Source organism: Nocardioides sp. P4_G10 (assembly GCF_056401175.1).
Genome location: NZ_JBFUJV010000006.1, coordinates 112,539 through 166,758, shown reverse-complemented (window position 1 = coordinate 166,758; position 54,220 = coordinate 112,539). Strand labels below are relative to the sequence as shown.

Sequence of the window (54,220 nt, the reverse complement as noted above, 5' to 3'; positions counted from 1 at the left end):
GACGTCGTCTGCCGGGCCGGCGGCATTTCGACCCCCTCAGCGCCCCCAGATCGTCCGGAAGGGCGTCGAGCAGTCGACGTCGACCTCGACCGGGTCGACGGTGTTGAGGTGGTAGATCCGGTAGCGGCCGCACGCGGTCTGCACGAACGCGTACTTGCGGATCAGCGAGCTCTGGATCGCGGTGGTGCCGAGCTCGCTCCACGTGTTGATGAAGGTCGCCTCGACGAACCACGTCGGCGGGTTGCTCCCGGTCAGCACCTCCTCCAGGTCGTCCAGGCCCGGGTCGAGGGTGCGCATCGGCAGCGACCAGAGATACGGGTACGGCGACTGGGCGCCGGTGGCCCACTGGATGTCGGCGCGCCCGCCGTAGACCAGCACCCGGTCGCCGGGCCAGGCGGCGGCCGCGATCGCCTCCCCGGTGCGTACCTCCACGGGGACCCGGCCCGCCACCCACGCACCCGTCCAGCCGACCATCGCGACGATGCTCGAGACCACCACGAGACCCACCGCGACCGGGGTGACCCGGTGCCGGACGCGGTCGAGGTGGTCGTGCGCCACGAGCGCGGCGAGGGCGAGCGCGAGGCCGGGGAGCGGCACGAAGAGGTACGGCGACCAGAAGCTGCCGCTGAGTGCGACGCCGATCAGGTCGAGGCTGAGCATCACGGCGATCGCGACCACCGGCACGGGGTCGTGCCGCAGGAGGCTGCGGAGCCGGACCGCGAAGAGCGCGACGACGAGGAGCATGCCGGTGCCGACGAAGATCAGCAGCAGCACCGAGATCCGGCTCGTCGCGCCCTCCGACTCCTGCGTGGCGATGACGTGGCTCGCGTCGGAGCGGAAGGTGACGACGTCGTACCACAGCGTCTGCAGGCGTACGCCGGCCCCGATCGCCCAGGCGACGACGACCGCCACCGGGATGGTGGCCCCGGCGGCGGCGGCCCCGGCGCAGCGGAGCGCGTCGCGCCGGCTCACCTGCCGCGCGACCAGCGACCCGGCGATCAGGACGGCGCCGAAGACGAGGCCGCCGACGATGCTCTGCTTCATCCCCACCGCGAGCATCGCCAGCAGGCCGGCGAGGAACGCGTCGGGCGGTGAGACCCGGCGCACCGCCCGCAGCGCCAGCCAGCACGAGGCCATCACGAGCGGGATGCCGAAGAGCTCGCCCTTGGCGGCGACCGGGTCGATCTCGGCGTTGCTGACCAGGGCGGCCGTCGCCACCGCCACCCAGCCGGCCAGGCGGCGCACCGCGGCCGGGTCGAGCACGCCGGCGCGGACCACCACCTCGCGGGCCGCCGCGGCCGCGGCCAGCACCAGCAACGAGCACGCGAGCGCGCCGACCAGCCGGTGGGCGTACGGCCCTCCGATCCTGTCGGTGGCCTGAACCAGCCACAGGATCGGCGGCGGCCGGTCGACCCAGTAGCGCCCGTAGAGCGAGTCGGGCTCGGGCTGCCAGGCGCGGGCGACCATGAGGAACCCCGCCTCGTCGGGCCGCAGCGGCCACAGCAGGGACGGGAAGCGCGCGAGGAAGGCCACGACCGCCGCCGCCCAGACCATGCGGCCCGCGCCCGACCGGTCGCCCCCCACCGTCCCCACCCTGACACTGTCCCAGAGCGCTCCGAACCGCCCGTAGAATGGCGGCGTGGAGATCCCGGAGAAGTTCGCTGCGCTCGGCCTCACCTACGACGACGTGCTCCTGCTGCCGGGGGAGTCCGACCTCGCGCCCAGCGACATCGACACCACCACCCGCCTCACGCGTGAGATCTCGATCCGGGTGCCGCTGATCAGCGCGGCGATGGACACCGTCACCGAGGCGCGGATGGCGATCGCGATGGCCCGCGAGGGCGGCATCGGCGTCCTGCACCGCAACCTGTCCATCGAGGACCAGGCCCGCCAGGTCGACCTGGTCAAGCGGACGCAGACGGGCATCATCTCCAACCCGGTCACCATCGGTCCCGACGCGACGCTCGAGGAGCTCGACCGGATCTGCGGCGAGTACCGCGTCTCCGGCCTCCCCGTCGTCGACCTCGACAACCACCTCCTCGGCATCATCACGAACCGCGACCTGCGCTTCACGCCGGTGGCGGAGTGGGCGACCACCAAGGTCGACGAGGTGATGACCCGCGAGGGCCTCATCACCGGCCACGACGGGATCTCGCGCGACGAGGCCACCACCCTCCTGCGCGCGCACAAGCGCGAGCGGCTGCCGCTCGTCGACGGCGAGGGCCGGCTGAGCGGCCTGATCACCGTCAAGGACTTCGTCAAGGGCGAGCAGTTCCCGCACGCGTCCTACGACGACGACGGCCGGCTGCTGGTCGGTGCCGCCATCGGCTACTTCGGCGACGCCTGGGAGCGGGCCACCACCCTGGTCGAGGCCGGCGTCGACGTCCTCGTCGCCGACACCGCCCACGGCCACGTCCACCTCCTCCTCGACATGGTGCGCCGCCTGAAGTCCGACCCGGCCACCACGCACGTGCAGGTCATCGGCGGCAACGTCGCCACCCGCGAGGGCGCCCAGGCGTTCGTCGACGCCGGCGCCGACGCGGTCAAGGTCGGCGTCGGGCCGGGCTCGATCTGCACCACCCGCGTCGTGACCGGCGTGGGCGTGCCGCAGGTCACCGCCGTCTACGAGGCGTCCCTGGCCACCAAGCCGGCTGGTGTCCCGCTGATCGCCGACGGCGGCATGAAGCACTCGGGCGAGATCGCCAAGGCGCTCGTCGCCGGCGCCGACGCCGTGATGGTGGGCTCGATGCTCGCCGGCTGCGAGGAGTCGCCGGGCGACGTCGTCTTCGTCAACGGCAAGCAGTTCAAGTCCTACCGCGGCATGGGGTCGCTCGGCGCGATGAGCAGCCGCGGCAAGAAGTCGTACTCCAAGGACCGCTACTTCCAGGCCGAGGTTGCCAGCGACGACAAGATCGTGCCGGAGGGCATCGAGGGCCAGGTCGCCTACCGCGGGCCGCTCTCCGCGGTCGCCCACCAGCTCGTCGGCGGTCTCAACCAGTCGATGTTCTACGTCGGGGCCCGCACCATTCCGGAGCTGCAGGACAAGGGCCGGTTCGTCCGCATCACCTCGGCCTCGCTCAAGGAGAGCCACCCCCACGGCGTGCAGATGACGGTCGAGGCGCCCAACTACAGCGGTTCGTGATCGCGACCTAAGTAGCGTTCCCGCGCGGCCCGGCAGGGCCTACGTTGGCTGGAGTCAGGGGATCGGGCCCCGCGACGACCTTTCATCGGCACGCTGTGCTCGATCCCGGTTTCTCTCGGGAGGAGCGCTTCAGTGCGCAGAAAGTATCTGGTCGCCACCGGCTCAGCCGGTCTGCTGGCCATCGTCACGCCAGCCCTGTCCGTCGCCGCACCAGCCGGTGACGACGCCGTCACGCCGGCCCAGCAGGAGGCCCTCGACCTGGGCATCCAGGTGGCCTCCAAGGAGTCCGACGCCGCCGCCCTGACGGCTCGGACCAACCCCAACCCCAACCCCTACCTCGCCAACCTGCCGGACATCCACGACGCCAACTACTTCGCGTGGAACAAGCAGATGCACGAGCAGGCGGCGCGCCGCGCCGACTCGGCCAAGCTCGCGTCCAACCGCCGCGCGGCCTTCGGCACGAACGGCCGGGGTGTCAACGCCCGCGGCGTGCTCACGCCGTTCGTCCACGACGAGGAGGAGCCCGACGGGACCCGGGGGTCCAACGACTCGCACGTGGACGCCGAGCCGATCCCGGGTTTCGGCACGGCCGCGAGCCGCATGCCCGCCGTCCGCATCCTGGGTGAGCTCGCCGCGCCGGTCGGGGCGCCGCGCACGCTGGCCACCACCGAGGACCAGGGCTCGATCCCGCTGGCCACCCCGACCGGCATCGCCGGCGGTGCGACGGTGACGAACTCCGTGCTGGGCGACGGGCCGCACGGTCCGGTCGCGTCCGGCGGCGACGGCACCAACGACTTCGACTTCTACTCCGTGGACGTCGCGGCCGGCGAGACGCTGACCGCCGACACCGAGGGCAGCGGCGCCGGCACCGACACGATCCTGGTCGTCTGGGACGCCGCGGGCGAGCCCCTGGCCGCCGACGACGACAGCGGGACGGGCGTGCTGAGCTCGCTGTCCTTCACGCCCGAGGCGCCCGGCACCTACTACGTGATGGTCGGCGGCTACGCCCTCGACCCGCTGCCGGCCGACCCGTTCGACTCCGGCAGCGGTGCCGGCGGAGCCGACACCGGCGCCTACCGCGTCTCCATCGCGAGCCGGACCCTCGACACCGACTACTACTCCGYGCGCCTGCGCCCGGGTGACGTCGTCGGGGCCGGCGCGGAGGGCTCGGCGACCGGGCTCACGGTGCGGACCCCGTCGGGCGAGGAGCGCGTGGGTGGGATCGGCACCGACGCCTCCGCCCTCTACCCGCCCACCTCGCCGCTCATCGGTGGCGGCAACACCGCCATCGCCTACGTCGCCGAAGAGGTCGGCTGGTACTCCGTCGAGGTCACCGGCGGCAGCGGCGCGTACGACGTGACGGTCGAGGGCTACCGGCCGGGCACGCAGGGTGACCGCGGGCGCCGGCAGACCGTGTTGCTCGACTTCGCCCCCGGCCGGGTCAACACCGGCACCTGGGGCGGCCCCGGCCAGCGCAACGTCTCGCCGTTCGCCGCGTTCGTGCCGCAGTGGGGCATCGCCCGCACCGAGGCCCGCCGGATGGAGAACCGCATCCTCAACCAGGTGCGGCGCAACCTGCAGGCCGAGATCGCCGGCACCAACCCGGCGGTCACCGTCGACGTCCTCAACGCCCGCGACAACCAGGAGCTCATCGGGCAGGAGAACGTCTCGCGGATCTACGTCGCCGGCACGATCGCCGAGACCGGCATCAGCACCATCGGCATCGCGCAGTACATCGACCCCGGCAACTTCGGCCACCAGGACGAGGCGATCGTGCTGCTCGACGTGCTCAGCGCACCGGCCGGGCCGGCGTCGTCGCTCAACACCTACATCAACGCGAGCAGCGACAGGATCGCGTTCGTCACCGCGGCGGTGGCCAACGTGACGGCCCACGAGGTCGGCCACACGATCGGCAGCTACCACACCGACAACGCCGACGAGATCCACAACATGATGGACTCCGGCGGCGCCAACTTCGGGCAGAACCTCTACGGGGTCGGCCCGGACAACGTGGGCGGCACGGCTGACGACGAGAACATCGAGTTCCAGACCGACACCTACGCGCCGGTCGAGGGCTTCACCGGCCTCGAGGACACCGAGAACGTGACCTCCTGGGCCTACGCGGGGCGCTGACCCGCAGCAGTCCCACCCGCGACGCGGTCGTCCCTCCGGGGGCGGCCGCGTCGTACGTCGACGGCGAAGCGGTCAGGGCCGGAAGCCGGGTCGCGCGGGACGGAGGTCCTCGACCCGCGCTGCAGCCGGTCGGGCGAGCAGGCGCGAGCCGGTGCGCGCGACGACGAGCTCGGCACTGCGGCGCGTCACCAGCCCGGGGGAGCGGGTGAGGTCGCGCCCCGCGCCGAGGCGTCGGGCCGGCCGCCCGGGCACGGTGCTGGTGACGACGACGACGCCGGTGCGGTCGGTGGCGGCCACGTGCAGGCCGCCGGCGACCTCCCCGACAGCGGGGGAGGCGTACGGCGACCACTCGCCGGCGAGTGCCGTCGGACGGCTCCATCGACGACCGTCGAGCGTGCGCACGCCGAGCCGCCCGGAAGCGCTGACCTGGTGCAGCCGGGTCGTGCCGTCGTCGGCGGTGGTGAGGGCGGGCGTCGAGGTGAGCGACGCGGCCGGTCCGCGGAGTCGCAGCAGGCGCCCGCGCTCGAGGGACTGCGCGTAGGTCGCTCCGCGGGACCCGACGGCCACCAGCCACGTGGAACCGGTGGCGTCGTTGCCGAGCACGGGTGCGCTGTGGGTCGACCAGGACGCCGGCCGGCCGACCCGGTCCGGGTGGGTCCACCGTCCCGCGCGGGTCAGGCGCCGGGTGACCAGCGTGCCCTCCGCGGAGACCGTCGCGAGCACCGGTCGCCGGGTGCGCGACTGGGCGAGCGCCGGGCTCGCGGTCGGGGCCGAGGTGCCGACGGCGCGCAGGGCCAGCCGCCCGCGGCGCGTCGTACCGACCATGACCCGGCCGTCGCGCGAGGTGGCGGCCACCCAGGGGCGGCCGTGGTCGTCGAGGCTCAACGCGGGTGCCACCACCGGGGTGAAGGCCCCCCGGCGACCGACCCCCCGCGTCGTTCGGCCGGGGGCGGTCAGGAGCAGGGTCCCGCGGTCGTCGACGCGCGCAGTCCACGACCCGCCGAGCCCGTCGGGCACCGACACGACTGGCCGGTCCGAGCCGACGAGGGGGGAGGGGGCGACGTCGGCGAGGTGCAGGTAGCGGAAGTCGCCGACCGGGACCGTGCGGGTGCCGTAGCCGCCGGCGGAGCCGTGGTTGTACTCCTCGATGGTCACGGTGCCGGGACCGATGTCGCTCACCCAGGCGACGTGGCCGACGCGACCCGCGTCGGTCTGGGCGACGGCGCCGATGGCGGGCACCGAGTCGACCCGGTAGCCCAGCCGGCGCGCGACGTCGTCCCAGTTGGCGGCGTTGCCCCAGTGCTCGCCGCGGAAGTGGTTGTCGAAGCCCGCCATGCCGTTGCGCTCGTGCAGGCGCCAGGAGACGAAGCTCGTGCAGTTGCGGAGCACGAAGCCCCAGGAGTCACCGATCGAGCCGTTGATCGACCACACGTTGCGGGCGCAGGTCGGTCGCGGGCCGCGCGGGTCGTAGAGGTGGCCGGAGACCGGGTCGAGGACCGGCGGCGGGGGCGGCGGGGGCGGCGGGGGCTCGACGACCGGCGCCGGCGGTTGCCCGGGCTCGGGTGAGGGCACGGGAGCGGGAGCGGGCACGGGCTCCTCGATCGGCGCCTGCGGCACGATCGGGCACTGGCCCTGCCACGCCCACGGATAGTCGTCGGCCGCGTGCGCTGCCGTGACGCCCACACCCAGCACCCCACTGGCCAGGCATGTCGCCACGACAGCGCGCGCGAACCTTCTGCTCCCTCGTCCCCCCACCTGCAGGACGTTAGGTACGGCGGCGGGTGCGCGTGACCGGCTTTGCCGAGCTGTGCACGAGCCGTTGCCGAACGCTCACGGTCACGGTGCGACCCCGGTCGGCGACGAGGTCCTCGGAGAGCTGGCCGGCCGTGCGGCCCGCAACGGTCCCTGTCCTCCGAAGGCGCCGGCTGCCACGATGAGGCGTGACCTCCGCGAAGATCGCCATCGTCGGCGCCGGCGCCGTCGGCTCCACGCTCGCCTACGCCTGCCTGGTCCGCGGCGTCGCCACCACCGTCGCCCTGCACGACGTCGACGCGGCGAAGGTGCGGGCCGAGGAGCTCGACCTCCGCCAGGGCCTGCAGTTCCTGCCCACCGCCCACGTCGAGGGGTCGGCCGACGTCTCCGTGTGCGCCGGGGCGCAGGTCGTCGCGGTGACGGCCGGCGCCAAGCAGCAGCACGGGCAGACCCGCCTCGACCTCGCGGCCTCGACCACCAGCATGCTCCGCTCCCTGATGCCGGCCCTCGTGGAGGCGGCCCCGGACGCCCGCTTCGTGATGGTCACCAACCCCGTCGACGTGGTGACGTACGCCGCCCAGAAGCTGACCGGTCTCGGCACCGAGCAGCTCTTCGGCTCGGGCACCGTGCTCGACTCGGCGCGGCTGCGCGGGCTGGTGGCGGCGCGCTGCGGCGTCGCGGTCCAGAACGTCCACGCCTACGTCGTCGGTGAGCACGGCGACAGCGAGATCCCGCTGTGGAGCAGCGCGAGCATCGGCGGAGTGCCCGTCACCGACCTGGTGGCGGCCCCCGAGCGGGACGCGATGGCCGCCGAGGTGGTGGGCGCGGCCTACGAGATCATCAAGGGCAAGGGCGCCACGAACTACGCCATCGGCGTCTCCGGCAGCCGGATCATCGAGGCGGTGCTGCGCGACGAGAAGCGGGTGCTGCCGGTCACCACGCTGCTGTCCGACTACCACGGCATCAGCGACGTCTGCCTCTCCGTGCCCACGGTGGTCGGGTCAGGTGGTGCCGAGCGGCGGCTCGAGGTCCCGATGAGCGAGGCCGAGCTCGCGGGGCTGCGCGCGAGCGCCGACCGCATCCGTGCCACCGCCCGCGACCTCGGCTTCTGAGGCGTCACCTACGCTCGCGTCGTGGAGGAGAAGAACGCCCCCGAGCGCCGCTCGTACGACGCCAGCGGGCGCCGCGCGGCAGCGGAGCGGCGACGGCTCCACGTCGCCGAGGTGGCGGCCCGGCTGTTCGCCGAGCGGGGCTGGAACGGCACGACCCTCGCCCTGGTCGCCGCCGAGTCGGGGGTGTCGGTCGAGCTGGTGACCAAGACCTTCGACGGCAAGGCCGGTCTCTTCATGGAGGCGTTCCGGTCCGCCGGGTTCGGGCGCCGCGGCGGGCTGCGGGAAGCCTTCGCCGGGCTACGGCTCGACGACGAGCCCGACCTCGAGGCGCGGCTCGACCGGTTCGTCGAGTTCGCCTGCAGCATCGTCGTACCGATGGGGCCGCTGGTGCTGGTGCTGGCGCACGGTGCCGAGCAGGACACGGCCCTGCGTGACCTCGTCCGCGGCGCGCACCTCGGCCATGCGGCGATGTGCGGCGACCTGGTGCGGCTGCTCGCGCGCGGGGAGCCGGCGCCGGACGCGGTCGACGAGGTCTACCTGCTGACGCGCGCGGAGACCTACGTGACCTTCGCTCAGCACCGCGGCTGGACGGTCGAGCGGTACGCCGCGTGGCTGCGGCGGTCGCTGCGCACGGCCGTCGACGGGCCGCCCACGTCCACGAACGGTGGAAGCGTGCCACCCGCCCCAAAATTGGGTACGATGTAACCGGATCCAAACGTGGGGTGTGGATCCCGGGTCCAGAAGGTCCGGTCGGGTGGGGGCCCGGCCGGACCTGCTGCTCGCCGATAGGCTGCCGCGCATGAGCGAGATCGAGATCGGCCGTGCCAAGCGCGGCCGCCGGGCGTACTCCTTCGACGACATCGCGATCGTGCCCTCGCGGCGCACGCGCGACCCCGAGGAGGTCAGCACCGCCTGGCAGATCGACGCCTACCGCTTCGACATCCCGGTGCTGGCCGCGCCGATGGACTCGGTCATGTCGCCGTCCACCGCGATCGCGCTGGGCCAGATGGGTGGCCTCGGGGTGCTCAACCTCGAAGGTCTGTGGACGCGCTACGACGACCCGACCGGCCTGCTCGAGGAGGTCGCCGGGCTCTCCGGTCACGAGGCCACCCGCCGGATGCAGGAGATCTACACCGAGCCGATCAAGCCGGAGCTGATCACCGAGCGGCTCAAGGAGGTGCGCGCCGCCGGCGTCACCGTCGCGGGCTCGCTCTCGCCGCAGCGCACCAAGGACCACGTGAAGGCCGTCGTCGACGCCGGCGTGGACATGTTCGTCATCCGCGGCACCACCGTCTCCGCCGAGCACGTGAGCAGCCAGGCCGAGCCGCTCAACCTCAAGGAGTTCATCTACGAGCTCGACGTCCCGGTGATCGTGGGCGGGTGCGCGACCTACCAGGCCGCGCTCCACCTGATGCGCACCGGTGCCGCGGGCGTGCTCGTCGGCTTCGGCGGCGGTGCCGCCCACACGACGCGCACGGTCCTCGGTGTCGCCGTGCCGATGGCCAGCGCCGTCGCCGACGTCGCCGCCGCCCGCCGTGATTACCTCGACGAGTCCGGCGGCCGCTACGTCCACGTCATCGCCGACGGCTCCATCGGCAGCTCGGGCGACATCGCCAAGGCCGTCGCCTGCGGCGCCGACGCGGTGATGATCGGCTCGCCGCTCGCCCGGGCCGTCGAGGCCCCGGGCCGCGGCTTCCACTGGGGGAGCGAGGCGACGCACGCCCAGCTGCCCCGCGGCGAGCGCGTCGGCTTCGAGCCGGTCGGGTCGCTGGAGGAGATCATGTTCGGCCCCTCCCGCGTCGCCGACGGCACCATGAACCTCATCGGCGCCCTGCGCCGCGCGATGGCCACCACGGGCTACACCGAGCTCAAGGAGTTCCAGCGCATCGAGGTCGTCGTCCAGCACTGATCGCGGAGTCGTGAGGTCATCCGGTGACCCCCCGGCTCCGCGCTGTCGATTCGACCGCCCCTGAGACACTGGCGCCATGACGAACACGCCACGGAGTTCTTCTCCTCCGCTGCGCTCCCCCGGAGAACGCCGCGGGGACCCCGAATGACGCTCGCCAAGGCCCTCGATGCCGATCAGCGCGCAGATGCGCTCCAGCAGCTCGGGTCCGGTGAGCTCGACGTGCTGGTCGTCGGCGGCGGGATCGTCGGTGTCGGAGCGGCGCTCGACGCGGTGACGCGCGGGCTCAAGGTCGGGCTGGTCGAGCAGCGCGACCTCGCCTCCGGGACGTCGTCCCGCTCGTCCAAGCTGGTGCACGGCGGCCTGCGCTACCTCGAGATGTTCGACTTCGCGCTGGTCAAGGAGGCGCTGGAGGAGCGCGGCCTGCTGCTCACCCGGCTCGCGCCGCACCTGGTCCGGCCGGTGCCGTTCCTCTACCCGCTCGAGCACGCGTGGGAGCGCCCCTACGTCGGCGCTGGCGTCGCGCTCTACGACACGATGGCGATGACCGGCAGGTACGACATGGGCGTGCCCAAGCACAAGCACGTCTTCCGCAAGCAGCTCGCCCGGATGGCGCCGGACATCCGCACCGACAACCTCCACGGCGCGATCCGCTACTACGACTGCCAGGTCGACGACGCGCGCCTGGTGATGACCATCGCCCGCACCGCCGCCAACAACGGCGCCCACGTCGCCACCCGCACCAAGGTGACCGGCTTCCTGCGCGACGGCGACCGCGTGGTCGGCGTACGCGCGCGCGACCTCGAGGGCCAGCGTGACCTGGAGATCCGTGCCCGCGTCGTCATCAACGCGGCCGGGGTCTGGACCGACGAGGTGCAGGACCTGGTGGGCGGCGAGGCACAGCTCGACGTCGACGCCAGCAAGGGCATCCACGTCGTCGTCCCCAAGGACCGGATCCGGTCGGAGTGCGGCTTCATCACCAAGACCGAGAAGTCGGTGCTTTTCGTGATCCCGTGGGACGACTTCTGGATCATCGGCACGACCGACACCGCGTGGGACCTGGACCTCGCCCACCCCGCCGCCAGCAAGACCGACATCGACTACGTCCTGGAGCACGCCAACCGGCTCCTCAAGGACCCGCTCGACCACCGCGACGTCGTCGGGGTGTACGCCGGACTCCGGCCGCTGCTCAAGCCGACGCGCAAGGAGGGCGAGATGGGGGAGACCACCAAGCTCTCCCGCGAGCACACGGTCGCCAACCCGGTGCCCGGCCTCGTTCTGGTCGCCGGCGGCAAGCTGACGACGTACCGCGTCATGGCGCGCGACGCGGTCGACCACGCGATCCGCGACTTCGACGCCACGCCCTCCTCGATCACCGACCGGGTGCCGCTGATGGGTGCGTGGGGCCACGAGGCGCGGACCAACCAGCGGGTGGCGCTCAGCCGTGCGTCGGGTCTCGAGATCGGGATGATCGACCACCTGCTCGGCCGCTACGGCGGACTCGTCGACGAGCTGCTGGCCCTGATCCACCGCCGCCCCGAGCTCGGCGAGCCCCTGCCCGGGGCCGAGCACTACCTGCGGGCCGAGGTGCTCTACGCCGTCACCCACGAGGGCGCGCGCCACCTCGACGACGTGCTCGCCCGGCGGACGCGGGTGTCGATCGAGACCTTCGACCGCGGCATCGCCGCCGCGCGTCCGGCCGCGGAGCTGATGGCCGAGGGGCTGGGCTGGGACGACGCGCAGCTCGAGGACGAGGTCGACCACTACCTGCGGCGGGTCGAGGCGGAGCGTCAGAGCCAGCTCATGCCGACCGACCAGGAGGCCGACGAGGCACGGGTCAAGGCCCGCGACATCGTCTAGAGGCGTTGGACCGGACCCGGCGCCGATCCCCCGAAGGCCTCGCGCAGGCCGGACCGCTTGCCGCCGGCCTCCAGGGCCTCGGCGACCTTGCCCACCGGTCGGGCCCCGGGCCACACGTGCACGACCATGAGCGCGAGCGAGACCAGGGCGCCCCCGAGGTAGGTGAGGATGCTGCCGTCGGGGAGCACGAACGCGGCAGCCACCGAGGCGATGGCCACGAACTCGGCGATGGCGAACCGCATGATCATGAGCGCCTGCCAGCGGGTGCGGGCCTGCGCGGCCGCGTCGTCGTCGGTGAGCGCCGGGGACAGCCCGGGGGTGCGGTAGCCGACAGCCTCGAGCAGCAGGTGCGCGGCGACGCCGGCCAGCACCTGCACCGCCAGCGTCACGAGCGGGACCGACTCCGGTGCGGGCAGGACCACCGACAGCGCGACGCCGATGACGACCAGGGCGCCCATGAGCGAGCCCGCCAGGATCCGGGTGGACAGCGCGAAGGGCGCGGACGTGGGCAGCGGCGTCGACATGCGGCGAGCCTAGACCGGGTGACCGGCGGTCGGGCGTTGGACAAAAGCGACTGATATGTCGAATGTTGGGACGAAGTGACCAACCAGTAGCAACGGCGTCGGGGGCGACCTACGCTGCAGGGATGAGTGAGCAGACGCCTGCGTCCGGTCCTGTCACCGACGGGCCAGCCGACCCCGAGCACGACGCCACCGCCGCCTACGGCCTCGACCGCGCGTACGTCGCCAGCCTGACGCGGCGCCTCGTCAGCACCACCGGTGAGACGGTCGCCGTCGCGTCGCCGATCGGCGGCACGCCGCTCGCGCACGTCCCCCAGTCGAGCCCGGTCGACGTGGCCGAGGCGTTCGCCCGCGCGCGCCGGGCGCAGGCGTCGTGGGCGGCCACCTCCGTCGACGACCGGGCGGCGGCGCTCCTGCGGCTGCACGACCTGCTGCTCGACCGGCAGGAGGAGCTCATCGACCTCGTCGTGTGGGAGTCGGGCAAGGCCCGCAAGGACGCCTACCTCGAGGTCGCCCACCTCGCTCTCACCGCGCGCTACTACGCCCGCACCGCCCACGAGCACCTCGACACCCGGCGCGTCGGCGGCATGTTCCCGGTGCTCACCCGGGCCGAGGTCAACCGCGTGCCGAAGGGTGTCGTCGGCATCATCTCGCCCTGGAACTACCCGCTCACGATGGCGCTCTGCGACGGCATCCCGGCGCTCCTGGCCGGCAACGCGGTGGTGTCCAAGCCCGACGCGCAGACCGTGCTCACCGCGCTGCTCGCCGCCCAGCTGCTCGAGGAGGCCGGCTTCCCGCCCGAGACCTGGCAGGTCGTCGCCGGCCCCGGTCCCGAGGTGGGCGGCGCGATCGTCGCGAACGCCGACTACGTCTGCTTCACCGGCTCCACCGCCACCGGCCGCATCATCGCCAAGGGGTGCGCCGAGCGGCTGATCGGCTGCTCGCTCGAGCTCGGTGGCAAGAACCCGATGCTCGTGCTCCGCGACGCCGACGTGCACCGGGCCGCCGAGGGCGCGACCCGCGCGGTCTTCTCCAACGCCGGCCAGCTGTGCGTCTCGATGGAGCGCCTCTTCGTCGCCGACCAGGTCTACGACCGCTTCGTCGACGCCTTCGTCTCCCGCACGCAGGCGATGACCCTCGGGGCCAGCCAGGAGTGGTCGGTCGACGTCGGATCGCTGATCTCGCAGGCGCAGCTCGACACCGTCACCCGCCACGTCGAGGACGCCGTCGCCAAGGGCGCCCGCGTGCTCACCGGTGGCCGGCACCGCCCCGACCTCGGGCCCTACGTCTTCGAGCCCACCATCCTGGAGGGCGTCTCGGCCGACATGGACTGCTTCGGCAAGGAGACCTTCGGCCCGGTCGTCTCGCTCTACCGCTTCCACAGCGAGGACGAGGCGGTCGAGCGCGCCAACGACGGCACCTACGGCCTCAACGCGTCGGTGTGGACCCGCGACACCGCGCGCGGCCGGGCGCTGGCTCGCCGCATCGCGTGCGGCACGGTCAACGTCAACGAGGCCTACGGCGCGACCTTCGGCTCGCTCGGAGCGCCGATGGGCGGCATGCGCGAGTCGGGCCTCGGTCGTCGGCAGGGTGCCGAGGGCATCCACCGCTACACCGAGGCGCAGTCCGTCGCGGTCCAGCGGCTGGTGCCGATCGCGCCGATGTTCGGGATGTCGGAGGAGACCAACGCGAAGGTGATGACCGGGGCGCTGCGGCTGCTCAACAAGCTGGGCCTGGCGTGAGCGGGGACCCCGTGACCACCCACTACGACGTCCTCGTCATCGGGTCGGGCTTCGGGGGGTCGGTCTCGGCGCTGCGGCTGACCGAGAAGGGCTACACGGTCGGCGTGCTCGAGGCGGGCGCCCGGTTCGCCGACGACGAGCTGCCCGAGCACGGCGGCGACGTGAAGAAGTTCCTCTTCCGCCCGGAGGTCGGTCTCTACGGCATCCAGCGCATCGACATCGTGCACGACTGCTTCATCCTCGCCGGCGCCGGTGTGGGCGGCGGCTCCCTCAACTACGCCAACACCCTCTACGAGCCCCCGGAGCCCTTCTACCAGGACCGGCAGTGGTCGCACATCACGGACTGGCGGTCCGAGCTCGCGCCCTACTTCGACCAGGCCAAGCGGATGCTGGGCGTCACGACGTACGCCAGGACCACGCCCGCCGACGTGGCGATGAAGAAGGTCGCCGACGAGATGGGGGTCGGCCACACGTTCGTGCCGACGCCCGTGGGCGTCTTCTTCGGAGAGCCCGGGCAGGCCGAGGGCGAGACGGTGCCCGACCCGTTCTTCGGCGGCGCCGGGCCGGAACGGTCCACCTGCATCAACTGCGGTTCGTGCATGACCGGATGCCGGCACAACGCGAAGAACACCCTGGTCAAGAACTACCTCCACCTCGCCGAGGGCAACGGCGCCGTCGTGCACCCGCTGACCACCGTCACCGACGTACGACCCCGCCCCGAGGGCGGGTACGAGGTCACGGCCCGCTGGACCAAGGCCAAGCTGTCGCGCCGGCGTGCGGTGAGGACCTTCACCGCCGACCACGTCGTCTTCTCAGCCGCCTCGATCGGCACGCAGCGCCTGCTGCACCGGCTCAAGGCCGAGGGCTCGCTGCCCGGGATCTCCGACAGGCTCGGGGTCCTCACGCGCACCAACTCCGAAGCCATCCTCTGGGCCACCGCCAACGACGACGCCGTCGACTGGACGGAGGGCGTCGCAATCACCTCGAGCTTCCACCCCGACGAGCACACGCACGTCGAGCCCGTCCGCTACGGCCGCGGTCGCAACGTGATGCCGCTGATGGCCACCGTGCTCGTCGACGAGGTGCTCGGCGAGAAGCGGTGGCGCACCTGGGGCAAGGAGCTCTGGCGCCAGCGCGACGGACTGCGCGACCTCTACTCGCTCGACACGTGGTCGCGTCGCACAGTGGTCGCCCTCGTCATGCAGACGCTCGACAACTCGATCACCACGGTGTGGCGCAAGCGCGGCGGCTTCGGCTACCTGTCGTCGACACAGGGCCACGGCGCCCCCAACCCGACCTACATTGCGTCGGCGTACGACGCCGTACGCCGGCTGGCGCGCATCATGGGCGCCCGTCGGGCCTACGGCGCGATCGGTGAGCCCCTCGGCATGCCGTTGACGGCGCACTTCATCGGCGGGTGCGCCATCGGTGACTCGTCCGCGACCGGTGTCGTGGATCCCTACCAGCGCCTCTACGGCTACGACGGCCTGCACGTGGTCGACGGGTCGGCGGTGTCGGCGAACCTCGGGGTGAACCCGTCGCTCACCATCACCGCGCAGGCCGAACGGGCGATGGCGTTCTGGCCCAACAAGGGCGAGGCCGACCCGCGCCCCGAGCTCGGGGCGACCTACCGCCGGCTCGCGCCGGTGGAGCCGAAGAACCCGGCCGTGCCGGCGGCCGCGCCGGGGGCGCTGCGGCTGCCGATCGTCGGCGTCAGCTGATCCTGCGGACTTCTCCGAAACTTGCTTGCAGGCGGGCCGTAACCACCCCTCGCAGAGGTCGTTGGGCCGGGTGAGGGGCCCGGCAGTCATGCTCCCTCCCAAGGGCCGGGTCTCTCGTCTCGGCAACTGTTCGCAGTGGCTGGGAGCCAAGCCCCAGGGCTCGATCACCCTCCCTCCCCGATCGGGCCCTGGGGCGTTCCCCGCCCGGTCCCGGCCCGATCCCGGCCCAGCGGCACACGTCGATAGACTCGGCGCGTGACGCAGCCTGGAGAGCACGACCTGGTCCTCGTCGTCGACTTCGGGGCGCAGTACGCCCAGCTGATCGCGAGGCGGGTGCGCGAGGCCCGGGTCTACTCCGAGATCGTCCCGCACACGATGCCGGTGGCCGAGATGCTGGCCCGCAAGCCGAAGGCGATCATCCTGTCCGGCGGCCCGTCGAGCGTCTACTCCGAGGGCGCTCCGGGCATCGACGACCACGTCTTCACGGCCGGGGTGCCGGTCTTCGGGATGTGCTACGGCTTCCAGCTGATGGCCAAGGGGCTCGGCGGCGAGGTCGCCCACACCGGCGCGCGCGAGTACGGGCGTACGCCGGTCTCCGTCTCCGAGCCGGGCACCCTCCTCGAGGGCATCCCGTCCGAGCACAAGGTCTGGATGTCGCACGGCGACTCCGTCGCACGGGCGCCCGAGGGCTTCACCGTGCTCGCCTCGACCGAGGACACCCCGGTCGCCGCGTTCGAGGACGTCGACCGCGGTCTCGCCGGTGTCCAGTGGCACCCCGAGGTGCTGCACTCCGAGCACGGCCAGAAGGTGCTCGAGCACTTCCTCCACCACATCGCCGGCGCCCGCCAGACGTGGACCATGCTCAACATCGCGGAGGAGCAGATCGAGCGCGTCCGCGAGCAGATCGGCGACAGCGGCCTGGCGATCTGCGGCCTGTCCGGTGGCGTCGACTCGGCCGTCGCCGCGGCCATCGTGCAGCGCGCCATCGGCGACCGCCTGCACTGTGTCTTCGTCGACCACGGGCTGCTCCGTGAGGGCGAGGCCGAGCAGGTCGAGCGCGACTTCGTCGCCGCGACCGGTGTCAACCTCCACGTCTTCGACGCGCGCGACACCTTCCTCGCCGCCCTCGCCGGTGTCACCGACCCGGAGGAGAAGCGCAAGATCATCGGTCGCGAGTTCATCCGCGCGTTCGAGGCCGCCGAGGTGCAGGTGCTCGGCGAGGCGGCCGAGCACGGCGACAAGGTCGGCTTCCTCGTGCAGGGCACGCTCTACCCGGACGTCGTCGAGTCCGGCGGCGGTGCCGGCACCTCCAACATCAAGTCGCACCACAACGTCGGCGGCCTGCCCGAGGACCTCGAGTTCGCGCTCGTGGAGCCGCTGCGCACCCTGTTCAAGGACGAGGTCCGCCTCGTCGGCGAGCAGCTCGGCCTGCCCGCCGAGATGGTGTGGCGCCAGCCGTTCCCCGGCCCCGGCCTCGGCATCCGCATCATCGGCGAAGTGACCGCCGACCGGCTCGACATCCTGCGCCGTGCCGACGCGATCGCCCGCCAGGAGCTCACCCGCGCCGGCCTCGACCGCGACATCTGGCAGATGCCGGTCGTGCTGCTCGCCGACGTCCGCTCCGTCGGAGTCCAGGGTGACGGCCGCACCTACGGCCACCCCGTCGTGATCCGCCCGGTGACCTCCGAGGACGCGATGACCGCCGACTGGGCACGCCTGCCCTACGACGTGATGGAGCGCATCTCCACCCGCATCACCAACGAGGTGGCCGAGGTCAACCGGGTCACCCTCGACATCACCTCGAAGCCCCCGGGCACCATCGAGTGGGAGTGAGCTGGCCCGACCCCAAGGTCTAGGGTCGCGACATGCCGCGCGCGCTGCACCACCTGGACCTCTGGGTCGCCGAGCTCGCCACCGCGGAGGGGGAGTGGGCGTGGCTGCTCGCCGCGTGCGACTGGCAGCGCGAGGAGGGGGCGCTGTCGTGGGTGCACCCGGACGGCACCTACCTCTTCATGGAGCACTCGCCCGACCAGCACGGCGAGCACGACCGGTTGCGGCCGGGGGTGAACCACCTCGCCCTCACGGTCGAGACCCGGGCCGAGCTCGACCGGGTGCGGGCGGAGTCGACCGAGCACGGCTGGCACGAGCTGTACGCCGACCGCTACCCGCACGCCGGTGGCGAGCAGCACGTCGCGCTCTACCTCGAGAGCTCGGAGGGCTTCGAGGTGGAGGTCGTCGTCGGCGACTGACCACGCGAGCCGCGGGCCGAACGACCCACCACGGGGTGGTCGCGCGGAACGACGCGAGAGGTCTAGGTTGCTGCGTGGCCCAACTGAACCACCGCTGACCCCTCGGAGGCACGCGTGTCCGACACCTTGATCGACGCGACCTGGCTGGACTACCTGCTGGTCGCGATCTACTTCGGCTTCGTGCTGGGCATCGGCGTGATGGCCCGGCGGTCCGTGTCGGACTCGATCGACTTCTTCCTGTCCGGCCGATCACTGCCGGCGTGGGTGACGGGCCTGGCCTTCATCTCCGCCAACCTCGGTGCGGTCGAGATCATGGGCATGTCCGCCAACGGTGCGGAGATCGGGCTCCCGACAGTCCACTACTTCTGGGTCGGCGCGGTGCCGGCGATGCTGTTCCTGGGCGTCGTGATGATGCCGTTCTACTACGGCTCGAAGGTCCGCTCGGTCCCGGAGTTCATGTTCAAGCGGTTCGGCACCGGGGCCCACCTGGTCAACGCCATCAGCTTCGCCGTGGCCCAGCTGCTCATCGCGGGCGTCAACCTCGCGCTGCTCGCGGGCATCCTCCACGCGCTGCTCGGCTGGCCGATCTGGATCGCGCTCGTCGTCGCCGGCGCGATCGTGCTGTCCTACATCACCCTCGGCGGCCTGAGCGCCGCGATCTACAACGAGGTGCTGCAGTTCTTCGTCATCGTCGCCTCGCTGCTCCCGCTGACCCTCCTCGCGCTTCACCGCGTCGGCGGCTGGGACGGCCTCAACGACAAGATCACCGCCGCGGCGAACAACGCACCGGCCTCCGCGGAGGTCGCCCCGGCGAGCCAGCAGCTCGAGTCGTGGCCCGGGCAGGCCCTCTCCGGCTTCGACTCCTCGTTCTTCTCGGTGGTCGGCATCGTCTTCGGTCTCGGGTTCGTCCTGTCCTTCGGCTACTGGACGACCAACTTCGTCGAGGTCCAGCGGGCGATGGCATCCGACTCGCTCTCCTCGGCCCGCAAGACGCCGATCATCGGGTCCTTCCCGAAGATGTTCATCCCCTTCATCGTGATCGTCCCGGGCATGGTCTCCGCGGTCCTGGTGCAGGAGATGATCGACCTGAAGAACGGCGGCACCCCCGCGGGCGGGGCGAGCGGTGACGGAGTGGCGTACAACGACGCCCTGCTGCTGCTGATGCGGGACGTGCTGCCCAACGGCCTGCTCGGCCTGGCGATCGCCGGTCTGCTCGCCGCCTTCATGGCCGGCATGGCCGCCAACATCTCGGCGTTCAACACCGTCTTCTCCTACGACCTGTGGCAGCGCTACATCCGCAAGGACCACAGCGACGACTACTACCTCCGCATCGGACGCCTCGCCACCGTCGCGGCGACCATCATCGCGATCTTCACCGCCCAGATCGCCATGGGCTACGACAACGTCATGAACTACCTGCAGACGCTCTTCGGGTTCTTCAACGCGCCGCTGTTCGCGACCTTCATCCTCGGCATGTTCTGGAAGCGGATGACGCCGACCGCGGCGTGGGTCGGCCTCGTCGCCGGCACCGTGTCGGCGGTCGCCGTCGACCGTCTGGCGGCCGCCGGTGTCATCGACCTGCCGGGCCAGGGCGCGGCCTTCCTCGCCGCGTCCACGGCCTTCGTCGTGGACCTCGTGCTCAGCATCGTCGTCTCCCTGGTGACGAAGCCCAAGCCCGCCTCCGAGCTCAAGGGTCTCGTCTACTCCGAGACGCCGAGGGAGGACCGCATCGATCCCGAGGAGGCGTCCTACCCGTGGTACCGCCGCACGGTCCCGCTCGCCGCCATCTCGCTCGTGATGGTCATCATCCTCAACGCCGCCTTCTGAGAAAGGGGCCACCATGTCCGACACCTCTGGCACGTCCGACAATGCCGCCGCTCCGCACAAGGCCGGCGCCTTCGACATCCGCAACATCATCGGCGCCCTCATGGGCCTCTACGGCGTCATCCTGACGCTCGCCGGGTTGTTCGGCGACCCCGAGCTCGAGAAGACCGGAGGGGTCAACGCCAACCTGTGGACCGGGCTGGCTCTGATCGTGGTCGCCGCGGTCTTCCTCGGGTGGGCGCGCCTCCGGCCCATCGTCGTGCCGGAGAAGTTTGACCGGCCCGACGACGACCCGACCCGCCCGGCGCCGCAGCGGAAGCGCCCCCCGGCACAGTGACGCGGGTCTAGGGTCTCCGCATGGAGAGCCTCGACCACCTCGTCGGTGGCCTGACGAGCGAGCTCGACACGCGTCTGGCGGACGTCGACGCCCTGCTCGCGGCGCGCTACCCCGGTGAGCGTGCGGGACGCCAGCCCGTGCACACGGTCTACGTCCCCGCCGACCGCTTCCACCCCGACCTGGTGGGCGACCACGGTGCCGCCGCACTCGCCGCGACAGACGAGCACGCCGACCGGTTGCTCGAGCTCGTCGACGACGACCGTGACCTCGTCGACCGGGTGCGCGCCAAGCTCCGGCGCGAGCCCGTCGAGGACCTGCGCATCGACTTCGAGGACGGCTACGGCACCCGCTCCGACGAGGATGAGGACGGCGACGTACGACGAGCAGCTGCCGGGCTGCGCGCCGCGCTCGACGCCGGGACCGCCGCGCCCTTCACCGGCATCCGGTTCAAGGGGTTCGAGGCGCCCACCCGCAGCCGCGGCCTGCGCACCCTCACGCTCTTCCTGGCCGGGCTCGTCGAGGACGGCCCGCTGCCGGAGACCTTCGTCGTCACGCTGCCCAAGGTGACCGCGGTCGAGCAGGTAGAGGCACTCGTCCACGTCGCCGCGCGGCTCGAGGGCGAGCTGGGCCTCGACGACGGCGCCCTGCGCTTCGAGATCCAGGTCGAGACGCCGCAGTCGATCCTCGGCCCGGACGGCAGCGCCCTCGTGGCCCGCATGGTCCACGCGTCCGGTGGCCGCTGCACCGGCCTGCACTACGGCACCTACGACTACTCGGCCTTCTGCGGCATCGCCGCGGCCCACCAGAGCCTCGAGCACCCCGTCGCCGACCACGCCAAGGCGGTCATGCAGGCCGCGGCGGCCGGCACCGGCGTACGCCTCTCCGACGGCTCCACCAACGTGCTGCCGGTCGGCACGCCGGACGACGTGGCGGCCGCCTGGGCCAACCACCTGCGACTGGTCCGCCGCTCGCTCGCGCGCGGCTACTACCAGGGGTGGGACCTCCATCCGGCCCAGCTGCCGACGCGCTTCGCGGCGACGTTCGGGTTCTACCGCGACGGGCTCGCGTCGGCGGCGGGCCGGCTGCGCACCTACGTCGAGCGCCGGGACTCCGGCGTCCTCGACGAGCCGGCGACCGCACGCGCGCTCGCCGACTTCCTGCTACGCGGGATCGACTGCGGCGCCCTGTCGCAGACCGAGGTGACCGAGGGGACCGGGCTGGACGCGCATCGGCTCGCCGGGCTGGCGCACCGCGCCACGGAGACAGGAGGCAGTGGCTGATGAGCACGCGAGAGGGCACGGGAATCGTGCTGGGACCGAACCGCTACGGCAAGGCGGAGTCGCGCGTCGTGCGCATCGTGCGCGACACGGCGCGTCACGAGATCCACGACCTCAACGTGTCGACCTCGCTGTACGGCGACTTCGCCGCCGCACACACCGACGGCGACCAGTCGCAGGTGCTGCCGACCGACACCCAGAAGAACACGGCGTTCGCGTTCGCCAAGCGGCACGGGGTCGCCTCGCCCGAGGACTACGCGATCGCGCTCGGCACCCGCCTGCGCGAGGCCACGCCGGCCGCGGACGGAGTCGTGGTGCAGGTCGAGGAGTACGCGTGGGACCGGATCCCGGTCAACGGCTTCGGCCACGACCACGCGTTCGTGCGCCGTGGCGGCGAGGTGCGCACCGCGGCGGTGGAGGTGACGTCGTCGGGACCGTCGGTGACCTCCGGGCTCAAGGACCTGGTGGTGCTGAAGTCCACCGGCTCGGAGTTCAAGGGTTTCCTCCGCGACGACTACACGACGCTCCCCGACGCCGACGACCGCATCCTCGCGACCGCGCTCCGTGCCGACTGGCACCACCGGGACGGCGCGCGGCCGGACTGGAGCACGTCGTACGAGTCGGTGCGGGCGCTCCTGCTCGAGACCTTTGCGACGACGTACAGCAGGGCCCTGCAGGAGACGCTCTACGCGATGGGCCGGGCCGTGCTCACCGCCCACGAGGACATCACCCGGATCGCCTTCTCCGCCCCCAACAAGCACCACTTCCTGGTGGACCTCGAGCCGTTCGGGCTGGACAACCCGGGCGAGGTCTTCATCGCGGCGGACCGCCCCTACGGGCTGATCGAGGCCGAGGTCGTGCGGGAGGGGACGGCGTGAACGTCCCACGCTTCAACAGCGCGACCGACGAGGACGCCCGCCGGGTGCTGCTCACCTGCCTCGACGCGCCGCAGTGGGCCGACCGCGTGCTCGCCGGCCGGCCCTACGACACCGTCGGCGAGGTCGAGGCCGCCATGGTCGCGGCGTCCGCTGCCATCTCCGACGGGGAGCTCGAGCAGGCGCTCGCGCGGCACCCGCGCATCGGCGAGCGCGCCGACGCGGGCAGGCACGACGCCGACCACTCCACGCGCGAGCAGTCCGGTGTCGACCGGGACGACGCCGACCTGGCCCGGCGCCTCGAGGAGGGCAACCGGGCCTACGAGGACCGCTTCGGCCGGGTGTTCATCGTCCGGGCCGCGGGCCGCAGCGGCACCGACATCCTCGAGCACCTGCAGCAGCGCCTCGACAACAGCGACGAGCTCGAGCGCGCCGCGACCATCGACCAGCTGACCCAGATCGCGGTCCTGCGAATGAAGGAGGCGTTGTCCTGATGGCCTCGCTGAGCACCCACGTCCTCGACACCGCGAGCGGACGTCCAGCCGCGGGCCTGCGGATCACCCTGGAGTCGGCCGACGGCAGCGTCCTCGCCGAGGCACTCACCGACGACGACGGGCGGATCGGGGCCCTCGCCGCGGACCTGGCGGCGGAGGACCACGTCCTGCGCTTCGACACCGGCGCGTGGTTCGCCGCGCAGGGCGCTGCCGCCTTCTACCCCGAGGTGGTCGTCACCTTCGCCGTCGGGAACGACGAGCACTACCACGTCCCGCTGCTGCTGAGCCCCTTCGGCTACTCGACCTACCGAGGCAGCTGAGCATGGCCGAGCAGTCCGCGGCGGAGACCCTCGTGCGGGCCGGCCGCGCGGTCGTCGACGGAGCCGAGCGGTCCGCTTCCGTCCGTCTCCGCGACGGGGTCGTCGTCGCGATCGGTGCGTACGACGCCGACGCCGCGGGCGCGGAGGTGGTCGTGCTGGCCGACGACGAGGTGCTGCTGCCGGGGCTCGTGGACACCCACGTCCACGTCAACGAGCCGGGTCGCACCGACTGGGAGGGCTTCGCCAGCGCGACCCGCGCCGCGGCTGCCGGTGGTGTCACGACGATCGTCGACATGCCGCTCAACAGCATCCCGCCGACCACCACGGTCGCTGCGCTCGAGGCGAAGCGGGCAGTCGCCGCCGACCAGGCCTGGGTCGACGTCGGGTTCTGGGGCGGCGCGGTCCCGGGCAACGTCGCCGACCTGGCGCCCCTCCACGACGCTGGGGTGTTCGGCTTCAAGTGCTTCCTGCTCGACTCCGGCGTGGAGGAGTTCCCCCACCTGGCGCCGGCCGAGCTCGCCGACGCGATGGCGGAGGTCGCGCGGATCGGCTCCCTCATGGTCGTGCACGCCGAGGACGCCGACGAGGTCACCGAGTGCGCCCACGGTGCGGCGTACCGCGGCTTCCTGGACAGCCGGCCGGACGCCGCGGAGGAGCGCGCGATCGCGCTCGTCATCGAGACCGCGCGGCGCACGGGTGCCCGCGCCCACGTCGTGCACCTCAGCGCCTCAGGTGCCGTGCCGGCGCTGCGGGCCGCCCGGGCCGACGGCGTCGACCTGAGCGTGGAGACCTGCCCGCACTACCTCTTCTTCGAGGCCTCCTCGATCGCCGACGGCGCCACCGCGCTCAAGTGCTGCCCGCCGATCCGCGACGCGACCAACCGCGACGCCCTGTGGCGGGCGCTCGTCGAGGGCGACATCGACCTCGTCGTCACCGACCACTCGCCGTGCACCGCCGACCTCAAGCGCCAGGAGACGGGCGACTTCGCCGACGCCTGGGGTGGGATCGCCTCGCTCCAGCTGGGCCTGCCGGTCGTCTGGTCCGGCGCCCGCGAGCGGGGCGTACCCCTCGCGGAGGTGGTGCGCTGGATGGCCACCGCCCCGGCCCGCCGGGTGGGGCTGGCCGGCAAGGGCGAGATCGCCGTGGGCGCCGACGCGGACCTCTGCGTCTTCGCGCCCGACGAGGAGTGGGTCGTCGACGCGGCGGCGCTGCACCACAAGAACCCGGTCACGCCCTACGCCGGGCGTACGCTCACCGGCACCGTGCGCGCGACCTGGCTGCGCGGACGACGGGTCGACCTGTCGGGCCCGCCGCGTGGCCGGCTGCTGAGGAGAGGGCTGACGAGAGGGGTGGCGCGATGACGTACTGGGTCCCGAGGGGCGGGCTGCCGCCGCAGGCCGACCTGACGACCGGCCAGTCCGGTCGTGCGGTCTTCACCGAGTCGTACGCCGTGCTGCCGCGCGGCACCATGACCGACATCGTCGCCAGCCGCCTGCCGCACTGGGACGACACCCGGCTGTGGGTGATCGCCCGGCCGCTGTCCGGCTTCGCCGAGACCTTCTCGTGGTACGTCGTGGAGGTGGCGCCGGGCGGCGGGACCGAGCGGCCCGACGACGACCCCGACGCGGAGTCGGTGCTCTTCGTCGTCGGCGGGCGGGCCACGCTGACCGTCGGCGACGGAACCCATGCGCTCGAGCCAGGCAGCTACGCGTTCGTGCCGCCGGGGACGACGTGGACGCTGCGCAGCGACGGGGCCGATGGCGAGCCGCTGACCTTCCACTGGATCCGCAAGGCCTACGAGCGGGTCGACGGCATCGAGGTGCCCGAACCGTTCGTCGTCCACGAGGACGACGTCGCGGCCGAGCCGATGCCCGACACCGACGGCGCATGGGGCACCCAGCGCTTCGTCGACCCGCTCGACGTGCGGCACGACATGCACGTCAACATCGTCGGGTTCGAGCCCGGGGGAGCGATCCCGTTCCCGGAGACCCACGTGATGGAGCACGGCCTCTACGTCCTCGAGGGCAAGGCCGTCTACCTGCTCAACCAGGACTGGGTCGAGGTGGAGGCGGGCGACTTCATGTGGCTGCGCGCCTTCTGCCCCCAGGCCTGCTACGCCGGCGGGCCCGGCCGGTTCCGCTACCTGCTCTACAAGGACGTCAACCGGCATCCGAGGCTGCACCCGAAGTCCGCACCGATGTGACCCGGTTCACGTAGGATGGGCGGTGGCAGGTCGTCGTTCGGCATGGACAACCGGCGACCCGTGACTCCCTGAACCATGCGACGTCTGCGCTGCCGAGGGGAGAGCACGTGCCGGATCCGCAGGTCACCGTCAACGGGCAGCCGCGCCCGCTCGCCGGGACGCCCACCCACACCAACGCGCTCGACTTCCTGCGCGGCCTCGGGCTCACCGGCGCCAAGGAGGGCTGCGCGGAGGGCGAGTGCGGCGCCTGCGCGGTGATGGTCGCCCGCCCCGACGGGGCCCGGAGTCGCTGGACGCCGGTCAACGCCTGCCTGGTGCCGGCGCTCGCGCTCGACGGGCAGGAGGTCGTCACCGCTGAGGGGCTCGGCACGCCCGAGCGGATGCACCCGGTCCAGGCCGGGCTCGCCGCCGCAGGCGGCTCCCAGTGCGGCTACTGCACGCCGGGCTTCGCCTGCTCGATGGCGGCGGAGTACTACCGGCCCGACCGCGAGGCAGGGCCCGAGGGGTTCGACCTGCACGCGATCGCCGGCAACCTCTGCCGCTGCACCGGCTACCGCCCGATCCGCGACGCGGCCCGCGCCCTCGACGGTCCCGCACCCGCAGACCCCCTGGCCGAGCGGCAGGCGACCCCCGCGCCGGCGGTGGTGCCGACCCGGGTCGACGGGTTCGCCCGCCCCGCCGACCTCCCCGAGGCGCTCACGCTCCTGGCCGACCACCCCGACGCCGTGCTGGTCGCCGGGTCGACCGACTGGGGCGTGGAGGCCAACCTGCGCGGCCGCCGGGCCTCCTACGTCGTCGCGGTCGACCGGCTGCCCGAGCTGCGCGGGGTCTCGACCGGCGGGCCGGTCGAGATCGGTGCTGCACTGACCCTGAGCGAGGTGGAGGCCGCGCTCGGCGACACCGTGCCGCTGCTCGCGGAGGTCTGGCCGCTCTTCGCGTCGCCGCTGATCCGCAACGGCGCCACCATCGGCGGCAACCTCGCGACCGCGTCGCCGATCGGTGACCTCGCGCCCGCCCTGCTCGCCCTCGACGCGACGCTGCTGCTCGCCTCCACCACCGGTGACCGGGAGGTCGCGCTGGCGGACTTCTTCACCGGCTACCGCGAGACCGTGCTGCGGCCAGGCGAGCTCGTCCGGGCCGTCCGGGTGCCGATGCCGCTCGCCGCGCACACCACGTTCCGCAAGATCGCCAAGCGGCGCTACGACGACATCTCCAGCGTCGCCGTCGCGGCCGCCCTCGACGTCGTCGACGGCACGGTCGTGAGGGCCCGCATCGGCCTCGGCGGCGTCGCCGCCACGCCCCTGCGTGCCCGTGCCACCGAGGCCGCGCTCGAGGGACGGCCGTGGACGAAGGAGACGGTCGAGGAGGCCTCCCGGGTGCTGGCGGGGGAGGGCACGCCGATCGACGACCAGCGGGCCAGCGCCGCCTACCGCTCGGCGATGCTGGGCAACGCGCTGAGGGCGTGGTGGGCCGAGGACTGGGACGAGGGGGAGCGCCAGTGAGCCATCTCTCCGAGCGCCCCGGCGACGCGGTCGTCGGCCTCGCCCTGCCCCACGAGAGCGCGGCTCTGCACGTCACCGGCCACGCGCTCTACACCGACGACCTGGTGCACCGCACGCCGCACGTCCTGCACGCCCACCCCGTCTGCTCGCCCCACCCGCACGCCCGGGTCACGCGGGTCGACACCTCCGCGGCCCTGGCCGTCCCGGGGGTCGTCCGGGTGCTGACCGCGGACGACGTCCCCGGCACCAACGACGCCGGCGTGAAGCACGACGAGCCGCTGTTCCCCGACGTCGTGATGTTCGTCGGGCACGCGGTCTGCTGGGTGCTGGGCGACACCCTCGAGGCCGCGCGCGTCGGCGCGGCCGCGGTCGAGGTCGACTACGAGCCGCTCCCCGCGATCGTGTCGCTGACCGAGGCGATCGACGCCGAGCACTTCCAGGGCGGCCGGCCCGTCGTCGCCCGCGGTGACGTCGAGGCGGGCCTGGCCGGTGCGACCCACGTCTACAGCGGCGTCACGGAGATGGCGGGGCAGGAGCACTTCTACCTCGAGACCCATGCCTCGCTCGCCCTCGTCGACGAGAGCGGCCAGGTGTTCGTGCAGAGCAGCACGCAGCACCCGAGCGAGACGCAGGAGATCGTGGCGCACGTGCTCGGCCTCGACAGCCACCACGTGACCGTGCAGTGCCTGCGGATGGGCGGCGGCTTCGGCGGCAAGGAGATGCAGCCCCACGGCTTCGCGGCCGTCGCCGCGCTGGGTGCCGTCCTCACCGGCCGGCCCGTGCGCCTGCGCCTGAGCCGCACTCACGACATGACGATGACCGGCAAGCGCCACGGGTTCCACGCGCAGTGGCGGGTCGGCTTCGACGACGACGGGCGGCTGACCGCGCTCGAGGCGACCCTGACCTCCGATGGCGGCTGGAGCCTCGACCTCAGCGAGCCGGTGCTGGCGCGGGCGCTGTGCCACGTCGACAACGCCTACTGGATCCCGCACGTGCTCGTCCACGGCCGGGTGGCGCGCACCCACAAGACGTCCCAGACCGCGTTCCGCGGCTTCGGCGGGCCGCAGGGGATGCTGGTGGTGGAGGACATCCTCGGCCGCTGCGCCCCGCTGCTCGGGATCGACCCGGTCGACCTGCGCCGGCGCAACTTCTACGTCGACGGCCAGGCCACGCCCTACGGGCAGGTGGTCCGCCACCCCGAGCGGCTGGCAGCTGCCTGGGAGCAGGTGCTCGCCGACGGCGACGTCGTACGCCGTCGCGCGGAGGTGGCGGCCTTCAACGCCGCCCACCCCCACCGCAAGCGTGGCCTCGCGGTGACGCCGGTGAAGTTCGGTATCTCCTTCAACTTCACCGCCTTCAACCAGGCCGGTGCACTGGTGCACGTCTACAAGGACGGGTCGGTGCTGATCAACCACGGCGGCACCGAGATGGGCCAGGGGCTGCACACGAAGATGCTGCAGGTCGCGGCCACCACCCTCGGCGTACCGCTCGCGAAGGTCCGCGTCGCACCCACCCGCACCGACAAGGTGCCCAACACGTCCGCGACCGCGGCCAGCTCCAGCACCGACCTCAACGGCGGCGCGGTCAAGGACGCCTGCGAGCAGGTCCTGGCGCGCCTGCGCGAGGTCGACGCGGGCCGCGGCCTGGCATGGGAGGAGCTGGTCCGCGAGGCCTACTTCAGCCGGGTGCAGCTGTGGGCGGCCGGTTTCTACCGCACCGAGGGCATCCACTGGGACTCCACGCAGATGAGCGGCCACCCGTTCAAGTACTTCGCCTACGGCGTCGCGGCGGCGGAGGTCGAGGTCGACGGCTTCACCGGCGCCCACCGCACCCGGCGGGTCGACATCGTGCACGACGTCGGAGACAGCCTGTCCCCGCTCGTCGACATCGGCCAGGTCGAGGGCGGCTTCGTGCAGGGAGTGGGCTGGCTGACGATGGAGGACCTGCGCTGGGACGAGTCCGACGGTCCCGGGCGTGGCCGGCTCACCACGCAGTCCGCCAGCACCTACAAGCTCCCGAGCCTGGGCGAGCTGCCCGACGAGCTGAATGTCGCCCTGCTCGAGCACGCGCACGAGGACGGCGCCGTCTACGGCTCGAAGGCGGTCGGTGAGCCGCCGCTCATGCTGGCCTTCGCGGTCCGTGAGGCACTGCGCGAGGCGGTCGCGGCGTTCGGACCGGGGGGCGCCAGCGTCGAGCTCGCCTCCCCGGCCACGCCCGAAGCGGTCTTCTGGGCGGCGGAGCGTGCCCGGGGTGCGGCCCCCGACCACGTGGTCGAGGGCCTGCCGGGTGTCGTGCCCGACCGGCCGGACCCGGCGGCGCCGGCCCTCCACCCGCGGTCCGAGCAGGCGGCCCGCGCGGCGGGGGAGGCCTGACGTGCACTGGTTGGGAGCGGTCGAGAGGCTGCGGGAGCAGCGGCTGGCCGGGGTGCTGGTCACGATCGCGGACGTCCGCGGGCACGCCCCTCGTGACGCCGGATCCAAGATGGTCGTCTCGGCGGAGGCGGCGTGGGGCAGCGTCGGTGGCGGCAACCTCGAGGAGACGGCCCTCGCCCGCGCCCGGGCGATGCTCGACGAGGGGACCGACGCCCCGGAGCAGCTCGTCCTCGGCCTCACCGACAAGGCGCGCACCGACCACGGTCGCCAGTGCTGCGGCGGCGAGGTCACCCTGCTGCTCGAGCCGCTGCCGGTGGTGGGGTCCGTGGCGATCTTCGGCGTCGGCCACGTCGGGCTCCAGCTCGCGCGGATCCTGGCGGCCCACGACCTCGACCTCCACCTCGTCGACTCCCGCCCGGGCCTGCTCTCCGACGAGCGTCTGGCGCTGCCGGCCGACGGGGCGGCGCGGGTGCGGGTCCACCACTCGCCGGTCCCCGAGCTGGCGCTCGGAGCGGTCCCGGCCGGCACCCACGTCCTGGTGATGACCCACGACCACGCCGAGGACTTCGCCCTCTGCGACGCCGCCCTGCGCTGCACCCACCTCGGGTCGGTCGGGCTGATCGGCTCGGCCGCCAAGTGGGCCCGCTTCCGCACCGGCCTCGCGGTGGAGGGTCACGACGGGGCCACGATCGACCGGATCCGCTGCCCCATCGGGCTGCCCGGTCCCTCCTCCAAGCTGCCGGCCGCGATCGCCGTCTCGGTGGCCGCCGAGCTGATGGACCTCCTCGCCGCCGACCGCACGCGGGTCGCCAGATGAGTGGTGCGGGGGTCGTCTACCGGGCCCGCGCCTACGACGCTCCCGACGACCCGTTCACCACGGGCGGCCCGGCGTTCCGCTACGACGACGACCTCGGGCTCGCCGTCTCCGACGACGGGGTGATCACCGACCGCGGCCCGTTCGCGTCGGTGGCAGCCTCGCGCCCCGACGCGCCCGTCATCGACCTCCGGTCCGGCCTGCTGCTGCCCGGTCTGGTCGACACCCACGTCCACTTCCCCCAGGTGCGGGTGATCGGTGCCCTCGGCATGCCGCTGCTCGAGTGGCTCGAGCGGTGCGCCCTGCCGGAGGAGGAGCGCCTCGCCTCGACGTCGTACGCCGCCACGGTGGCCGGCGAGCTCGTGGCCGGTCTCGTCGCCGCGGGCACGACGACGTCGCTGGTCTTCGGGTCCCACTTCGCGCCGGCGATGGACGCCCTCTTCACCGAGGCCGAGCGGTTCGGGCTGCGGATGACCAGCGGGCTCGTGGTCAGCGACCGCGTGCTGCCCGAGCCGCTGCTCACCACGCCCGAGCGGTCCCACGACGAGGCCGTCCGCCTGGCCGGGGACTGGCACGGCCGGGGCCGGCTCCGCTACGCCGTCACGCCGCGCTTCGCGCTCTCGGCCTCCGACGCGATCCTCGCTGCGTGCGCCGACGTCCTCGCCGCTGTCGACGGCGCCTGCTTCACCTCCCACGTCAACGAGAACAACGCCGAGGTCGCCACGGTCGCCGACCAGTTCCCGCACCGGGACCACTACGTCGACACCTACGACCACCACGGCCTGCTGGGCGGCTGCTCGGTGCTGGCGCACAACGTGCACCCGACCGACGCCGAGCTCGACGTGCTGGCGGCCCGGGGCACCGCGGTGGCCTACTGCCCGACCAGCAACGCCGCCCTCGGCTCCGGGATGTTCTCGCTGCGGCGCCACGTCGCGGCGGGCGTGCGCGTCGCGCTCGGCAGCGACGTCGGTGCGGGCACCGGGTTCTCGATCTTCAAGGAGGGCCTGCAGGCCTACTTCCTGCAGCACCTGCTCGGCGCCGACGGGCTGCCGCTGGCCGCGGGCCACCTGCTGCACCTCAGCACCGCGGCGGGCGCGGCAGCGCTGGGCCTCGGCGACGTGACCGGCGACCTGAGCCCGGGCAAGCAGTTCGACGCGATCTGCGTGCGACCGCCGGTCGGCACCGCGCTCGACATCGGGCTGCGGCACGCCGGGTCGCCGGAGGAGGCCCTCGGCAAGGTGTTCGCGCTCGCCGGTGACGCCGACGTCGCCGACGTGTGGGTCGGCGGCGACCAGGTCGCCTCCGGCGGGTTCGTCCGGCCGGTCAGTCGCCCCGCGCCAGCAGGACGTCGTACGCCTGCAGGGTGAGGAAGTCGGGGAAGTCCTCGCCCAGTGCGCAGTCGACGAAGAGCCGGCGGGCGTCGTCGTCGACCGCGCCGCCGAGGGCCTCGTGCTCCTCGGCGACCATCCGCTCGACGAGCTCGCGCGTGATCACCTCGCCCGAGGCCAGGGTGGCGCCGTTGTGGACCCACTGCCACACCTGCGAGCGGGAGATCTCGGCGGTGGCGGCGTCCTCCATGAGGTTGTCGATGCCTGCGGCGCCGTTGCCCGACAGCCAGGCGTGGAGGTACTGCATGCCGATCCGCACGTTGCCGCGCAGCCCGGCCTCGGTGCGCTCGCCGGGCGTCTCACCGACGGCGAGCAGGTCGGCGGCCGAGACCGCCACGTCGTCGCGGAGCACGTCGAGCTGGTTGTCGCGGCCGTCGAGGACGGCGTCGAAGACCTCCTCGCACAGCGGCACCAGGTCGGGGTGGGCCACCCACGATCCGTCGAAGCCGGCGCGGGCCTCGCGGGTCTTGTCCTCGCGCACCTTGGCGAAGGCGCGCTCGTTGACCTCGGCGTCGCGCCGGCTCGGGATGAAGGCCGCCATCCCGCCGATCGCGAAGGCGCCGCGTCGGTGGCAGGTCCGCACGAGGAGGTCGCTGTAGGCGGCCATCATCGGCGCCGCCATGGTCACCGCGTTGCGGTCGGGGAGGGTGAAGCCGGGACCGGCGTCGCGGAAGTTCTTGATGATGCTGAAGAGGTAGTCCCAGCGGCCGGCGTTGAGCCCGGCCGCGTGGTCGCGCAGCTCGTGGAGGATCTCGTCCATCTCGAAGGCCGCCGTGATGGTCTCGATCAGGACGGTCGCCCGCACCGAGCCGTGCGGCACCCCGAGCGCCGCCTCGGCGTGGGTGAAGACGTCGTCCCACAGCCGCGCCTCGAGGTGCGACTCCATCTTCGGCAGGTAGTAGTAGGGCCCGCTCCCGGCGGCCAGCAGCTCGCGGGCGTTGTGGAAGAAGTGCAGGCCGAAGTCGACCAGGGCCGCGACCACGGGACGGCCGTCGGCGGTGAGGTGGGCCTCGTCGAAGTGCCAGCCGCGGGGGCGGGGGAGGACCACCGGGGTGCTCGCCGGGTCGGCGACGGCGTACTCCTTGCCCTCGGGGGAGGTGAAGGCGAGGCGTCCGCGGACGGCGTCGCGCAGGGTCAGCTGGCCGCCGACGACGTTGCGCCAGTGCGGGGTGTTGGCGTCCTCGAGGTCGGCGAGCCACACCCGCGCGCCGGAGTTGAGGGCGTTGATCGCCATCTTCGGGTCGGTCGGACCGGTGATCTCGACGCGGCGGTCGCGCAGGTCCGCGGGCACGGGCGCGACCGTCCAGTCGGACTCACGCACGTCCGCCGTCCCGGGCAGGAAGTCGAGCCGGCCGGTCTGGGCGATCTCCTCGCGCCGGCTCCGGCGGGCCGCGAGCAGCTCGTCACGACGCTCGTGGAAACGGGCGTCGAGGTCGGCCACGAAGGCGAGCGCCTCGGGGGTGAGCACCTCCTCGGACCTCGGCACGGGCGGGGCGGACACGTCGAGGCCGGTCATGGGCGCCACGCTAGCCGTCGGGGCTCTCCGGTGGTCCAGTCCACAGCAGCCCCACGAGCCCGTTTCGGTAACGAACCGGCAACAGCCGGGTCGGCGATCTGGACGTGACGGTGGTCACTCCATATGTTGCGTGGAACAACATATGTACGCGCCTCCGCGCTGGGCGGTAGCGGACGTACGTCAGATCGCTAGGAGGCGGTTCGCGTGAAGCGGAAGCACAGTTTGGTCCTCGTCCCCCTGCTCGGCCTGTCGATGGCACTGACCGCCTGCGGCGGTGACGACAGTGACAGCGGCAGCGACGACGGCGGCAGCAGCGACAGCAGCAGCTCGGACGCCAGCGGCAAGATCGGCGTGATCCTGCCCGACACCGAGTCCTCGGTGCGCTGGGAGAGCGCGGACCGCCCCGCCCTCGAGGCGGCCTTCGACGAGGCAGGCGTCGACTATGACATCCAGAACGCCGAGGGCGACGCCGAGCGGATGACGCAGATCGCCGACACGATGATCGGCAACGGCGTCACGGTCCTGGCGATCGTGAACCTCGACTCCGAGTCCGGCGCGGCCATCCAGGAGAAGGCCAAGTCCCAGGGCGTCGCGACGATCGACTACGACCGCCTCACCCTCGGCGGCTCGGCGGAGTACTACGTCTCCTTCGACAACACCGTCGTCGGCGAGCTGCAGGGCCAGGGCCTCGCGGACTGCCTCGGCGACAAGAAGGCCAACATCGTCTACCTCAACGGCTCGCCCACCGACAACAACGCGACGCTCTTCGCCGAGGGTGCGCACAGCGTGCTCGACAAGATGAGCAACTACACCGTCGTCGGTGAGCAGGCCGTCCCGGACTGGGACAACGAGGAGGCCGCCACGATCTTCCAGCAGCTCTACACCGCTGCGGACGGCAAGGTCGACGGCGTGCTCGCCGCCAACGACGGTCTCGGTGGTGCGGCCATCAGCATCCTCGAGGGCCCCGGCCAGGCCGGCAAGGTCCCGGTCACCGGCCAGGACGCCACCGTCGAGGGCTTGCAGAACGTGCTCGCCGGCACCCAGTGCATGACGGTCTACAAGTCCGCCACGCAGGAGGCCGGAGCGCTGGCCGACGCCGCCATCGCGCTGGTCAACGGTGACGAGGCCGAGACCACCGGCACCACGGTCGACTCCTCCGACGACAGCGAGGTCCCCTCGATCCTGCTCGAGCCGCAGGCCATCACCAAGGACAACGTCGGCGACGTCATCGACGACGGTGGCCAGAAGGCCGAGGACGTGTGCACCGGGAAGTTCGCCGACCTGTGCACCGAGGCCGGCATCTCCTGATCCCGGTCGGGACAGCCTGACCCTCAGCGGTACGACGACGCCCGGACCGGACCATTCGGCCCGGGCGTCGTCCTCCGTCCTCTCGCACAACAAATTCTGCTGATCGGAAGTGGGACCATGGTTCAACCGCTGCTCGAGCTGCGCGGAGTCAACAAGAGCTTCGGCGTGGTGCACGTGCTGCACGACGTCGACTTCGCCGTCTACCCCGGACAGGTCACCGCCCTGGTCGGCGACAACGGTGCCGGCAAGTCGACGCTCGTCAAGATCATCGCCGGCATCTACGGCCGCGACAGCGGCGAATACTTCTTCGACGGCAACAAGGTCGAGGTGCACGGACCGCGTGACGTGGCCCACCTCGGCGTGGAGGTCGTCTACCAGGACCTCGCCCTCTGCGACAACCTCGACATCGTCCAGAACATGTTCCTCGGCCGCGAGGAGAAGAAGCGCATCGGCCTCGACGAGATCACCATGGAGTCCCGCGCCCGCGAGACCCTCGCGTCCCTCTCCGTGCGCACCGTGAAGTCGGTGCGCCAGAGCGTCGCCAGCCTCTCCGGCGGCCAGCGCCAGACGGTCGCGATCGCCAAGGCCGTGCTCTGGAACTCCAAGGTCGTCCTCCTCGACGAGCCCACCGCGGCCCTCGGTGTCGCCCAGACGCGCCAGGTGCTCGACCTCGTCCGCCGCCTCGCGGACCGCGGCCTCGGCGTCGTGCTGATCTCGCACAACATGGGCGACGTCTTCGAGGTCGCCGACCGGATCACCGCGCTCTACCTCGGCCGGGTGGCCGCCGACGTCGCCGCCAAGGACGTCAACCACAGCCAGATCGTCGAGCTCATCACCGCCGGACGATCCGGCGACCTCGGCATCGCCGAGAACTCCACGACCGCAGCCGTCTGAGAAGGACCGGAGACTCTCATGACCGTCGACAACGACACCCAGTCCGCTCCCGCGGCCGAACCGGCCCCGAGCGGCTTCGACAGCGACAACCTCCAGGCGGCCACGATCGGCGACTCCGCCCGTGACTACCTCAACCGCCTCCGCGGCGGTGACATGGGCTCCCTGCCCGCCATCCTCGGCCTCGTCTTCCTCTTCATCCTGTTCGCCTCGCTCAACGACAAGTTCCTGACGACGTACAACATGGCCAACCTGGTGGTCCAGGCGGGCTCGATCTGCGTGATGGCGATGGGCCTGATCTTCGTCCTGCTGCTCGGCGAGATCGACCTCTCGGCCGGTGTCGCCGGTGGTGCCTCAGCGACGATCACCGCCCTGATGCTCATCGACTACGACTGGACGTGGTGGACGGCGACCCTGGCCGGCCTCGCGGTCGGAGCGGTGATCGGCCTCGCAATCGGCTCACTGGTCGCCTTCCTCGGCATTCCCTCCTTCGTGGTCACGCTCGCCTTCTTCCTCGGACTGCAGGCCGTACCGCTCAAGCTGATCGGGGCCGGCGGCTCGCTGCGCTTCAACGACGAGGTGCTGCGCGGACTGTCGATCAAGAACGTGCCGGTGACCGCTGGCTGGATCGCGGCGATCCTGATCGTCGTCTGCTTCGCGGCACTGTCCCTGTGGAACTACCGCACGCTCTCCGCCAAGGGCCTGGTCCACCAGCCGCTGGGCCTCGTGATCATCCGGATCGTCGTGCTCGCCGTGATCGTGCTCGGCATCACGGCGCTGCTCAGCGCGAACCGCTCACCCAACCCCAACTTCCTCGAGATCCGGGGCATCCCTTGGGTGCTGCCCCTGGTGATCGCACTCCTGCTCTTCTGGACCTTCATCCTGGGCCGCACCCGCTTCGGCCGGCACCTCTACGCCGTCGGCGGCAACACCGAGGCTGCCCGCCGCGCCGGCATCAACGTCACGCGCATCAGGATCGCGGCCTTCATCATCTGCTCCACGATGGCGGCGATCAGTGGACTCCTGCTGGCGTCGTACGTCGGGAAGGTCTCGCCGGGCTCCGGCGGCGGCAACGTCCTGCTGTATGCCGTCGCCGCTGCGGTCATCGGCGGCACCAGCCTCTTCGGTGGCCGGGGCCGGGCGATCGACGGAGTCATCGGCGGCCTGGTGATCGCGACGATCCCCAACGGTCTCGGCCTGCTCAACCAGGCGAGCTACATCAACTTCCTGGTCACGGGTGGGGTGCTCCTGCTCGCCGCGAGCGTGGACGCCATCTCGCGCCGCCGCCGCTCCTCTGCCGGCGTGTAGGGCCCGACATGACCACCCGCCGGCGTCCGGGCCTGGGCACCAACCAGGAGCTCGCGCGTCGCCACAACCTCGGGACCGTCCTGCGGCACGTCCATGGAGCCGGTCAGATCTCGCGCGCCGAGCTGACCGGCCTCATGGGGCTCAACCGCAGCACCATCGCTGCGCTCGTCAACGAGCTGGAGGCACTCGGCATCACCGAGCGGGTGCTTCCGGTCGAGGGGACGCCGCGCCAGGGTGCCGGCCGACCGTCGGCCGGCGTCCGCATCGCCGAGCAGGGCCCGTTCGTCATCGCGGTGGACCTCGGGGTCGACCGGGCGGTCGTGGCTCGCATCGGCCTGGGCGGACGCGTGCTGCAGCGGGCGCAGGCGCCGGTGCGCAGCGACGGCGAGGCGTGGCAGGTGGGCGCCGCCGTCGCCGGACTGATCCGCTGTGTCGTGGAGAAGGTCCCCGATGCCGCGCAGCTCGTCGGCATCGGGATCAGCGTCCCCGGCCTCGTGCGCAACAGCGACGGCCTGATCCGCCTCGCCCCGAACCTCGAGTGGCACGACGTGTCGTTCGGCGGCATCGTCCTGGCCGCGCTCGGCCTCGACGTCCCGGTGTCGATCGCGAACGACGCCGACCTCGGCGCGCTCGCCGAGCACGTCCGCGGGGTGGCCGTCGGGGTGGACGACCTCATCTACGTCTCGGGCAACGTCGGTGTCGGTGCCGGCGTGATCACCGGGGGCGTCCGACTGGAGGGCGCCGGGGGCTACGCCGGCGAGGTGGGCCACCTCCGCTTCAACCCGGCGGGGCGCGAGTGCCACTGCGGCAACCGGGGCTGCTGGGAGACCGAGGTCGGGGCGCACGCCATCGCCGAGGCCATCCACTGCCCGACCGACAAGGTGGCGCAGCTCGACGAGGTGCTCGACGGGTTCGGCGAGCCGTCACCGGCGCTCCGCGCCACCGGGACGGCCCTCGGACACGGACTGGCCAGCATCGTCAACGTCTTCAACCCCCGCCAGGTGGTGCTGGGGGGCTACTTCCGCTCCCTCTACGCGCTCGTCGGGCCCGAGGTCGAGGCCGGGCTCGCCAACCGCGCGCTGCCGGCTCCGCTCGAGTCGGTGACGTTGACCCTCCCGGGACTCGGGTCCGACTCCTCGCTCCTCGGGGCCGCGGAGATCGCGCTCGAGCCCCTCTTCGTGGACCCGGTGGCCGCCCTCGGCACGGCGCTCGTCGGCGTCGGCACGCGGCTCGCCGGATGAGCGGCGCCGCCGGCGCGGTCCCTGCAGGGCAGAGCCGATAACCTCCTCCGGATGCTCCGCGCAAGACTCCTCACCGCTGCCCTCGTCGTCGCCCCGCTGCTGTCGGGCTGCGTCGGCGACGAGCCGACCATCGCGGTGCTCGTGGCCGACGGCTCGGACTCCTCCTCCCGCGTGGTGGACGTCGACCGGCTCACCGACCGGGTGGAGTCGACCTGCGACGAGTGCCGCGTGCGGGTGTACGACGCCGAGGGCGACGCCGCCACCCAGAAGAGCCAGGCGCGCCAGGCGGAGGCCGCCTCGGCCGACGTGGTGGTCGTGGTGCCGGTCGACCCCGACGACCTCGACACCCTCACCGCCGGCGACCTGCCCGTCATCTCGTTCGGCGAGCTCGTCCCCGGGTCGGACCGCTTCGTGGGCCTCGAGAGCGGCTCGCTGCCCAGCCAGACGGGCTCCGACGTGGAGGCCGCCCGCGACATCGTCCGCGGCGACGAGAAGTCGATGACCTACGTGCCGACGGGGGCGATGAGCGACCGTGCCGCCGACCTGGCGGTGGCCTACCTCGCCGACGAGCCCGTCGAGGGCGGCGAGGACGTCGACGGGGTGGAGTCATGGCTCTACCGCGACCGCGACGTCACCGTCGACACCCTCACCTCCGTGCTGGTGGCCGAAGGCATCCTCACCCTCGACGACCTGTGCAGCGGTGAAACGCGCAAGCAGTGTGCGAGGCTGGGCCTGAGATGATGGCGCCCCGATGATCGAGATCCTCACCCCGGCCCAGGTCGACCGCGCCCGCCACACCGGCGCCCTCGTCGGCAACATCCTGCAGACGCTGCGCTCGCGCTGCGAGGTCGGGACCAACCTGCTCGACCTCGACCGCTGGACGGCCGAGATGATCCGCGAGGCCGGCGCCGAGTCCTGCTACGTCGACTACGCCCCGTCCTTCGGCCGAGGCCCGTTCGGCCACTACGTCTGCACGGCGGTCAACGACGCCGTGCTGCACGGACGCCCGCGCGACCAGCGCCTCGCCGACGGCGACCTGCTCACCCTCGACCTCGCGGTCCGCCTCGACGGGGTCGCCGCCGACTCCGCCATCAGCTTCGTGGTGGGGGAGAGCCGCCCGGTGGGGAGCGTCGAGCTGATCGAGACCACCCAGCGGGCGCTGGCCGCCGGCATCGCCGCCGCCGGCCCGGGCGCCCGGATCGGCGACCTGTCCCACGCGATCGGCACGGTCCTCGGTGACGCGGGCTACCCGATCAACATGCAGTTCGGCGGCCACGGCATCGGCACGACGATGCACCAGGACCCCCACGTGTCCAACGACGGCCGACCGGGCCGGGGCTACAAGCTCCGCCCCGGCCTGCTGCTGGCGCTCGAGCCGTGGATCATGGCCGACACCGACGAGCTGGTCACCGACGACGACGGCTGGACGCTGCGCAGCGCCACCGGCTGCCTGACGGCTCACAGCGAGCACACGATCGCCATCACGGAGGACGGCGCGGAGGTCCTGACCCTCGCGACCCCCGCCTGACGCTCCTAGTGCACCGTCTCGAGCGGGGCCTCCGTCTCGCTCTCGGTGAGCGGGGTGTCGGCTGAGTCGAGCTTGCTCGGCCACCAGATCTTGCCGCCCAGGTCGAGGTTCAGCGCCGTGACCAGGACCGACCGGACGACCAGCGTGTCGAGCATGACGCCGAGGGCAACGGCCACGCCCAGCTCGGCCAGGAACACCAGCGGCAGCGAGCCGAGCACCAGGAAGGTGGCGGCGAGGACGATGCCGGCCGAGGTGATGACGCCTCCGGTGGAGGCCAGGCCGATCAGGGAGCCCTTGCGGGTGCCGTAGGTGACGGTCTCCTCCCTCACCCGGGTCATCAGGAAGATGTTGTAGTCGATCCCCAGCGCCACGAGGAACACGAACGCGAACAGCGGGAACCCTGGGTCGGACCCGGCGAAGCCGAAGACGTACTCGAAGAGCAGCGCCGAGATGCCGAGGGCGGCGCCGAACGACAGCACCACCGTCGCGATCAGGATCAGCGGCGCGACCACAGCCCGCAGGAGCCCGATCAGGATCAGGAGCACCACGCCCAGGACCAGCGGCATGATGACCTTGCTGTCGCGCTCGGAGGCGATCTTGGTGTCGAGGTAGAACGCGGCACCTCCCCCGACGACCGCGTCGGCCCCCGACACCCCGTGGACGGCCTCGCGGCTGGACTCCACGATGTCGGCCGCGGTGGTCGAGGAGATGTCGGCGTTGACCGTCGCCTCGAACCACACCCGGTCGTCGGAGATCGGCTGGACCTCGCCCGGGGCGCCGAGCCCCTCGACGCCCTCCAGCGACGCCGCGACCTCGGCTGCCTGGTCGGCGTTGGTGACGACCTGGATCGTGTTGGAGTTGTCGGCCAGGCCGTGGTCGGTGAGCAGCGCCTGGCCCTTGATGGAGTCGAACTCCTTCGTGTAGGTGTCCTCGGTGGAGAGCCCGGACGCGTCGAGCCGGAACAGGCCGAGGCAGGCGAGCAGCAGGAGACCGGTGGTCGTGAGCCAGACCCGACGCGGGCGGTGGCTGATCGAGCGACCGACGCGGGCCCAGAAGCCGTTGGCGGTGGGCTCGGCGCTGCGGTAGGCGGGGCGCTTGGGCCAGAAGACCCAGCGGCCGCAGATCACCAGCAGCGCCGGCAGCAGCGTCACCATCACGAGCATGGTGACGGCGACGCCGATGGCGAGGACCGGGCCGAGGCCGGCGGTGGAGTTGAGGTCGGCGAACGACAGGCACAGCATGCTGACGGCCACCGTCGCCGCGCTGGCGAAGATCGCCGGCGCCGCGCGGTGCAGCGCGAACGCCATCGCCTCGTGGCGGTCCTCGTGACGACGGAGCTCTTCCCTGTAGCGGGCGACGAGCAGCAACGCGTAGTCGGTGCCGGCCCCGATCACCAGGATGCTCAGGATGGCCTGGCTCTGGCCGTTGACCGTGAGGTCGGCGTACTTCGCGAGGAGGTAGACCAGACCGGTAGCGATGAAGTTGGCCGAGACGGCACACAGGATCGGGAGCAGCCACAGGATGGGGCTCCGGTAGGTGAAGAGCAGGATCACGATGACGACGGCGAGCGTCGCGAAGATCAGGTTGGTGTCGATGCCCTCGAAGGCCTCGGCGGAGTCGGCGGCCTGGCCGCCGTAGCCGGCGAGGTGCACCTGACCGCCGTCGAGCGTGGCGATGCCACGGATCTCGTCGGCGGCGTCGGGGATGTCGTTCCAGCCGTTGGTTCCGAAGTTGAGCACGAAGTAGAGGTAGGCGACCTCACCGTCGTCGGACACCAGCGTCGGCACCGGCGCCCCCTGGGCCGCGGCTGCCTCCGCGGCCGCAGGCGTCAGCACGCCCTGGTCGGTGACCCCGTCGATCGCGGCGATCTCCGGGCCGTCGGCCTCGATCTGGGCGAGGTCGTCCTCGGTCAGCCCGCCGTCACGCTGGTAGACCACCAGGGTGGGGATGTCGTTGGGGTCGACGGTCTCGGACAGCTCCTCCAGGACCTGGGTCGACTCCGCCGACTCGGGCAGCCACGAGGAGGCCTCGTTGTTCTGGACCGAGGTGAGCTTGGCCGAGAATGAGGCCATGATCGCGGTGAGTGCCAGGACCGCCACGAGGACGATCCACTTGGTCACGCGTCCGGTCAGGGTCCCAGCGATCTGTCGGTGCATGCCTTTCAGTGGACCAGCCGGGGGCCGCCGCGTGCATCGGTAATTGCCCTGAGGTCTAGACCGGGTCAGGTCCCCGGCGCCCCGTCAGCGGGTCTGGAGCTGGAACGGCGCCCGGGCGTCCATCGTCCCGCGCCGGGGCGCGACGGCGTACTCCATCGAGCCGTCGACGCCGAGCCTCACGACCGCCCACCGGTCGGCCTGGTAGGTCACGACGAGCACGTGGTCGGCGTCCTCCCAGACCTCGTCGAAGTACGTCGCCGAACGGCCGTTGCGGGCCGAGGTGAACGACCTCGCCACGGAGCCGTCGGCGGTCGTGAGGAGGTCGAGCGTCCCGGGGCCGAAGCCGTCGGCGTACGCCGGGGTGCCGAGGACGTGGCGGTTGTCGGGGGCGATGTCGGAGAGCTGGTTGTCGCAGGTGCGCCACTTCACCTTCCAGCTGCGCAGCATCGCGCTGCACGAGCCCATGTCGCTCAACGAGGTGATGCCGCCGATCCACGGCCCGCGCCCGGTGGAGGTGAGCCGCAGGTGCGGCGGTCGGTCGACGATGCCGTGCGAGGACGTGTAGTAGGCACGGTTGGGACCGTTGACGTAGACCGTGCACCCGTTGCTGGTCGCGCCCTCCTTGCAGTCCTCGCCGAACAGCGCCACCGCCCGCCCCTTGCCGGAGATGGGGACCGGGTTGAACGACAGCACCCGGTCGCCCGCCTCGTCGATCGACCAGACCTTGCCGGCCTTGCCTGAGAAGGCGACGGCCTTGCCCTGCGCCGAGACCGCCAGGCCGTAGCCGGTGCGCCACTCGCGTCGGCCGGGGGTGCCGTCGGCGCCGATCCAGCGGGTCACGGCGGCGCCGGCACCGATGGTCTGGATGACGTGCCCGGAGCCCATCGGTGCGAACTGGTCGAGGCGGTTGGGCGCGGGTGTGCGGGTGCCGCCGGTCCCGTGGATGACGGTCCGGCCGGAGCGCCGCTCGCTCCAGGCGACGGCGGGCGGGTCTCCCTGCTCGAGTCCGCGGACGTCGAGGACGGTCGAGGGAGCGGGACGGCTGCTCGTGCCGGCGACGGAGGGCGCCGACGTCGCGGGGGTCGCCGGCGACAGCCCGGCGGCGAGGGCGAGGGTGGCGGCAGCCACCAGGGCGGCGCGCGAGGCCGCGCGGAAGGAGCCGCGGAAGGAGCCGCGGAAGGAGCCGCGGAAGGAGGTGGTCATGTCGAGGAGACGCTCCGGATCGGTGGGAGGTTGTCGGCACCACCGGGAAATGCGGGCGGGAGGCTGCGGCCCTCGTCGGCGAGCACGTCGCGGAGCCGCTCGGGGTGGTTGGTGATCAGCCCGTCGACGCCGAGGCGCACGAGGTGGCGCATGGTGGGCGCGTCGTCGACGACGTAGGGCACGACCGCCAGCTCCGCGGCGTGCGCGGCGTCGACCAGCTCCGCCGTCGCGAAGGGCTGGTACGCCGGGTCGTCCACACCGGAGCGGAAGGGCGACCCGTGGATCGGCGAGATCGCCGTGAAACCCTGGCGGGCGGCGGTGACGACGAAGTCGTCGTCGACCGAGAGGCCGCCGAACCACGGCGATGGCGCCCCGTCGGCGTCCCGGAGGTACTTCGGGGACACGAGCAGGTTGCGCGCGAGGGCGGGCTCGGCCTCGCCGACGCGGTCCAGCACTCCCCAGTCGAAGCACTGGATGCTCGTGCGGGGGACGAGCCCGTCGACGCGCAGGGCGTCGACGACCCGCTCGACGAATGCCTCGCGGGTGGTGAAGCCGCTGGCGTCGAGGGCGTCGTACTTGATCTCGAGGTTGACCCGCACCGGGTCGGCGCCGCGCTCGGCGAGGAGCGCGGCGACCTGCCGGAGCAGCGGCATCGACGGCGGCAGGTCGGCGCGGGTGAGCTCGCGGATCCTCCTCGCGTCGGCAAGTCCGCCGTGGACGGTCGGGTCGTGGTGGACCACGACGTCGTCGTCGGCGGTCAGGTGGACGTCGAGCTCGAGGGTGGAGACCCCGAGCGCGAGGGCCCGGCCGAAGGCCTCGAGGGTGTTCTCGGGCCAGAGCCCCGCACCGCCGCGGTGGGCTTGCAGGTCGAACGTCACGTGTAGAGCTTGTCCACCACGTCGGCGTACTTGGTCCTCACGACGCGGCGCTTGAGCTTGAGCGTGGGCGTGAGCTCCTCGGACTCCGCGGTCCACTCGTCGGGCAGCAGCTCCCAGGCCTTGACCTGCTCGGGGCGCGACAGCCGCTCGTTGGCCTTGTCGACCGCGGCCTGCGCCATCGCGCGGATCTCCGGCTTGGCCGACAGGTCCGCGAGGTCGGTGAACTCGACGCCCATCCTGGCCGCGACCAGCGGTGYGATCTCACCGTCGAGGGTGAGGATCGCGACGACGTACGACTGGCCGTCGCCGAGCGCCATGGCGTGCCCGACGATCGGCGACTCCTTGAGGTAGTTCTCGATGTTGGAGGGCGCGATGTTCTTGCCCGCCGAGGTGATGATCAGCTCCTTCTTGCGGTCGACCACCGAGTAGAAGCCGTCCTCGTCGACCGTGCCGATGTCCCCGGTGCGGATCCAGCCGTCCTCGTCGACGAGGTTGCGGGTGGCGGCCTCCTGCTTGTAGTAGCCGGGGGTGTTGACCGGGCCGCGGCACAGGATCTCGCCGTCCTCGGCGAGCCGCACCTCGACGCCGGGGTTGGGCCGTCCGACCGTGCCGAGCTTGAAGGCGTCGGGTCCGTTGGACGTGAAGGCCCCGGTCGTCTCGGTCATGCCGTAGACGTCGTACACCCGCACGCCGAGCCCGCCCATGAACTTCGCGACCTCGAGCGGCATCGGGGCGGCGGCGCTCGCGGCCCACTGCACCTGGTCGAGGCCGAGCAGCAGGCGCAGGAACGCCAGGATCGCCTCGTCGGCCTTGGCGAAGGCCTCCTCGACCTCCGGCGTCATCGCGTTGCCGTACTCGTGGGCCTGCGTCCACGCGAGACCCGCGGCCATCGCGTCGGTGACCAGCTTCTGGTTGGCGGGGTCGGGGTCCTCGGCGAGCTTGGCCGAGATGCCGGTCTTGATCTTCTCCCAGACGCGGGGGACGCCGAAGAAGGCGGTCGGGTGCACCTCGCCGAGCGCGCCGAGGAGGCCCGCCGGGTCCGGGATCGCGTGCACGTGGCTGCCCAGGAACGGGGGAGCGTACGTCGCTAGGATGCGCTCGGCGATGTGGGCGAGCGGCAGGTAGCTGATGGTGCGCTGCGGGCCGTGCAGGCCGCCGGCGTCGAGGGTGGAGACCGCCTCGTACATCACGTTGTGGTGGGTGAGCACCACGCCCTTGGGGTTGCCGGTGGTGCCGGAGGTGTAGAGGAACGTCGCCGGCAGGTCGGGGGTGATCCGCTCCATCCGCTCGTCGACGGGGCCGGTGTCGTCACCGCGGGCCAGGAGGTCGGGCCACGTCATCACCCGCGGGTCGTCCACGCGGTCGGCGTCGGACAGCATCACCAGGTGGCGGATGGAGTCGACCTCGTCCAGGGCCCGCTCCCACCGCTGGTAGCGGTCGTGGTCCTCGAGCACCACCACGACAGGACGCGACTCGCCGGCGATGAAGGAGACCTGGTCCTGGGCGAGGGTGTTGTAGATCGACATCGGCACGGCGGCCGCGGTCATGGCGCCGTAGTCGGCCAGCGTGTGCGCGGTGCGGTTGGCGGCCATGATCGCCACGGGGTCGCCCGGCTCGACACCGAGGTCGATCAGGGCGGCGGCGACCCGGCGGGTCAGGTCCCACGTCTCGGTCCAGCTGATCGTCGACCACGTCTCGCCCTCGGGCACGTCGAACTTGTCGGAGAAGGCCGGTGCGTCGCCGTAGGTCTCCGCGGCCTGCCGCACGGTGGCCGGCATGTGCAGCCCGAGGATGCGGGCCTCGTACTCCTCGCGCACTGCCAGGACGTCGGGGTCGGTCTCGGTCGCGGTCATCTCCGGCTCCTCAGGATGCTGGCTGGCGTGCTGCGGGTGCTGACAGGGGTGTGGCAGGGGTCACATCATGATGGGCCGCGGCCCCGCTGGCTAGGGTCGAAGGACGTACTCCGACCAGGCGCCCGGCTCCGGCTGCGGCTCCGACGCCTGACGCATCAGCGTGTCGGTAGCCGGTGCAGGACGACGTCCCTGAGCTCGCCGTCGACGGCCGTCGCTGTCAGGTACGTGCAGTGCGGCTGTCGCCGACGGTCGGTGGGGGAGCCGGGGTTGAGCAGCCGGAGCCCGGTGGCGGTGACGGTGCCCCACGGGATGTGGCTGTGGCCGAAGACGAGCACGTCGAGGCCGGCGTGCTCGACGCTCATGCGCTCCTCGCGGCCCTTCGCCTGCCCGGTCTCGTGGACCACGCCCAGGCGGACGCCCTCGACCTCGACCCGGGCGACCTCGGGCAGCCGCTCGCGCAGCTCGCCGTGGTCGTTGTTGCCCCAGCACGCGACGAGCCGGGCCGACCGCGCCTCCAGCTCGTCGAGGAGGCGTACGTCGACCCAGTCGCCCGCGTGGACGACGAGGTCGGCCTCCTCCACGGCCCGCCACACCTCGGCCGGAAGGTCGCGGGCACGCGTGGGGAGGTGCGTGTCCGCCAGGAGCAGGAGTCGGGTGGCCATCTGGTCAGTCAAGCGGTGTCGGTCAACTGCGCGGAGATGGGTACCTTCGACGCATGACCTCCGATGAGTCCACCACCGACGACATCGTCGCCGAGTCCGCGCTCCAGCTGTGGTCGGCGGCCCAGACCGACTTCGACCCGTTCGAGGTCGACTCGTCCGAGTGGCCGGAGACGGCCGTGCCGGTCCGCGACGCCGACATCGCCGTCGACACGCGGCTCGAGGTCGACGACGTACGCGCCGCGCTGGAGCGGTTGGACGGGGTGAAGGTCGTGGTGGGTCGCGAGGCCGGGACGGTCAGCGTGGTGCGAGTGGTGCCTGAGGACTCGCCGCTGTAGCCGGCTGCCGGAGCTCGGCCTGCACCGTCGCGAGGCGCACCAGGAAGGCGCTCTCGTCGAGCCGCTTGCGGCGCAGCCAGCCGGTGACCTCGTCGTTGCACTTGCTCGCGTTGCACGAGGCACACGCGGGGACGACGTTGAGCAGCGTGTAGCGGCCCCCGCGGGAGATCGGGAGGACGCAGTCCTTCTGCAGCGAGCCGCCGGTCGCACCGCAGTAGGCGCACCCGCCCCAGGCCTCCTGCAGCGCGGCCCACTGGCCCGGGCTGAGGTCGTGCTCGACGCTCGCCATCCGCCGCTGGCGCTTCCTGGCCGCTCTCGCGCGGCGGGTGCGGGGCGCTGGCATGGGATCAGGGTAGGGGTGGTGCGTGCCCGACCCGCGTCACAGCACCGAGAAGCCCGGCGGAAGTCCCTCCCGGCCCGTGGCGGCGCGCAGGAGCGCCGTGGCACGACCGTCGGTGACGGCGAGCTGCGCGACCACGTCGAAGGCCTGCGCAGCAGGGACCGGGGGCGGCTCGGACGCCAGCCCGAGGGCGGCTGCGAGGTCCGCGGTGTGCACGACCAGCTCGAAGGTCCGGGTCGGCAGGTAGTCCGCCAGCCGCATCCCGCCGGCGATCGTGGTGACCACCTCGGTGCCCTCGCACGCAGCGGCCATGGGGACCACGCGGGCCGCGATCTCCGCGACGGCAGCGGCCGGGTCCGTGCCGAGCGCCTCGCCGGCCGTCCTGCCGCGGTCCGCGACGTCAGGGCCCGCGGCGGCGGCCCGGGTCGCGCGGTAGTAGTCCGCCGTCGACCCGACCTCGACGACCTCCGCCGGGCTGGCGAGGTAGGTCTCGACCGTCAGCAGCGCACGGCTGGTGTGGCCGACCAGGCTGCGCACGTCCCACTCGCCCAGGCCGGGCTCCGTCCACCGGCCGTCCGCCAGGGCGGCGGTGGCGACGAACCACTCCGCGGCGTCGGCGAACGCCCGGCAGGAGGCCGTCCACGAGAAGTCCATCTCGGGAGGGTAGGACGCGGCACCACTGCGCGTCTTCACTGCCCGTTCGGGTGACACCCCGTTTCCCGTCAGCCCGTCTTCCTCAGATCTCGCCCCGGCGTGCCGATCACCTCCACGTGACCACCGCACCGCTCGTGGACCCGGCGGACCTGCTGGCCGCCGCCGAGTCCGTCGAACCCCTGCCCCACACCGTCGCGCGACTGGCCACGCTGGTTGCGGACCCGAACGCCGACATCCGCGAGATCAGCGAGATCGTGTCCCTCGACGTCTCACTGACTGCGGACGTGCTGCGCCTGGCCAACTCGGCCGCACTCGGCCACCGCGCCAACATCACGTCGGTGCGTGACGCCGCGGTGCGGCTCGGTACCAGCACACTGTTGTCGCTGACCCTGGCTTCGCGTGTCGGAGGCAGGATGCTGCAGGCGCTGCCGGCGTACGGCCTCCAGCCGGGCGCGCTCTGGGAGCGCTCGGTGGCCGCGTCGATCGCGGCCGAGGTGATCCGCTCCCGCGCCCGTGTTCCGATCCCGGCGGAGGCAGGGACCGCCGCGCTGCTGCACGACTTCGGCAAGATCGTGCTGGCCCGGCACTTCGGGAAGCAGATCCTGGAGACGCTCGCCCTTGCCGCCGCCACCGACGGCGTGGACCTGCTCGACACCGAGCGGGTGGTCTTCGGGCTCACCCACGCCGACATCGGCGGCGCGGTGGCCGAGGCGTGGGGGCTCCCGCTGACCATCGTCGACGGCATCCGGGACCACCACGAGGCGCACGAGGACCTGTCGGCCGTGAGTGCGGCAGTGGCGCTGGCATGCGCGATGTCGTTCGAGATCACCACCCGGGACGCGGACCCGGAGGAGCACGAGGTCCAGGTGGCCCGACGCCGTGAGGTCATGCCCCTGATGAAGGTCCTGCACCTCGATGACGACGACTACCGCGCGATCGTGGCGAGGTCGAGCGAGCGGTTCGACGAGGTGGCCGACCGCTACGGCGGCTGAGCCCGCCGCCGCCGTGCCCGCGAGACGCATCGACGCCGATCCCCGAAGTCGAGTACGTCCGGGTGCGCGCGGGTGTGCGTCGTGTCCTGACAGGGAACGTGAGGTGGGACCCTGGGGAGGAACTCATGCGCTGGCTCGTGCGAGCGGCGGTGGCCGCCTTGACCTCCCTCGCGGGCGCGCTGTCGGTGGCTGCGGCGGCGCAGCGCTGGTGGCCCGCCTGCAAACGAGGCGACTTCGACGCGGTCGCGTGCATCAAGGCCCAGGACCATCTGTACGACTACGTCGCGCCGACTGCTCCGTGGGTCCCCGTCGGCGACGCTGCTCTGCTCGCCGGAGTCTCGATGGCTCTCCTCGCCATCGGGGTGACGTTGCTGCCGTGGTTGTGGCTGCCCCGGCGCCCGCTCGTGTGCCTGGCGGTGGCGGTGCCCGCTCTGGCTGTCCTCCTGGTCGGTGGACTGACGTGGAGTGCGGGACTCAGCCACGAGATCCCGGCGGTGGAGATCGTCCCCGCGATCCTGGTCTGGTCCTTCGGCCTGCCCCTCGTGCTGGCAGCGGCGGCAGCGACGAGCCGCGACGACCACACCGCTCAGTGGACGACGCGGTGGCGGGTCGTGATCAGCGTCCTGATCGCCATGGCCACTCCGTTGGGGGAGGTCATGTTCGCCCCGATCCTGCTCGGGTACCTGTCACATGACTCCACACCCTGGGCAGGAGCGGTGGCAGGAGCACTGCTCGTCACGGCCGGGTGCGCTGTGTGGCCGGCGACATCTACTCGGCGGCCGACTGAAGCTCGGACATCAACGGGTCGAGGCCACCGGAGTCTTTCCGGTGAGGCGTGGGAGGCCCCGACGACCGCGCCACCGGGTTACTGGAAGCGCTGACCTTCCCTGCTCGATCTGGACCTCGACTGGACCGCGGTGGCGCCAATGCGGCGACAACTGGCCGGATGGGCGCTGGTCCGCGCCTGCGGCTGAGCGGCACGCTGATCACGGTACGGCTCGGAGGTGAGCACTCGAGCCGCGCCGTCGGCGAGCGGTCCGATACGAGTCGGGGGAGGCATTCATGAGTGTCGGATTCATCGGGCTCGGGCACATGGGCCTACCCATGGCGCTCAACATGCATCGTGCGGGTACGACCCTGATGGTCTGGAACCGGTCTCGCGACAAGGCAGAACTCATGGCCGAGGCCGGCGCCACGGTCGCTCGCAGTCCGGCTCACGTGTTCCGCGACTCGACGACCGTGTTCCTCATGCTGGCGAACGGCGCGGTCATCGACGAGGTGCTCGAGCGTGGCACCCCCCGCTTCGACCAGATGGTGGCCGGACGGACGCTCGTCCACATGGGCACGACGGCGGCGGCGTACTCGGAGCGACTCTCCAGGGACATCGCGTCGGCAGGCGGCCGCTATGTCGAGGCACCGGTGTCGGGGTCGCGTCGCCCCGCGGAGGCGGGTCAGCTGGTGGGCATGGTGGCCGGCTCGACCGCAGCCGTGGATGCGGTCCTTCCTTTGCTCGCACCGCTGTGCTCGACCACGGTCACGTGCGGTGAGGTCCCGAACGCCACGCGAATGAAGCTGGCAGTCAACCTCTTCCTCCTCACCCAGGTCGCGGGCCTGGCGGAGGCGTTTCACTTCGCCGAGAACAACGGCTTGGACGTCGAGGCCTTTCGTTCGGTTCTGGACTCCGGGCCGATGTCTAGCGGTGTCTCTCGGATCAAGCTGGAGAAGCTGGTGCTGGGCGACTTCGAGGTGCAGGCGTCGATCAGTGACGTGCACTACAACAGTCGTCTCGTCGCGGAGGCAGCCCGTCGGGCCGGCGTGTCCTCGCCCGTCCTCGACACCTGTCGCGACCTGTTCGCGGAGGCCGAGCAGCTGGGTCACGGTCATGCCGACATGGTTGCGGTGCTGCGAGCGATAGAGGCGCGCACCGAAGCCAGGAGACCGAGAACTGGGTGACGGCGGGGCAGCTCAGGTGACCAGAGAGCGCGGATCGTCGGGCCGTATCGATGGTGCCAAGGTGGCGAAGCGGGCGTGGAGCGGACAGGACCTGCTCGGTGTCGCCGCCTATCTGCGTGGGTGGAAGCGGTAGTCGCCGTTGGCCAGTCGTTCGAGGCGCCATCGTGGTTGGTGGGCCTCGCACCAGGTGGCCGGGACGTCGCAGCCATCAGCACGACATGTCTTGTCGCGAACGGCCATCGCGAGGCGCTGGGTCGCGTTGACGAGCCGGCGCCGTCAGAACAAGACAGGCTCAGCACATGGTGCGTGTGCTGATGGACGAGGTCGTAGAGACCGACTACGGGCAACTGGACATCTGGTTCTCGGGCGACGTCGAGGACGACGGTGACATTCAGGCCACCTTCTCGGGGCAGGTCAATGGGGTCGCTGGTGCTGCCACCCCCGGACGGATCTACCTGAACCTGGGCCGTCGGTCCGGGGGGTCACCGGTCCGCATCGAGGCACATGACGGGGTCATCCCGTGCGATGCGGAGTGGGAGGACGTTGTCGAGGTTTCGACAGTCGTCGGTGAACAGGGCGATTGCGGGTGGACCAGTTGGGCTGGGGAGAGCGGTGGTCAGTTTGTGCTGCCGCCAGGACCACACCGGATCCGGGTGTGTGCTCGTGGGCGGGACGCCTGCGACGAGGACGAGTTCGCGGACGAGGCCGTCGACTTCTACCTGATCCAACTCTGGCCCGCTCCCGTCGAGCCTGATGCCATCCTGCGCGTGGGTAGCAAGAACGCCCGGTACTGGCACGAGACCTGGGGCTCAAACCGTTAGAGACCTGAGCGCAGAACCGACGTCGATGCGCCGCCGGAAGGCGGCTGCGGCCAGAGGGCTCCACTGTGCGCGAGCAGTTGAGCAGGTTGTGGACACCACCCCCAGGACCTCGGTGTCGGCATCGGGGGACCGGGGCTCGGCGACCCGTAGCGGCTTCACCTCACCCTCCGGGTAGCGAACGAGAGGCGGGACGGGCTGAGGTCCCGAGCCGCCGGGAACGTGGGGAAGTGCGGACCTTCGTCGCAGTGCCCCGTCATCCATTGGTCCCTCTTTCGGCCGGTCCAGCAGGACGCCGCGCCAGGGTCGTCGGGCGTTCACGGTGGAACCCCCTCCGGGACACGTGGCTGCACTCGGATGCGTGGCGGACGGCGTACTCCGTCCCCCGCGCCTGCGCGCGGGCCGCCCGTGAAAGGGAATGATGAAGCAGACCGTGGCCACCCCAGGCCGACCACGACGCCTCACGCCGGTCCTGGTGTCGACCGGCGTCGCGTCGGTGCTCCTTGCGAGCACCACCACCCTGATCGCCGACGACCCGGCTGCCGCCGCGGTGTCGACCGATCCGCTGATCAGCACCACCGACACGACCTGGCGCTACCTCGACGACAACACGGAGCCGCACCGCGGCGCCGAGGACGTGCTGGCGTGGACCGGAGCGTCGTACGACGCCTCCGACTGGAAGTCGGCCACCGGCTCGTTCGGCGCCATCCGTGGCGAGCTCGGCTCGGTGAGCGGCCTCACGCCGAAGACCCTGCTCAACCAGTACGTCGACGGGACGTCCGCGCCCAACGTGCCGACGTTCTTCCTCCGCAGCACCTTCGACATCGACGCCCAGACGATCGAGTCGATCGCCGGGCTCGGTGCCGAGGTCGTCTTCGACGACGCGGTCCGCGTCTACGTCAACGGCGACCGGGTCTACAACGCCGCCGACGAGCGGGCGACCGACACCTCGACCAACCTGCAGTACGCCGGCAACTCGGGCGGTGCGCCGGTCACCGGCACCTTCACCATCTCTCCCGAGGTGCTCGAGCCCGGCACCAACACGGTCGCCGTCGCGCTCTACCAGGACCGCGACACCAGCAGCGACATCTACTTCGACTTCAAGGAGCTGGTGCCCGTCCTCGAGACGCCGTCGGCCCTGCCCCCGTCGCGGATCATCCTGACCCCCACCGAGGACCCGACCCGCTCGCAGTCCTTCTCCTGGCAGGCCGGCAACGAGGGTGAGACCGTCGGCCGCGTGCAGGTCAAGCCGTCCGCCGGTGGGCTCACCCGCACGCTCCGCGGCTACCCGCAGGGAGTGGTGAACAACAACCCGCTCGAGCACTTCTCCGCGACCGTCGGGGGCCTCCAGCAGGGCACCGAGTACCGCTACCGCGTCGGCAACCCCGACGCGTGGAGCGAGTGGCAGACCTTCACCACCGCCGACCCGTCAGTCACCGACTTCTCCTACATCTACTATGGGGACGCGCAGATCGGCCTCGACACCACGTGGCCCAAGGTGGTCGACCAGTCGCTCGCGACCGCGCCCGACGCCATCGGCTCCGTGCACGCCGGCGACCTGATCGACACGGCCAGCAACGAGACCCAGTGGATCAACTGGTTCAAGGGCATGGAGACGTCCGCGGCCACCAAGAACATCATGGCCGCGCCCGGCAACCACGAGTACTCCGGCGACCGCTACATGAAGGCGTGGAAGGCGAACTTCGAGTACCCCCTCAACCAGCCCACGGTCGAGACGATCGGGGACATGGCCGTGCTGGCCGAGGGCGACGACGAGGTCGCCGCGCAGTACCGCGCCTACTTCGAGCACTGGTCGGAGTTCGCGGCCGAGACGGTCTACTTCACCGACTACCAGGGCGTGCGGTTCATCACCGTCAACGCCACCCGCGACACGACGTTCCTGACGCCGGCGAACCTGCCCGTGTGCCTCGCCACCAACTGTCCGTCGGCCAAGGTCGGCGAGCTGTGGACCGAGTACCAGGCGAAGTGGCTCGACCACGTGCTGTCGACCACCGACTCGAAGTGGAACGTCGTCACCTTCCACCAGCCGGTCTACTCGACCAGCGCGGGCCGCAACGAGCCGATCCTGCGCAAGTACTGGGTGCCGGTGTTCCAGAAGCACAACATCGACCTGGTGCAGATGGGCCACGACCACACCTACGCGCGCGGCTACAACAACGACGACGTGACGGCCGACGCCGGGATCACCGACGGCCCGGTCTACATCGTGTCCAACTCGGGAGCCAAGCACTACGAGCTCGAGACCGACGAGCGCAACGTGTGGACGCTCAACGGCGCGACCCAGGTCCTCCGTGGCGCAGGCGTGACGACGTACCAGGTCATCGACGTCACCAAGGACACGCTCGTCTACACGTCCTACCTGGCGGAGAAGACCGCCGCCGCCACGACCGACCTCGCGATCGGCGACGTCTACGACCGGTTCACGGTCACCAAGACCGACGACGGCCGCAAGTGGGTCACCGAGGCCGGTGTCGACGCGCCGGTCCCCGCCCCCACCCCWGAGCCCACGCCGGAGCCGACCCCGACCCCGACGCCTGCTCCGACGCCGGCCCCGGCGACGTCGCAGGCACCCTCCCCGGCGCCTGTGATGGTGCAGACCGACGTCCGTCCGCGGACCTCGAACCTCCGGGTCGGCCGGAGGGCCGTCGTGCGTCTGGACGCCACCGCGGCCGGCACCGTGCGGATCACCGCGAAGCGGGGCAAGGTCACCGTGGTCCGGGTGGTCGAGGTCGACGGCGACGCGCGCCGGTCCGTGAGGCTGCCGCGCAAGCTCACCAAGAGGGCCGGCCGGCTCGTCGTCCGGGTCGTGCTCACGCCGACCGCGAGCACGGACCTGCCGTCGCGCACCACCCTGCACACCGCGGTACGCCGCTGACGCGGGTGAAGCGGTCCTGACGCACGTCGGGAGCCGGTCCACGAGGGCCGGCTCCCGACGTGCGTGCGTCGTCCGGTCGGAGCCTCACGCCTGCGAACGCCACGGGGCCATGTCGAGCCCGGGATACCGCTGGCCCACGCCGTC

Annotated in this window: 46 protein-coding genes (1 of these 46 running past the window's edge); 34 read left to right on the top strand and 12 right to left on the bottom strand. The window is 72.0% G+C overall.

What is annotated here, in order from left to right; translation table 11 throughout:
* Positions 1–36: 36 nt before the first annotated feature.
* Positions 37–1,593, bottom strand: a complete 1,557-nt coding sequence (locus AC1DP1_RS09845; protein WP_477506708.1) for a hypothetical protein — start codon at positions 1,591–1,593, stop codon at positions 37–39.
* A gap of 46 nt (positions 1,594–1,639) precedes the next feature.
* Between AC1DP1_RS09845 and guaB the strand changes: the two genes are divergently transcribed.
* Positions 1,640–3,142, top strand: a complete 1,503-nt coding sequence (gene guaB, locus AC1DP1_RS09840) for an IMP dehydrogenase (protein WP_477506707.1) — start codon at positions 1,640–1,642, stop codon at positions 3,140–3,142.
* A 132-nt stretch (positions 3,143–3,274) separates the two neighbouring features.
* Complete coding sequence (locus AC1DP1_RS09835; RefSeq protein ID WP_477506706.1) at positions 3,275–5,275, top strand: pre-peptidase C-terminal domain-containing protein; 2,001 nt, start codon at positions 3,275–3,277, stop codon at positions 5,273–5,275.
* 72 nt (positions 5,276–5,347) lie between these two features.
* On the opposite strand, the gene AC1DP1_RS09830 is transcribed toward AC1DP1_RS09835, so the two are convergent.
* Positions 5,348–6,958 carry a CHAP domain-containing protein gene (locus tag AC1DP1_RS09830; protein ID WP_477506705.1) on the bottom strand — a complete coding sequence of 537 codons (1,611 nt, stop codon included), beginning with the start codon at positions 6,956–6,958 and terminating at the stop codon, positions 5,348–5,350.
* A gap of 257 nt (positions 6,959–7,215) precedes the next feature.
* Here AC1DP1_RS09830 and AC1DP1_RS09825 point away from each other — a divergent pair, with 257 nt between their 5' ends.
* From AC1DP1_RS09825 to AC1DP1_RS09810, 4 genes are all read left to right on the top strand, one after another.
* The gene (locus AC1DP1_RS09825) at positions 7,216–8,139 is read left to right on the top strand and encodes an L-lactate dehydrogenase (protein WP_477506704.1); all 924 of its coding nucleotides are present in this window, start codon (positions 7,216–7,218) and stop codon (positions 8,137–8,139) included.
* 21 nt (positions 8,140–8,160) lie between these two features.
* Entirely contained in the window at positions 8,161–8,844 is a 684-nt protein-coding gene (locus AC1DP1_RS09820) for a TetR/AcrR family transcriptional regulator (RefSeq protein ID WP_477506703.1), read from the top strand.
* A gap of 94 nt (positions 8,845–8,938) precedes the next feature.
* The gene (locus AC1DP1_RS09815) at positions 8,939–10,048 is read left to right on the top strand and encodes a GuaB3 family IMP dehydrogenase-related protein (protein ID WP_457189076.1); all 1,110 of its coding nucleotides are present in this window, start codon (positions 8,939–8,941) and stop codon (positions 10,046–10,048) included.
* A gap of 144 nt (positions 10,049–10,192) precedes the next feature.
* Complete coding sequence (locus AC1DP1_RS09810) at positions 10,193–11,905, top strand: glycerol-3-phosphate dehydrogenase/oxidase (RefSeq protein WP_477506702.1); 1,713 nt, start codon at positions 10,193–10,195, stop codon at positions 11,903–11,905.
* Here the strand turns inward: AC1DP1_RS09810 and AC1DP1_RS09805 are convergent.
* A complete protein-coding gene (locus AC1DP1_RS09805; RefSeq protein ID WP_477506701.1) occupies positions 11,902–12,429 on the bottom strand; it encodes a hypothetical protein in 528 nt (175 codons plus the stop codon). The two genes, AC1DP1_RS09810 and AC1DP1_RS09805, sit on opposite strands and share 4 nt — an antisense overlap.
* Before the next feature lie 122 nt (positions 12,430–12,551).
* Between AC1DP1_RS09805 and AC1DP1_RS09800 the strand changes: the two genes are divergently transcribed.
* The 16 genes from AC1DP1_RS09800 (at position 12,552) to AC1DP1_RS09725 (ending at position 31,523) form a co-directional block, all read left to right on the top strand.
* Complete coding sequence (locus tag AC1DP1_RS09800; protein WP_477506700.1) at positions 12,552–14,168, top strand: succinic semialdehyde dehydrogenase; 1,617 nt, start codon at positions 12,552–12,554, stop codon at positions 14,166–14,168.
* Between the two features lie 11 nt (positions 14,169–14,179).
* Complete coding sequence (locus AC1DP1_RS09795; RefSeq protein WP_477506710.1) at positions 14,180–15,889, top strand: GMC oxidoreductase; 1,710 nt, start codon at positions 14,180–14,182, stop codon at positions 15,887–15,889.
* A gap of 255 nt (positions 15,890–16,144) precedes the next feature.
* Positions 16,145–17,722, top strand: a complete 1,578-nt coding sequence (guaA, locus tag AC1DP1_RS09790; protein WP_477506699.1) for a glutamine-hydrolyzing GMP synthase — start codon at positions 16,145–16,147, stop codon at positions 17,720–17,722.
* A 32-nt stretch (positions 17,723–17,754) separates the two neighbouring features.
* Positions 17,755–18,138 carry a VOC family protein gene (locus AC1DP1_RS09785; protein ID WP_457189086.1) on the top strand — a complete coding sequence of 128 codons (384 nt, stop codon included), beginning with the start codon at positions 17,755–17,757 and terminating at the stop codon, positions 18,136–18,138.
* Between the two features lie 114 nt (positions 18,139–18,252).
* A complete protein-coding gene (locus tag AC1DP1_RS09780) occupies positions 18,253–19,965 on the top strand; it encodes a sodium:solute symporter family protein (RefSeq protein WP_457189088.1) in 1,713 nt (570 codons plus the stop codon).
* Between the two features lie 13 nt (positions 19,966–19,978).
* A complete protein-coding gene (locus AC1DP1_RS09775; RefSeq protein ID WP_457189090.1) occupies positions 19,979–20,299 on the top strand; it encodes a hypothetical protein in 321 nt (106 codons plus the stop codon).
* A 20-nt stretch (positions 20,300–20,319) separates the two neighbouring features.
* Positions 20,320–21,579 (top strand): DUF6986 family protein, encoded by a 1,260-nt coding sequence (locus AC1DP1_RS09770; protein ID WP_477506698.1) that lies wholly within the window; start codon positions 20,320–20,322, stop codon positions 21,577–21,579.
* Positions 21,579–22,454, top strand: coding sequence for a factor-independent urate hydroxylase (gene pucL / locus AC1DP1_RS09765; protein WP_477506697.1), 876 nt, complete (start codon positions 21,579–21,581; stop codon positions 22,452–22,454). The genes AC1DP1_RS09770 and pucL overlap by 1 nt, the downstream gene beginning before the upstream one ends.
* On the top strand, positions 22,451–22,945 hold the full coding sequence (gene uraD, locus AC1DP1_RS09760; protein ID WP_477506696.1) for a 2-oxo-4-hydroxy-4-carboxy-5-ureidoimidazoline decarboxylase: 495 nt from the start codon (positions 22,451–22,453) through the stop codon (positions 22,943–22,945). The genes pucL and uraD overlap by 4 nt, the downstream gene beginning before the upstream one ends.
* Positions 22,945–23,265, top strand: coding sequence for a hydroxyisourate hydrolase (gene uraH, locus AC1DP1_RS09755; protein WP_477506695.1), 321 nt, complete (start codon positions 22,945–22,947; stop codon positions 23,263–23,265). Before uraD ends, uraH begins: the two co-directional genes overlap by 1 nt.
* 2 nt (positions 23,266–23,267) lie before the next feature.
* Positions 23,268–24,626, top strand: coding sequence for an allantoinase AllB (gene allB / locus AC1DP1_RS09750; protein ID WP_477506694.1), 1,359 nt, complete (start codon positions 23,268–23,270; stop codon positions 24,624–24,626).
* The gene (locus AC1DP1_RS09745; protein WP_457189101.1) at positions 24,623–25,468 is read left to right on the top strand and encodes a bifunctional allantoicase/(S)-ureidoglycine aminohydrolase; all 846 of its coding nucleotides are present in this window, start codon (positions 24,623–24,625) and stop codon (positions 25,466–25,468) included. Before allB ends, AC1DP1_RS09745 begins: the two co-directional genes overlap by 4 nt.
* Positions 25,469–25,575: 107 nt before the next feature.
* Positions 25,576–26,970, top strand: coding sequence for a xanthine dehydrogenase small subunit (locus AC1DP1_RS09740; protein WP_477506693.1), 1,395 nt, complete (start codon positions 25,576–25,578; stop codon positions 26,968–26,970).
* Entirely contained in the window at positions 26,967–29,342 is a 2,376-nt protein-coding gene (gene xdhB / locus AC1DP1_RS09735) for a xanthine dehydrogenase molybdopterin binding subunit (RefSeq protein ID WP_477506692.1), read from the top strand. Before AC1DP1_RS09740 ends, xdhB begins: the two co-directional genes overlap by 4 nt.
* A gap of 1 nt (position 29,343) precedes the next feature.
* On the top strand, positions 29,344–30,159 hold the full coding sequence (gene xdhC, locus AC1DP1_RS09730; RefSeq protein ID WP_477506691.1) for a xanthine dehydrogenase accessory protein XdhC: 816 nt from the start codon (positions 29,344–29,346) through the stop codon (positions 30,157–30,159).
* Positions 30,156–31,523 (top strand): guanine deaminase, encoded by a 1,368-nt coding sequence (locus AC1DP1_RS09725; RefSeq protein WP_477506690.1) that lies wholly within the window; start codon positions 30,156–30,158, stop codon positions 31,521–31,523. The genes xdhC and AC1DP1_RS09725 overlap by 4 nt, the downstream gene beginning before the upstream one ends.
* Here AC1DP1_RS09725 and aceB read toward each other — a convergent pair.
* A complete protein-coding gene (aceB, locus tag AC1DP1_RS09720) occupies positions 31,480–33,060 on the bottom strand; it encodes a malate synthase A (protein ID WP_477506689.1) in 1,581 nt (526 codons plus the stop codon). The two genes, AC1DP1_RS09725 and aceB, sit on opposite strands and share 44 nt — an antisense overlap.
* Positions 33,061–33,264: 204 nt before the next feature.
* Here aceB and AC1DP1_RS09715 point away from each other — a divergent pair, with 204 nt between their 5' ends.
* From AC1DP1_RS09715 to map, 6 genes are all read left to right on the top strand, one after another.
* The gene (locus AC1DP1_RS09715; RefSeq protein ID WP_477506688.1) at positions 33,265–34,368 is read left to right on the top strand and encodes a sugar ABC transporter substrate-binding protein; all 1,104 of its coding nucleotides are present in this window, start codon (positions 33,265–33,267) and stop codon (positions 34,366–34,368) included.
* Between the two features lie 117 nt (positions 34,369–34,485).
* Positions 34,486–35,262 (top strand): ATP-binding cassette domain-containing protein, encoded by a 777-nt coding sequence (locus AC1DP1_RS09710; RefSeq protein ID WP_457189115.1) that lies wholly within the window; start codon positions 34,486–34,488, stop codon positions 35,260–35,262.
* Between the two features lie 18 nt (positions 35,263–35,280).
* Positions 35,281–36,567 (top strand): sugar ABC transporter permease, encoded by a 1,287-nt coding sequence (locus AC1DP1_RS09705; RefSeq protein WP_477506687.1) that lies wholly within the window; start codon positions 35,281–35,283, stop codon positions 36,565–36,567.
* 8 nt (positions 36,568–36,575) lie between these two features.
* Entirely contained in the window at positions 36,576–37,808 is a 1,233-nt protein-coding gene (locus tag AC1DP1_RS09700; RefSeq protein WP_457189119.1) for an ROK family transcriptional regulator, read from the top strand.
* Positions 37,809–37,859: 51 nt separating this feature from the next.
* Positions 37,860–38,549: a hypothetical protein gene (locus tag AC1DP1_RS09695; RefSeq protein ID WP_477506686.1), complete on the top strand. Its 690-nt coding sequence runs from the start codon at positions 37,860–37,862 to the stop codon at positions 38,547–38,549.
* 10 nt (positions 38,550–38,559) lie between these two features.
* The gene (gene map / locus AC1DP1_RS09690) at positions 38,560–39,336 is read left to right on the top strand and encodes a type I methionyl aminopeptidase (RefSeq protein ID WP_477506685.1); all 777 of its coding nucleotides are present in this window, start codon (positions 38,560–38,562) and stop codon (positions 39,334–39,336) included.
* Between the two features lie 5 nt (positions 39,337–39,341).
* Here the strand turns inward: map and AC1DP1_RS09685 are convergent, their stop codons facing one another.
* The 5 genes from AC1DP1_RS09685 to AC1DP1_RS09665 all read right to left on the bottom strand — a co-directional run bounded on the left by AC1DP1_RS09685 (position 39,342) and on the right by AC1DP1_RS09665 (position 46,088).
* Positions 39,342–41,492, bottom strand: a complete 2,151-nt coding sequence (locus AC1DP1_RS09685; RefSeq protein ID WP_477506684.1) for an MMPL family transporter — start codon at positions 41,490–41,492, stop codon at positions 39,342–39,344.
* A gap of 84 nt (positions 41,493–41,576) precedes the next feature.
* Positions 41,577–42,695: a hypothetical protein gene (locus AC1DP1_RS09680; RefSeq protein WP_477506683.1), complete on the bottom strand. Its 1,119-nt coding sequence runs from the start codon at positions 42,693–42,695 to the stop codon at positions 41,577–41,579.
* Positions 42,692–43,573, bottom strand: a complete 882-nt coding sequence (locus tag AC1DP1_RS09675; RefSeq protein ID WP_477506682.1) for a glycerophosphodiester phosphodiesterase family protein — start codon at positions 43,571–43,573, stop codon at positions 42,692–42,694. The genes AC1DP1_RS09680 and AC1DP1_RS09675 overlap by 4 nt, the downstream gene beginning before the upstream one ends.
* Positions 43,570–45,426 carry an AMP-dependent synthetase/ligase gene (locus AC1DP1_RS09670; protein ID WP_477506681.1) on the bottom strand — a complete coding sequence of 619 codons (1,857 nt, stop codon included), beginning with the start codon at positions 45,424–45,426 and terminating at the stop codon, positions 43,570–43,572. The genes AC1DP1_RS09675 and AC1DP1_RS09670 overlap by 4 nt, the downstream gene beginning before the upstream one ends.
* 155 nt (positions 45,427–45,581) lie before the next feature.
* Positions 45,582–46,088 carry a metallophosphoesterase family protein gene (locus tag AC1DP1_RS09665; protein ID WP_477506680.1) on the bottom strand — a complete coding sequence of 169 codons (507 nt, stop codon included), beginning with the start codon at positions 46,086–46,088 and terminating at the stop codon, positions 45,582–45,584.
* A 53-nt stretch (positions 46,089–46,141) separates the two neighbouring features.
* Between AC1DP1_RS09665 and AC1DP1_RS09660 the strand changes: the two genes are divergently transcribed.
* Positions 46,142–46,423, top strand: a complete 282-nt coding sequence (locus AC1DP1_RS09660; protein ID WP_477506679.1) for a hypothetical protein — start codon at positions 46,142–46,144, stop codon at positions 46,421–46,423.
* Here the strand turns inward: AC1DP1_RS09660 and AC1DP1_RS09655 are convergent.
* Both AC1DP1_RS09655 and AC1DP1_RS09650 read right to left on the bottom strand, forming a co-directional pair.
* Complete coding sequence (locus tag AC1DP1_RS09655; protein ID WP_477506678.1) at positions 46,383–46,766, bottom strand: HNH endonuclease; 384 nt, start codon at positions 46,764–46,766, stop codon at positions 46,383–46,385. The two genes, AC1DP1_RS09660 and AC1DP1_RS09655, sit on opposite strands and share 41 nt — an antisense overlap.
* A gap of 36 nt (positions 46,767–46,802) precedes the next feature.
* Positions 46,803–47,417, bottom strand: a complete 615-nt coding sequence (locus AC1DP1_RS09650; RefSeq protein WP_477506677.1) for a maleylpyruvate isomerase N-terminal domain-containing protein — start codon at positions 47,415–47,417, stop codon at positions 46,803–46,805.
* Between the two features lie 116 nt (positions 47,418–47,533).
* On the opposite strand from AC1DP1_RS09650, the gene AC1DP1_RS09645 reads away from it, so the two are divergent.
* From AC1DP1_RS09645 to AC1DP1_RS09625, 5 genes are all read left to right on the top strand, one after another.
* Positions 47,534–48,409 (top strand): HDOD domain-containing protein, encoded by an 876-nt coding sequence (locus AC1DP1_RS09645; RefSeq protein ID WP_477506676.1) that lies wholly within the window; start codon positions 47,534–47,536, stop codon positions 48,407–48,409.
* Positions 48,410–48,534: 125 nt separating this feature from the next.
* Positions 48,535–49,290 (top strand): hypothetical protein, encoded by a 756-nt coding sequence (locus AC1DP1_RS09640; RefSeq protein ID WP_477506675.1) that lies wholly within the window; start codon positions 48,535–48,537, stop codon positions 49,288–49,290.
* A gap of 181 nt (positions 49,291–49,471) precedes the next feature.
* Positions 49,472–50,362 (top strand): NAD(P)-dependent oxidoreductase, encoded by an 891-nt coding sequence (locus AC1DP1_RS09635; protein WP_477506674.1) that lies wholly within the window; start codon positions 49,472–49,474, stop codon positions 50,360–50,362.
* 299 nt (positions 50,363–50,661) lie between these two features.
* Complete coding sequence (locus tag AC1DP1_RS09630) at positions 50,662–51,183, top strand: hypothetical protein (RefSeq protein WP_477506673.1); 522 nt, start codon at positions 50,662–50,664, stop codon at positions 51,181–51,183.
* Positions 51,184–51,601: 418 nt separating this feature from the next.
* Positions 51,602–54,076 carry a purple acid phosphatase family protein gene (locus AC1DP1_RS09625; protein WP_477506672.1) on the top strand — a complete coding sequence of 825 codons (2,475 nt, stop codon included), beginning with the start codon at positions 51,602–51,604 and terminating at the stop codon, positions 54,074–54,076.
* Positions 54,077–54,160: 84 nt separating this feature from the next.
* On the opposite strand, the gene AC1DP1_RS09620 is transcribed toward AC1DP1_RS09625, so the two are convergent.
* On the bottom strand, positions 54,161–54,220 hold the 3' end of the coding sequence (locus AC1DP1_RS09620; RefSeq protein ID WP_477506671.1) for a phytanoyl-CoA dioxygenase family protein. It continues 864 nt past the right edge of the window; 60 of the gene's 924 nt are visible here — the last part of the coding sequence; the start codon falls outside the window, past its right edge; it ends in the stop codon at positions 54,161–54,163.

What these genes read in the sequence shown, in the direction of transcription:
- AC1DP1_RS09815 (WP_457189076.1), top strand. Translation starts at nt 8,939, where the DNA reads ATGAGCGAGATCGAGATCGGCCGTGCCAAGCGCGGCCGCCGGGCGTAC.
- AC1DP1_RS09810 (WP_477506702.1), top strand. Translation starts at nt 10,193, where the DNA reads ATGACGCTCGCCAAGGCCCTCGATGCCGATCAGCGCGCAGATGCGCTC.
- AC1DP1_RS09805 (WP_477506701.1), bottom strand. Translation starts at nt 12,429, where the DNA reads ATGTCGACGCCGCTGCCCACGTCCGCGCCCTTCGCGCTGTCCACCCGG.
- AC1DP1_RS09800 (WP_477506700.1), top strand. Translation starts at nt 12,552, where the DNA reads ATGAGTGAGCAGACGCCTGCGTCCGGTCCTGTCACCGACGGGCCAGCC.
- AC1DP1_RS09785 (WP_457189086.1), top strand. Translation starts at nt 17,755, where the DNA reads ATGCCGCGCGCGCTGCACCACCTGGACCTCTGGGTCGCCGAGCTCGCC.
- AC1DP1_RS09775 (WP_457189090.1), top strand. Translation starts at nt 19,979, where the DNA reads ATGTCCGACACCTCTGGCACGTCCGACAATGCCGCCGCTCCGCACAAG.
- AC1DP1_RS09770 (WP_477506698.1), top strand. Translation starts at nt 20,320, where the DNA reads ATGGAGAGCCTCGACCACCTCGTCGGTGGCCTGACGAGCGAGCTCGAC.
- pucL (WP_477506697.1), top strand. Translation starts at nt 21,579, where the DNA reads ATGAGCACGCGAGAGGGCACGGGAATCGTGCTGGGACCGAACCGCTAC.
- uraH (WP_477506695.1), top strand. Translation starts at nt 22,945, where the DNA reads ATGGCCTCGCTGAGCACCCACGTCCTCGACACCGCGAGCGGACGTCCA.
- allB (WP_477506694.1), top strand. Translation starts at nt 23,268, where the DNA reads ATGGCCGAGCAGTCCGCGGCGGAGACCCTCGTGCGGGCCGGCCGCGCG.
- AC1DP1_RS09745 (WP_457189101.1), top strand. Translation starts at nt 24,623, where the DNA reads ATGACGTACTGGGTCCCGAGGGGCGGGCTGCCGCCGCAGGCCGACCTG.
- AC1DP1_RS09725 (WP_477506690.1), top strand. Translation starts at nt 30,156, where the DNA reads ATGAGTGGTGCGGGGGTCGTCTACCGGGCCCGCGCCTACGACGCTCCC.
- aceB (WP_477506689.1), bottom strand. Translation starts at nt 33,060, where the DNA reads ATGACCGGCCTCGACGTGTCCGCCCCGCCCGTGCCGAGGTCCGAGGAG.
- AC1DP1_RS09710 (WP_457189115.1), top strand. Translation starts at nt 34,486, where the DNA reads ATGGTTCAACCGCTGCTCGAGCTGCGCGGAGTCAACAAGAGCTTCGGC.
- AC1DP1_RS09705 (WP_477506687.1), top strand. Translation starts at nt 35,281, where the DNA reads ATGACCGTCGACAACGACACCCAGTCCGCTCCCGCGGCCGAACCGGCC.
- AC1DP1_RS09700 (WP_457189119.1), top strand. Translation starts at nt 36,576, where the DNA reads ATGACCACCCGCCGGCGTCCGGGCCTGGGCACCAACCAGGAGCTCGCG.
- AC1DP1_RS09695 (WP_477506686.1), top strand. Translation starts at nt 37,860, where the DNA reads ATGCTCCGCGCAAGACTCCTCACCGCTGCCCTCGTCGTCGCCCCGCTG.
- map (WP_477506685.1), top strand. Translation starts at nt 38,560, where the DNA reads ATGATCGAGATCCTCACCCCGGCCCAGGTCGACCGCGCCCGCCACACC.
- AC1DP1_RS09685 (WP_477506684.1), bottom strand. Translation starts at nt 41,492, where the DNA reads ATGCACCGACAGATCGCTGGGACCCTGACCGGACGCGTGACCAAGTGG.
- AC1DP1_RS09680 (WP_477506683.1), bottom strand. Translation starts at nt 42,695, where the DNA reads ATGACCACCTCCTTCCGCGGCTCCTTCCGCGGCTCCTTCCGCGGCTCC.
- AC1DP1_RS09665 (WP_477506680.1), bottom strand. Translation starts at nt 46,088, where the DNA reads ATGGCCACCCGACTCCTGCTCCTGGCGGACACGCACCTCCCCACGCGT.
- AC1DP1_RS09660 (WP_477506679.1), top strand. Translation starts at nt 46,142, where the DNA reads ATGACCTCCGATGAGTCCACCACCGACGACATCGTCGCCGAGTCCGCG.
- AC1DP1_RS09655 (WP_477506678.1), bottom strand. Translation starts at nt 46,766, where the DNA reads ATGCCAGCGCCCCGCACCCGCCGCGCGAGAGCGGCCAGGAAGCGCCAG.
- AC1DP1_RS09650 (WP_477506677.1), bottom strand. Translation starts at nt 47,417, where the DNA reads ATGGACTTCTCGTGGACGGCCTCCTGCCGGGCGTTCGCCGACGCCGCG.
- AC1DP1_RS09640 (WP_477506675.1), top strand. Translation starts at nt 48,535, where the DNA reads ATGCGCTGGCTCGTGCGAGCGGCGGTGGCCGCCTTGACCTCCCTCGCG.
- AC1DP1_RS09635 (WP_477506674.1), top strand. Translation starts at nt 49,472, where the DNA reads ATGAGTGTCGGATTCATCGGGCTCGGGCACATGGGCCTACCCATGGCG.
- AC1DP1_RS09630 (WP_477506673.1), top strand. Translation starts at nt 50,662, where the DNA reads ATGGTGCGTGTGCTGATGGACGAGGTCGTAGAGACCGACTACGGGCAA.